This is a genomic window from Ruegeria sp. BHSB172 (assembly GCF_059613165.1).
The window spans coordinates 1-56299 of the sequence record NZ_JBXWRZ010000018.1 but is presented as its reverse complement, the minus strand read 5'-3'; the positions used below and the strand labels follow the sequence as shown (position 1 = coordinate 56299).

Annotated in this window: 58 protein-coding genes (1 of these 58 cut by a window edge); 25 read left to right on the top strand and 33 right to left on the bottom strand. The window is 62.6% G+C overall.

What is annotated here, in order from left to right; all coding sequences use genetic code 11:
* The 7 genes from thrC to coxB form a co-directional block, all read right to left on the bottom strand.
* Positions 1–700: the 5' portion of a threonine synthase gene (gene thrC / locus AC2FM3_RS10530; RefSeq protein ID WP_496681441.1), read on the bottom strand. Its footprint begins 689 nt before the window's first position; only the first 700 of its 1389 coding nucleotides appear in the window; the start codon lies at positions 698–700; its stop codon lies off the left edge, out of view.
* Complete coding sequence (locus AC2FM3_RS10525) at positions 697–1374, bottom strand: SURF1 family protein (protein ID WP_496681438.1); 678 nt, start codon at positions 1372–1374, stop codon at positions 697–699. Before AC2FM3_RS10525 ends, thrC begins: the two co-directional genes overlap by 4 nt.
* Positions 1375–1546: 172 nt before the next feature.
* Positions 1547–2362 carry a cytochrome c oxidase subunit 3 gene (locus tag AC2FM3_RS10520; protein WP_496681436.1) on the bottom strand — a complete coding sequence of 272 codons (816 nt, stop codon included), beginning with the start codon at positions 2360–2362 and terminating at the stop codon, positions 1547–1549.
* A gap of 22 nt (positions 2363–2384) precedes the next feature.
* On the bottom strand, positions 2385–2960 hold the full coding sequence (locus tag AC2FM3_RS10515) for a cytochrome c oxidase assembly protein (RefSeq protein ID WP_496681434.1): 576 nt from the start codon (positions 2958–2960) through the stop codon (positions 2385–2387).
* Positions 2960–3121, bottom strand: a complete 162-nt coding sequence (locus AC2FM3_RS10510) for a cytochrome c oxidase system small membrane protein (RefSeq protein WP_170587672.1) — start codon at positions 3119–3121, stop codon at positions 2960–2962. Before AC2FM3_RS10510 ends, AC2FM3_RS10515 begins: the two co-directional genes overlap by 1 nt.
* Entirely contained in the window at positions 3118–4074 is a 957-nt protein-coding gene (gene cyoE, locus AC2FM3_RS10505) for a heme o synthase (protein WP_496681431.1), read from the bottom strand. Before cyoE ends, AC2FM3_RS10510 begins: the two co-directional genes overlap by 4 nt.
* Before the next feature lie 82 nt (positions 4075–4156).
* Complete coding sequence (gene coxB, locus AC2FM3_RS10500) at positions 4157–5068, bottom strand: cytochrome c oxidase subunit II (protein ID WP_496681428.1); 912 nt, start codon at positions 5066–5068, stop codon at positions 4157–4159.
* Positions 5069–5244: 176 nt separating this feature from the next.
* Here coxB and tldD point away from each other — a divergent pair, with 176 nt between their 5' ends.
* From tldD to AC2FM3_RS10475, 5 genes are all read left to right on the top strand, one after another.
* Positions 5245–6666, top strand: a complete 1422-nt coding sequence (gene tldD / locus AC2FM3_RS10495; RefSeq protein WP_496681426.1) for a metalloprotease TldD — start codon at positions 5245–5247, stop codon at positions 6664–6666.
* 226 nt (positions 6667–6892) lie between these two features.
* The gene (gene dprA / locus AC2FM3_RS10490) at positions 6893–8029 is read left to right on the top strand and encodes a DNA-processing protein DprA (protein WP_496681423.1); all 1137 of its coding nucleotides are present in this window, start codon (positions 6893–6895) and stop codon (positions 8027–8029) included.
* A gap of 144 nt (positions 8030–8173) precedes the next feature.
* Positions 8174–10789, top strand: a complete 2616-nt coding sequence (gene topA / locus AC2FM3_RS10485) for a type I DNA topoisomerase (protein WP_496681421.1) — start codon at positions 8174–8176, stop codon at positions 10787–10789.
* Positions 10790–10903: 114 nt separating this feature from the next.
* The gene (locus AC2FM3_RS10480; protein ID WP_040634234.1) at positions 10904–11608 is read left to right on the top strand and encodes a CoA transferase subunit A; all 705 of its coding nucleotides are present in this window, start codon (positions 10904–10906) and stop codon (positions 11606–11608) included.
* Positions 11608–12234 carry a CoA transferase subunit B gene (locus tag AC2FM3_RS10475; protein WP_496681419.1) on the top strand — a complete coding sequence of 209 codons (627 nt, stop codon included), beginning with the start codon at positions 11608–11610 and terminating at the stop codon, positions 12232–12234. Before AC2FM3_RS10480 ends, AC2FM3_RS10475 begins: the two co-directional genes overlap by 1 nt.
* Before the next feature lie 49 nt (positions 12235–12283).
* Here AC2FM3_RS10475 and AC2FM3_RS10470 read toward each other — a convergent pair whose 3' ends face one another.
* Positions 12284–13150, bottom strand: a complete 867-nt coding sequence (locus tag AC2FM3_RS10470; protein ID WP_496681417.1) for a lytic transglycosylase domain-containing protein — start codon at positions 13148–13150, stop codon at positions 12284–12286.
* A gap of 352 nt (positions 13151–13502) precedes the next feature.
* Between AC2FM3_RS10470 and AC2FM3_RS10465 the strand changes: the two genes are divergently transcribed.
* The 15 genes from AC2FM3_RS10465 to pdeM all read left to right on the top strand — a co-directional run bounded on the left by AC2FM3_RS10465 (position 13503) and on the right by pdeM (position 29079).
* A complete protein-coding gene (locus AC2FM3_RS10465) occupies positions 13503–13745 on the top strand; it encodes a Flp family type IVb pilin (RefSeq protein WP_496681414.1) in 243 nt (80 codons plus the stop codon).
* A gap of 227 nt (positions 13746–13972) precedes the next feature.
* Positions 13973–14209 (top strand): Flp family type IVb pilin, encoded by a 237-nt coding sequence (locus AC2FM3_RS10460; RefSeq protein WP_496681412.1) that lies wholly within the window; start codon positions 13973–13975, stop codon positions 14207–14209.
* A 232-nt stretch (positions 14210–14441) separates the two neighbouring features.
* Positions 14442–15323: a Flp pilus assembly protein CpaB gene (gene cpaB / locus AC2FM3_RS10455; RefSeq protein ID WP_496681410.1), complete on the top strand. Its 882-nt coding sequence runs from the start codon at positions 14442–14444 to the stop codon at positions 15321–15323.
* 207 nt (positions 15324–15530) lie between these two features.
* Positions 15531–16940 carry a type II and III secretion system protein family protein gene (locus AC2FM3_RS10450; protein ID WP_496681408.1) on the top strand — a complete coding sequence of 470 codons (1410 nt, stop codon included), beginning with the start codon at positions 15531–15533 and terminating at the stop codon, positions 16938–16940.
* Positions 16941–16956: 16 nt separating this feature from the next.
* The gene (locus AC2FM3_RS10445) at positions 16957–17586 is read left to right on the top strand and encodes an OmpA family protein (protein ID WP_496681407.1); all 630 of its coding nucleotides are present in this window, start codon (positions 16957–16959) and stop codon (positions 17584–17586) included.
* Positions 17587–17784: 198 nt separating this feature from the next.
* Positions 17785–19020 (top strand): CpaE/TadZ family protein, encoded by a 1236-nt coding sequence (locus tag AC2FM3_RS10440; RefSeq protein WP_496681406.1) that lies wholly within the window; start codon positions 17785–17787, stop codon positions 19018–19020.
* A 27-nt stretch (positions 19021–19047) separates the two neighbouring features.
* On the top strand, positions 19048–20496 hold the full coding sequence (locus AC2FM3_RS10435) for a TadA family conjugal transfer-associated ATPase (RefSeq protein WP_496681403.1): 1449 nt from the start codon (positions 19048–19050) through the stop codon (positions 20494–20496).
* 11 nt (positions 20497–20507) lie between these two features.
* Positions 20508–21476, top strand: coding sequence for a type II secretion system F family protein (locus tag AC2FM3_RS10430; RefSeq protein ID WP_496681400.1), 969 nt, complete (start codon positions 20508–20510; stop codon positions 21474–21476).
* Between the two features lie 10 nt (positions 21477–21486).
* Positions 21487–22470, top strand: coding sequence for a type II secretion system F family protein (locus AC2FM3_RS10425; RefSeq protein WP_496681398.1), 984 nt, complete (start codon positions 21487–21489; stop codon positions 22468–22470).
* 4 nt (positions 22471–22474) lie between these two features.
* Positions 22475–23056 carry a tetratricopeptide repeat protein gene (locus AC2FM3_RS10420; protein ID WP_496681395.1) on the top strand — a complete coding sequence of 194 codons (582 nt, stop codon included), beginning with the start codon at positions 22475–22477 and terminating at the stop codon, positions 23054–23056.
* Between the two features lie 29 nt (positions 23057–23085).
* Positions 23086–23937 (top strand): tetratricopeptide repeat protein, encoded by an 852-nt coding sequence (locus tag AC2FM3_RS10415; RefSeq protein ID WP_496681392.1) that lies wholly within the window; start codon positions 23086–23088, stop codon positions 23935–23937.
* Positions 23938–23940: 3 nt separating this feature from the next.
* Positions 23941–24486, top strand: a complete 546-nt coding sequence (locus AC2FM3_RS10410; RefSeq protein WP_496681390.1) for a prepilin peptidase — start codon at positions 23941–23943, stop codon at positions 24484–24486.
* A 118-nt stretch (positions 24487–24604) separates the two neighbouring features.
* Positions 24605–25912: a DUF8689 domain-containing protein gene (locus AC2FM3_RS10405; RefSeq protein WP_496681387.1), complete on the top strand. Its 1308-nt coding sequence runs from the start codon at positions 24605–24607 to the stop codon at positions 25910–25912.
* Positions 25913–25964: 52 nt separating this feature from the next.
* Positions 25965–28373, top strand: coding sequence for a ligase-associated DNA damage response DEXH box helicase (locus AC2FM3_RS10400; protein WP_496681384.1), 2409 nt, complete (start codon positions 25965–25967; stop codon positions 28371–28373).
* 43 nt (positions 28374–28416) lie between these two features.
* Positions 28417–29079, top strand: a complete 663-nt coding sequence (pdeM, locus tag AC2FM3_RS10395) for a ligase-associated DNA damage response endonuclease PdeM (RefSeq protein WP_496681381.1) — start codon at positions 28417–28419, stop codon at positions 29077–29079.
* A 4-nt stretch (positions 29080–29083) separates the two neighbouring features.
* On the opposite strand, the gene AC2FM3_RS10390 is transcribed toward pdeM, so the two are convergent.
* The 18 genes from AC2FM3_RS10390 to ruvC form a co-directional block, all read right to left on the bottom strand.
* A complete protein-coding gene (locus tag AC2FM3_RS10390; RefSeq protein WP_496681379.1) occupies positions 29084–29827 on the bottom strand; it encodes a LytTR family DNA-binding domain-containing protein in 744 nt (247 codons plus the stop codon).
* A gap of 224 nt (positions 29828–30051) precedes the next feature.
* On the bottom strand, positions 30052–30942 hold the full coding sequence (folD, locus tag AC2FM3_RS10385) for a bifunctional methylenetetrahydrofolate dehydrogenase/methenyltetrahydrofolate cyclohydrolase FolD (protein WP_496681376.1): 891 nt from the start codon (positions 30940–30942) through the stop codon (positions 30052–30054).
* A gap of 55 nt (positions 30943–30997) precedes the next feature.
* Entirely contained in the window at positions 30998–31303 is a 306-nt protein-coding gene (locus tag AC2FM3_RS10380; RefSeq protein WP_496681374.1) for a chorismate mutase, read from the bottom strand.
* Between the two features lie 57 nt (positions 31304–31360).
* A complete protein-coding gene (locus AC2FM3_RS10375; protein ID WP_496681371.1) occupies positions 31361–33037 on the bottom strand; it encodes a formate--tetrahydrofolate ligase in 1677 nt (558 codons plus the stop codon).
* Positions 33038–33202: 165 nt separating this feature from the next.
* Positions 33203–33778: an MOSC domain-containing protein gene (locus tag AC2FM3_RS10370; RefSeq protein ID WP_496681369.1), complete on the bottom strand. Its 576-nt coding sequence runs from the start codon at positions 33776–33778 to the stop codon at positions 33203–33205.
* 95 nt (positions 33779–33873) lie between these two features.
* Positions 33874–35790, bottom strand: coding sequence for an ATP-dependent zinc metalloprotease FtsH (gene ftsH, locus AC2FM3_RS10365; RefSeq protein ID WP_496681367.1), 1917 nt, complete (start codon positions 35788–35790; stop codon positions 33874–33876).
* A 76-nt stretch (positions 35791–35866) separates the two neighbouring features.
* Positions 35867–37120 (bottom strand): tRNA lysidine(34) synthetase TilS, encoded by a 1254-nt coding sequence (gene tilS / locus AC2FM3_RS10360; RefSeq protein WP_496681366.1) that lies wholly within the window; start codon positions 37118–37120, stop codon positions 35867–35869.
* The gene (ybgF, locus tag AC2FM3_RS10355; protein WP_496681363.1) at positions 37117–37941 is read right to left on the bottom strand and encodes a tol-pal system protein YbgF; all 825 of its coding nucleotides are present in this window, start codon (positions 37939–37941) and stop codon (positions 37117–37119) included. Before ybgF ends, tilS begins: the two co-directional genes overlap by 4 nt.
* A 4-nt stretch (positions 37942–37945) precedes the next feature.
* Entirely contained in the window at positions 37946–38446 is a 501-nt protein-coding gene (pal, locus tag AC2FM3_RS10350) for a peptidoglycan-associated lipoprotein Pal (protein WP_490361187.1), read from the bottom strand.
* Positions 38447–38535: 89 nt separating this feature from the next.
* Complete coding sequence (tolB, locus tag AC2FM3_RS10345) at positions 38536–39855, bottom strand: Tol-Pal system beta propeller repeat protein TolB (protein ID WP_496681360.1); 1320 nt, start codon at positions 39853–39855, stop codon at positions 38536–38538.
* Positions 39852–40943 carry a cell envelope integrity protein TolA gene (gene tolA / locus AC2FM3_RS10340; protein ID WP_496681357.1) on the bottom strand — a complete coding sequence of 364 codons (1092 nt, stop codon included), beginning with the start codon at positions 40941–40943 and terminating at the stop codon, positions 39852–39854. Before tolA ends, tolB begins: the two co-directional genes overlap by 4 nt.
* A gap of 9 nt (positions 40944–40952) precedes the next feature.
* Complete coding sequence (gene tolR, locus AC2FM3_RS10335; RefSeq protein ID WP_496681355.1) at positions 40953–41429, bottom strand: protein TolR; 477 nt, start codon at positions 41427–41429, stop codon at positions 40953–40955.
* A 1-nt stretch (position 41430) separates the two neighbouring features.
* Positions 41431–42126, bottom strand: coding sequence for a protein TolQ (gene tolQ / locus AC2FM3_RS10330; RefSeq protein ID WP_496681354.1), 696 nt, complete (start codon positions 42124–42126; stop codon positions 41431–41433).
* A gap of 108 nt (positions 42127–42234) precedes the next feature.
* A complete protein-coding gene (gene ybgC / locus AC2FM3_RS10325) occupies positions 42235–42618 on the bottom strand; it encodes a tol-pal system-associated acyl-CoA thioesterase (protein WP_496681352.1) in 384 nt (127 codons plus the stop codon).
* Positions 42615–43238, bottom strand: coding sequence for a hypothetical protein (locus tag AC2FM3_RS10320; protein ID WP_496681350.1), 624 nt, complete (start codon positions 43236–43238; stop codon positions 42615–42617). Before AC2FM3_RS10320 ends, ybgC begins: the two co-directional genes overlap by 4 nt.
* Positions 43239–43300: 62 nt before the next feature.
* Entirely contained in the window at positions 43301–44320 is a 1020-nt protein-coding gene (ruvB, locus tag AC2FM3_RS10315) for a Holliday junction branch migration DNA helicase RuvB (RefSeq protein WP_149775762.1), read from the bottom strand.
* A gap of 4 nt (positions 44321–44324) precedes the next feature.
* The gene (ruvA, locus tag AC2FM3_RS10310) at positions 44325–44996 is read right to left on the bottom strand and encodes a Holliday junction branch migration protein RuvA (protein WP_496681347.1); all 672 of its coding nucleotides are present in this window, start codon (positions 44994–44996) and stop codon (positions 44325–44327) included.
* Entirely contained in the window at positions 44993–45490 is a 498-nt protein-coding gene (ruvC, locus tag AC2FM3_RS10305; protein ID WP_496681345.1) for a crossover junction endodeoxyribonuclease RuvC, read from the bottom strand. Before ruvC ends, ruvA begins: the two co-directional genes overlap by 4 nt.
* A gap of 327 nt (positions 45491–45817) precedes the next feature.
* Here ruvC and AC2FM3_RS10300 point away from each other — a divergent pair, with 327 nt between their 5' ends.
* Complete coding sequence (locus AC2FM3_RS10300; RefSeq protein ID WP_496681344.1) at positions 45818–46030, top strand: DUF1127 domain-containing protein; 213 nt, start codon at positions 45818–45820, stop codon at positions 46028–46030.
* 99 nt (positions 46031–46129) lie between these two features.
* Here the strand turns inward: AC2FM3_RS10300 and AC2FM3_RS10295 are convergent, their stop codons facing one another.
* The 4 genes from AC2FM3_RS10295 to AC2FM3_RS10280 all read right to left on the bottom strand — a co-directional run bounded on the left by AC2FM3_RS10295 (position 46130) and on the right by AC2FM3_RS10280 (position 51034).
* Positions 46130–46483, bottom strand: coding sequence for a hypothetical protein (locus AC2FM3_RS10295; RefSeq protein ID WP_490362348.1), 354 nt, complete (start codon positions 46481–46483; stop codon positions 46130–46132).
* A 98-nt stretch (positions 46484–46581) separates the two neighbouring features.
* Complete coding sequence (locus AC2FM3_RS10290) at positions 46582–47460, bottom strand: 50S ribosomal protein L11 methyltransferase (RefSeq protein WP_496681343.1); 879 nt, start codon at positions 47458–47460, stop codon at positions 46582–46584.
* Between the two features lie 68 nt (positions 47461–47528).
* Positions 47529–48761 carry an MFS transporter gene (locus AC2FM3_RS10285; RefSeq protein WP_496681342.1) on the bottom strand — a complete coding sequence of 411 codons (1233 nt, stop codon included), beginning with the start codon at positions 48759–48761 and terminating at the stop codon, positions 47529–47531.
* A 77-nt stretch (positions 48762–48838) separates the two neighbouring features.
* Positions 48839–51034, bottom strand: a complete 2196-nt coding sequence (locus AC2FM3_RS10280; RefSeq protein WP_496681340.1) for a primosomal protein N' — start codon at positions 51032–51034, stop codon at positions 48839–48841.
* A 91-nt stretch (positions 51035–51125) separates the two neighbouring features.
* Here AC2FM3_RS10280 and fsa point away from each other — a divergent pair, with 91 nt between their 5' ends.
* The 4 genes from fsa to AC2FM3_RS10260 all read left to right on the top strand — a co-directional run bounded on the left by fsa (position 51126) and on the right by AC2FM3_RS10260 (position 54396).
* A complete protein-coding gene (gene fsa / locus AC2FM3_RS10275; RefSeq protein ID WP_496681339.1) occupies positions 51126–51779 on the top strand; it encodes a fructose-6-phosphate aldolase in 654 nt (217 codons plus the stop codon).
* Between the two features lie 205 nt (positions 51780–51984).
* A complete protein-coding gene (locus AC2FM3_RS10270) occupies positions 51985–52692 on the top strand; it encodes a DUF484 family protein (RefSeq protein ID WP_496681337.1) in 708 nt (235 codons plus the stop codon).
* Positions 52689–53609: a tyrosine recombinase XerC gene (locus AC2FM3_RS10265; RefSeq protein ID WP_496681335.1), complete on the top strand. Its 921-nt coding sequence runs from the start codon at positions 52689–52691 to the stop codon at positions 53607–53609. Before AC2FM3_RS10270 ends, AC2FM3_RS10265 begins: the two co-directional genes overlap by 4 nt.
* Positions 53610–53700: 91 nt before the next feature.
* The gene (locus tag AC2FM3_RS10260; protein WP_149775773.1) at positions 53701–54396 is read left to right on the top strand and encodes a CDP-alcohol phosphatidyltransferase family protein; all 696 of its coding nucleotides are present in this window, start codon (positions 53701–53703) and stop codon (positions 54394–54396) included.
* 27 nt (positions 54397–54423) lie between these two features.
* On the opposite strand, the gene AC2FM3_RS10255 is transcribed toward AC2FM3_RS10260, so the two are convergent.
* From AC2FM3_RS10255 to AC2FM3_RS10245, 3 genes are all read right to left on the bottom strand, one after another.
* Positions 54424–54891 carry a hypothetical protein gene (locus tag AC2FM3_RS10255; protein ID WP_496681332.1) on the bottom strand — a complete coding sequence of 156 codons (468 nt, stop codon included), beginning with the start codon at positions 54889–54891 and terminating at the stop codon, positions 54424–54426.
* Positions 54892–54967: 76 nt separating this feature from the next.
* On the bottom strand, positions 54968–55423 hold the full coding sequence (locus AC2FM3_RS10250; RefSeq protein ID WP_496681329.1) for a methylated-DNA--[protein]-cysteine S-methyltransferase: 456 nt from the start codon (positions 55421–55423) through the stop codon (positions 54968–54970).
* An 85-nt stretch (positions 55424–55508) separates the two neighbouring features.
* Positions 55509–56299, bottom strand: a 791-nt coding sequence (locus tag AC2FM3_RS10245) for a class I tRNA ligase family protein (protein WP_496681327.1), incomplete at its 5' end; no start/stop codon positions are given.

The following is a 56299-nucleotide window of genomic DNA, read 5'->3' as shown; positions in this document are numbered from 1 at the left end:
AATAAACCACCTGCGCCAGCACCCGGGCAAAGTTGATTGAGTTCACCCCCGCCAGCTTGACCCCGTCGCGGAAGTCGAAATCGTTGAACATGTCCTTCACGGCGGCCTGACAGTCGTCGAAATCGCCATCGACGGCCAGCGCGTGCACGTTGCTGTCGGCGGGGGTGGTCATCTGGCGGCGTTGCACCTCGGACACGCGGCCATACGGGAACAGGATGAACACATCGACCGCATCCAGCCCCCGAAACGCCTCGATCGCGGCCGATCCGGTATCACCGCTGGTGGCGCCCACGATGGTAACACGCTCGCCCCGCCGTTTCAGCGCCACCTGGAACAGCTGACCGATCAGCTGCATGGCGAAATCCTTGAAGGCCAGCGTGGGCCCGTGAAACAGTTCCAGCAGAAAGTGGTTCTCGTTCAGCTGCTTCAACGGCGCGCGGGCATCGTGACCGAACCCGGCATAGGCGCGTGCAATGATCTCTTTGAACTCGTCCCCGGCGAAAGAGCCGCTGACATACGGCCACATAACGCGGAACGCGATCTCCTCATAGGGCAGCCCGGCCAGCGCGGCGATCTCGTCCTGGCTCAGAACCGGAATTTCGGCAGGCAGGTAAAGGCCACCGTCGCGGGCCAGACCGGTCAGCATCGCCTCTTCAAAGCTCAGTTCGGGCGCCTGCCCGCGGGTCGAGATGTATTTCATTGCGCGTCACTTTCTGATGGGGCGCGGCCGCGCCACAGGAAATATCCGGTCATTGCGGCCCAGACCAGCGCCAAGCCGAACCATGTCACCGCGTATTGCAGATGGTCATTGGGAATACCCGCCGTATCCACCGGCAGCGGCGTGATGGTGGGATCGGTCTGGCTGCGGGCAACCAGTAGGATCGGTTCGGCCCCAAGCGCATCGGCCAGCGCGGGCACGTCGCGGGCAAACCAGATGTTGCCCGCCGGGTCCGGATCGGGGGTGTAGCTGTCGATCTCATCCGGCCAATGCAGATTTCCGACAACCTGCATGGGTCCGGTCCGGCGCTCGGCCTGCTTGGCCGTTGTGGGGACAAAGCCCCGGTCCACCAGGATCGTGCGATCACCGGTTCGGAAGGGCGCGATGATCCGATAGCCCGGCCCGACCTGCTTGACCGAAACCAGTACATGGATTTCGCCGGGCAGCATCTCGCCTGAAACCTCGACGGGCAGATAACGGTCGGCATCGGGATCGAACGCCTCGGGCAGAGGCATCGGATCGGCGGCGATCCGGGCTTCGATGTCGGCCAGAATGCCCTCTTTCCACGCCAGACGCTGAACCTGCCAAGTGCCCAGAGACACAAGAACCGCCAGCCCGGCGAGCCCGAAAATCAGCAGAAACAGGATACGGCGCATATCTGGCCCTTGTTGCGTGTCATACCGGCTCGGGGTCAAGCCGGCGTCTTGTTACGGTCTGTGCGCACGGAAATGCAACCGTGCAATTGTACGGGGCGCAATCCCCTGCGCCCCAGATCGAGAAAAAGCCGCCCCGAGGGGCGGCTTTTGCAATTCGACAGCCTCGCGGGCGTTACATCAGCGGTGCTTGGCCCCAAATGTAAACCGCGAAGAACAGGAACAGCCAGACGACGTCGACGAAATGCCAATACCAGGCAGCCGCCTCGAAGCCGATGTGTTTTTCCGGAGTGAAATCGCCCCGCATCGCACGGATCAGACAGACCGTCAGGAAGATGGTGCCGATGATCACATGTGCACCGTGGAAGCCGGTGGCCATGAAGAAGTTCGAATAGAACTGGTCGCCGCCGAATTCCCATCCTTCGTGGGCCAGCAGTTCAAAATATTCATAGGCCTGCAAAGCCGTAAAAACGACCCCAAGAAAGATGCCGATTGCCAGGCCCTGGACCAGTGCCTTGCGGTCATTTTCGTGCACCAGGGCGTGGTGTGCCCAGGTCACGGCACAACCCGACAGCAGCAGGATCAGCGTGTTGATCAGCGGCAGGTGGAACGGATCCACCGCGTGGATATCCGGCTGGACGTATTCAGTACCGGCATACTCGTACATCGGGTACATCCGATGCTTGAAGAACGACCAGAACCAGGCAAAGAAGAACATCACCTCGGACATGATGAACAGGATGAAGCCGTAGCGCAGACCGATGCGCACGACCGGTGTATGGTCACCGGCGCGGCTTTCGGCCACCACGTCCGACCACCAGCCGAACATCGTGTACAGAACCGCCACAAGACCGGCCCAGAACACGAAGGACGTCACTCCGTGCATCCACAAGACGGCTCCGAACAGCATGACGAAGCCACCGATCGAGCCGATCAGCGGCCAGATCGACGGGGCCAGAATGTGGTAATCGTGGTTTTTTGCGTGTGCCATCAGCGTCCCTCACCTACAGGCGTTAGTTCGTGTTTGTTTCTGCCTGCGCATCAAGGGCGGCATAGCCCTCGGGCAGGTCGATTTCGTAGAATGTATACGACAGCGTGATCGTATGAACATACTGAGCTTCGGGGTCTTCCACCATTTCGGGGTCGACGAAGAAAGTTACGGGCATTTCGACCCGCTCACCGGGCTCCAGAACCTGCTCTTCAAAGCAGAAACAGGCGATTTTCTGGAAGTATCCTCCGGCGGAATAAGGCGTCACGTTGTACGATGCCTGTCCCGCAACTGGCTTGTTCGTCGGGTTGTACGCCTCGTAGAACGCCAGACCGGTCTCGCCGATACGCACCTTCATCTCGCGCTCGACGGGCTTGAACTCCCACGGCATGTCTTTGGCCTTGGACGCGTCGAAGCGAACGGTCACCACCCGGTCGAGGATCTCATCAGGCGTGGCCTCAGCCACTCCGGTGGTGCCCCCGAACCCGGTGACCCGGCAGAACCAGTCGTAAAACGGCACAGCCGCCCAGGCCAGGCTGCCCATCAGAACAACCAGACCAACGGTCTGCGCAACGGTCTTCTGCGGTCCGGTCAAAGCCATCAGTTCTGAACCTCCTCGGTGGACACACCGAAATCGCTGCCCGAGACCTTGACGATGGTCAGGCCGAAGATGATCACGATGAACGCCGCCAACGTCAGCCCAACACCCAGGTTGCGGCCGAACCGGCGCTGGTGCAGCTCATGGCTTTTGCGCAGGCTCATGACCAGCCTCCCAACCCGTAGGGTTTCAGCAACGCCTCGGCGAGAATCGCGCCGAAATGCAGGAACAGGTACAGCAGCGACAGCTTGAAAAAGCTGCGCTCGACCTTGAAATTGTCCGCCTCGGCATCGTCTTCGGTGCGACGCGAGATGGCCCAGGCCCCCTGCAGGAACAGCGCGTTCAAAACTACAGCCACAGCCAAGTAAATCGGGCCACCGATGCCCGAGAAAGCAGTGCCCACGGCCAGCAGGGCCAGCAATGCGGTATAGACTAGGATATGGGTCCGTGTGGCGCGGCGTCCATGCGTCACTGTCAGCATCGGCACGCCCGCGTCGTCATAATCCGAGCGCATGAACAACGCCAGCGCCCAGAAATGCGGCGGTGTCCACATGAAGGTCAGGGCAAACATCAGCCACGGTTCGAGCGTCATCGAACCCGTGGCGGCAACCCAGCCGATCACCGGGGGAAACGCTCCCGCAGCGCCGCCGATCACGATATTCTGCGGTGTCAGGCGCTTGAGCCACATCGTGTAGATCACGACATAGAAAAAGATGGTAAAGGCAAGAAACGCGCCCGCGAACCAGTTGGTCGCCAAGCCCAGCATGATCACCGACAGGCCCGACAGGGCAAGGCCCAGCGCCATCGCCTCGCCGGGTTCGACCTTGCCCGACGGGATCGGACGACCCTTGGTGCGCTTCATTACCTTGTCGATATCCGCATCCCACCACATGTTCAGCGCACCCGAGGCGCCGCCGCCGATGGCGATGAACAGGATCGCGCAGAACCCGACGAAGGGGTGCACGGACACAGGTGCGGCCAGCAGCCCCACCAAGGCGGTGAACACGACAAGCGACATCACCCGCGGCTTGAGCAGCGCGAAATAGTCGCCAAAGCCGGCCTCGTCCGCACGGGGTTGTGCGGCAAGTGTGCTGGCATTGATGCTCGCGTCGGTCATGACAGGTCCTTGTGGTGCGAAAGCTGCGCGAAACCCGCGCAGCCTGTCCTTGGTTTCGATCGGGCCTCAGGCCCTAAGGCGGTCAGTTCGCAGCGATCTGGAACGACGCGGGCAGGCCGGCATATTCTTCCTGCGCCGATTTCAGCCATTCCTCATAGGCTTCTTCGCTGACGACCTTGACGGTGATCGGCATGTAAGCGTGGTCCTTGCCGCACAGCTCGGAACACTGACCGAAATAAATGCCTTCCTTGTCGGCTTTGAACCACAGCTCGGCCAGGCGGCCCGGAATACCGTCCTGCTTGACGCCAAAGGCTGGAATCGTCCACGAATGGATCACGTCGGCCGCGGTGACCTGCATCACGACCACCTTGTTGACGGGCACCACGACGGCGGTGTCGGTGGCCAGCAGCCACTCATCCTCGCTGTAGCCGGCATCAGCCAGCTTGGCGCGCATCGCGTCATCCAGAACGAACGGCGTGACTTCGGCATCGGCCGGACGGGCGCTTTCGTCCAAGGTGGCAGGGTGCCCCAGCAGATAGCTGTCGAAGGCAAATTCGTGATCGACATACTCGTAGGTCCAGTACCACTGGTTGCCGGTCACCTTGATGACGACGTCGCCCTCGGGGATTTCCTGCTGCTTGAACAGAACCGGCAGCGAGAATGCCCCGATGAACACCAGAATCAGGATCGGGCCCAGAGTCCAAGCGATCTCGACCGGGGTGTAGTGCGAGAATCGCGCCGGCGTCGGGTTTGCCCGCTGGTTGTAGCGCACGATGCAATAGACCAGCAGGCCTGCGACCAGCAGACAGATCGCGGTGATGATCACCAGAATCATGCCGTCAAGGCGTTGAATCCCTTCGGCCAGGCTGGTGGCCGCGGGCTGGAAACCCATGCCGCCGTCGACCGGCTTGCCGATGATCTCAAGGTCCTGAGCCATGGCGGGAAGGCTGGAGAGGGCTGCGAACACCCCCGAAAGCATCAAAGCATTCTTCATTTTCTGTCCTGATCGTTTGATCTTTGCGTCTCTGGCGAACAGGTGTGAATCGGTCACACCTCTCCCGTTGTCTTTGGCCGCGTTAAAAACCATATTCCGGGGGCTAGATAAAGCAAAATGCTTGCGTCAAACAGACGCTATTTTTGATCTGGATCAAATCCGAAAGGCCGCAACCAATGACTCACGCCCCGTTTCGCCCGTTCGAAACCGTTTTGCCGCAAGACGAGGCGCTGACCGTGCTGCGGTCGGCCACCGATGGCGCCGAGGACGGCGAACTGTTCGTCGAGCGCCGCAAGTCCGAATCTCTTGTCTTTGATGACGGTCGTCTGCGGTCGGCCTCGTACGATGCGTCCGAGGGGTTCGGCCTGCGGGCGGTTCAGGGTGAAGTGGCAGGATATGCCCATTCTACCGACGTATCCATCCCGGCATTGAAACGCGCGGCCGAAACCGCGCGGCTGGCCGTCGGGGATGGTGGAGGGACACTTGCCGCCTCACCGCGAGCGACGAACAAGAAGCTGTACACCGACGAGGACCCGATCGAATCCGCCAGCTTTCCGGTCAAGATCGAGACCCTGCACCAGATCGACAGCTTCGCCCGCGACCTTGATCCGCGCGTTGTTCAGGTAAGCGCGGTGATTGCCGCATCGGTTCAGGAGGTCGAAATCCTGCGCCCCGACGGAACCCTGGTGCGCGACGTACGCCCGATGACGCGGGTCAATGTCTCGGTCATCGTCGAGCAGAACGGCCGCCGCGAGAGCGGATCGGCCGGCGGCGGCGGACGGGTCGGGCTCGACGGGCTGATTGATCCGGCCGATTGGCAAGACAAGGCCCGCGAAGCCTTGCGCATTGCTTTGGTCAACCTTGACGCCGTTCCTGCTCCGGCCGGCGTGATGGAAGTCGCACTGGGCCCCGGCTGGCCTGGCATCCTGTTGCACGAGGCGATCGGCCACGGCTTGGAAGGAGATTTCAACCGCAAGGGCAGTTCGGCCTTCGCCGGGCTGATGGGGCAACGGATCGCCTCCAAGGGCGTGACCGTGGTGGATGACGGGACCATCCCCGATCGCCGGGGCTCGATCACCGTGGATGATGAGGGCACGCCCAGTTCGCGCACCGTGCTGATCGAGGACGGGATCCTGACCGGCTACATGCAGGACCGCCAGAATGCGCGCCTGATGGGGGTGACCCCCACCGGCAACGGACGGCGGCAAAGCTATGCGCACAAGCCAATGCCGCGCATGACCAACACGATCATGCTGGGCGGCGATGCCAACCCGGCGGATCTGGTTGCCGAGATCAAGGACGGCATCTGGGCCGTGGGTTTCGGCGGCGGCCAGGTCGACATCACCAACGGCAAGTTCGTGTTCAGCTGCACCGAGGCCTACCGGGTCGAGAACGGCAAGATCGGCGCCCCGGTCAAGGGCGCGACGCTGATCGGCGACGGCCCGTCGGCGCTGAAGCGTATCCGGGGTCTGGGCAACGACATGGCATTGGATCCGGGCATGGGAACCTGCGGCAAGGACGGCCAGTGGGTTCCGGTCGGCGTAGGCCAGCCCACCGTTTTGATGGATGGCCTGACCGTGGGCGGGTCTGCCGCCTGAGGCGAATCAATGTCGGAGCGGCCTCGGCTCGGTTAACCGGGGCCGCCCTTCCAAACATTTCGCACCCGCGCGGACGCCAGGCAGGAAAAAAATTTTTGTTATCTTTTCAATATTATATCGACAATCACGCCTGAAACACTCGCCTTAACTCCTAAATTTTTTCGAGATTCACGCGCTGTTAACCCGGCCAGCCGTAAACCAGTTCTGCAATCAGGCGGAGCCACGGATGACCGAAGAGCAGCAATCTTCCATTCACCCCCCACTCCCACCCACCACGGAAGAGGACCGGTTTTCTTGGCTTCGTCTGATGCGTTCCCGCAAGGTCGGCCCGGCCACGTTCCGGCGCCTGCTGCACGAACATGGCTCGGCGCAGAATGCGCTGGCCGCGCTGCCGGAAGTGGCACGCGCTGCCGGAGTCAAAGGGTATGAAACATGCCCGCCCGGCGTGATCGAGGCAGAGCTCAAGGCCGCAAAAGCCGCCAAAGCGCGGCTTTTGTGCCTTGGCTCGGCCGACTACCCCTCAATGCTGGCGGACTTGTCCGATGCGCCCCCCCTGCTTTGGGCAATTGGGGATACGTCAATCCTGCATCGGAAGATGATTGCCCTTGTCGGGGCTCGGAACTGTTCGTCGTTGGGCGCACGGATGGCCCGCGCACTGGCAGACGGGCTGGGCGCACAAGGCTATGTCGTAGTTTCGGGGTTGGCGCGGGGAATCGATACCGCTGCCCACAAGGCCGCGTTGGAATCTGGAACGGTCGCAGTGATGGCCGGTGGTGTCGACGTCATCTATCCGGCCGAGAACACGGATTTGGCCCGCGATATAGCGCTGCGGGGTCTGCGCCTGTCCGAACAGCCCATGGGCGTCACCCCGCAAGCCCGGCATTTTCCCCGTCGCAACCGGATCATCTCGGGCCTGGCGCAGGCGGTGGTGGTGGTCGAAGCCGCTGCCAAATCCGGCAGTCTGATCACTGCGCGCGACGCTCTGGACCAGGGGCGCGACGTGTTGGCCGTGCCGGGCCATCCGTTCGACGCGCGCGCGGCGGGGTGCAACCTGTTGATCCGCGAAGGCGCCACGCTGGTGCGATCGGTCGACGACGTGATCGAAGCCCTGCCTCCACAGACAACCGATCTGTTCGATGCGTCCGCTTCCCCGCAGCCCGCTCCGGATCACGTGCATCCGATTTCGACCGACGACTTGCAGGGCATAATCCTGTCGCGCCTTGGTCCTTCGCCGGTGGCCGAAGACCAACTGATCCGGGACGTGCAGGTTCCGGCCAGCGCCGTCGGCCCGATTCTGGTCGAACTGGAGCTGGCGGGGCGCATCCAAAGACAGGCGGGCGGGCTGTTGTCTCTGGCCGTCTGACCCGGGTTCGATTTGTCGTTTCACCGGCTCGCAGCGCACCGGAATTCGGACGCGCAATACAGTGCATTGACAAATCCGCCTTGCCCTCCACATCTTGCACGGCCATACATGCCGCCCAATCCGTCGAGCGAGGTTTTAGACTAAATGCCTGTAGTTGTTGTAGAATCCCCGGCCAAGGCAAAAACGATCAACAAATATCTCGGCCCCGACTACACGGTTCTGGCTTCGTACGGCCATGTTCGCGACCTGCCTCCGAAAGACGGATCGGTCGATCCGGACCACGATTTTTCCATGAAATGGGAGGTCGCCGCCGACAGCCGCAAACACGTCAAGGCCATCGCGGATGCGCTCAAGGATGACAACGCGCTGATCCTGGCCACCGACCCCGACCGCGAGGGCGAGGCGATCAGCTGGCACCTGCAGGAGGCGCTGACCAAACGCCGCTCGATCAAGAAGGACACCGAGGTTCGGCGCGTGACCTTCAACGCCATCACCAAGGATGCGGTGACCAAGGCGATGCAGAACCCGCGCGAGGTGGACATGCCTCTGGTCGAGGCGTATCTGGCCCGGCGCGCGCTGGACTATCTGGTCGGCTTCAACCTGTCGCCGGTTCTGTGGCGCAAGCTGCCCGGCGCGAAATCGGCCGGACGCGTGCAATCGGTCTGCCTGCGCCTGATCGTCGAGCGCGAGATGGAGATCGAGGCGTTCAAGCCCGTTGAATACTGGTCGGTCAAGGCGCTGTTCGAAACGCCGCGCGGCCAGACCTATGAGGCGCGGCTAGTCACGCTGGCCGGCAAGAAGCTGGACAAGCATGACATCGCCAATGCAACCCAGGCCGAACTGGCGGTTCAGGCGATCACCAGCCGCGCGCTGAGCGTGACCTCGGTCGAGGCCAAGCCGGCCGCGCGCAACCCCAGCGCTCCGTTCATGACCTCGACCCTGCAGCAGGAAGCCAGCCGCAAGTTCGGTATGGGCGCGCGCCACACGATGCAGGTGGCCCAGCGTTTGTACGAGGCCGGGCACATTACCTATATGCGAACCGACGGCATCGACATGGCGCCCGAGGCCGTCGCGGCCACGCGGGACGCGATCAAGGACCGGTTCGGTGCCGAATACGTGCCGGACAGCCCGCGCATGTACAAGAACAAGGCCAAGAACGCGCAGGAAGCGCACGAATGCATCCGGCCCACGGACATGAACAAGGATGCGGCCGCCCTGAAACTGTCGGATGACGATCAGCGCAAGCTGTACGATCTGATCTGGAAACGTACGATCGCCTGCCAGATGGCGGCCGCGCGGCTGGAACGCACCACCGTCGAAATCGGCAGCGATGACGGTCAGGTCGGCCTGCGCGCCACCGGTCAGGTCGTGCTATTCGACGGCTTCATGCGCGTCTACGAGGAAGGCCGCGACGATGTCGAGGACGAGGATGACAAGCGCCTGCCCCAGATCATGCAGGGTGATCCGGCGCGCTTTGCCAAGACCACGCTGAAGGATCAGTTTGACAAGGCTACCGCCGACGGCGCGGACAAGAAGGCCATCCTGTCGGACAACCAGACGGTTCTGGCGCTGCAACACCACACCCAACCGCCGCCGCGCTATACCGAGGCGACACTGGTCAAACGGATGGAAGAACTGGGTATCGGGCGACCCTCGACCTATGCCTCGATCGTCACCACGATTCAGGACCGCGGTTACGTCCGCAAGGACAAGAACCGCCTGATCCCCGAGGAAAAGGGCCGGATCGTCACGATCTTCTTGCTGAATTTCTTCCGCCAGTATGTCGGGTACGAATTCACTGCCAACCTCGAAGAGCAGCTGGACGAGGTGAGCGCCGGCGCCCGCGACTACAAGGACCTGCTATCCAAGTTCTGGCGCGATTTCTCGGCCGCGATCGCCGAGACGTCCGAGCTGCGGATTTCAGAAGTGCTCGACAAGCTGGACGAGGCGCTGGCCCCACAGCTGTACCCCCCGCGCGAGGATGGCTCGGATCCGCGCATCTGCCCCAAATGCGGGGTCGGACGGCTGCACCTGAAAACCTCGCGGACCGGCGGATTCGTGGGCTGCGGGAACTATCCCGAATGCACCTATACCCGCCCCATCGCCGGTGAAGGCGCCGAGGGCGAGGAACGTCTGCTGGGCATGGATGGCGAAGATGAGATCTGGCTGAAATCCGGACGCTTCGGCCCCTATGTCCAGCGCGGCGAAGCCACGCCCGAGAACAAGAAACCGCCACGCGCCTCTTTGCCCAAGGGTTGGAGCAAGGATGACATGGACCTTGAAAAGGCGCTGACCCTTCTGAGCCTGCCGCGCGAGATTGGCGAACACCCCGAGGGCGGTATGATCAGCGCCAATTTCGGGCGCTTCGGTCCCTATATCATGCACCAGCTACCGGACGAGGCGAAGCCGGTCTACGCCAATCTCAAGGATCCCAACGACGTGTTCGAAATCGGCATGAACCGGGCCGTCGAACTGTTGGCGGAAAAGCGCGCCAACCCCGGGCGGCGGGGACGGGCTGCGGCCAAACCGCTGAAGGAACTGGGCGAGCATCCCGATGGCGGCGCGATCCAGGTTCTGGACGGGCGCTATGGGCCTTATGTGAAGTGGGAAAAGGTCAACGCGACCCTGCCCAAGGACATCAAGCCCGAGGACGTTACGCCCGAAATGGCGGTGGAACTGGTCAATGAGAAGGCGGCCAAGAAAGGCACCCGCAAAAAGGCCGCGCCCAAGAAGAAAGCCACCAAGAAGAAAGCCAGCTGATCCAGGCCCCCGCGGGCGGTTAGGTAGAAATACCACCCGCCCGCAGGTTTCATTGACTTCCCAATGACGTGGCGGCACAACCTGCCCATCACCATGTCATTGGGGGAGTTTTCCATGAAGAAAGTCTATGCCAATGCCACCGAGGCCCTCGATGGGATACTTCGGGATGGCATGCTGATCGCGGCCGGCGGGTTCGGCCTGTGCGGCATTCCCGAATTGCTGCTGCAGGCGATCAAGGAGTCGGGCGTGAAGGATCTGACCTTTGCCTCGAACAACGCAGGCGTCGACGATTTCGGCATCGGCATTCTGCTGCAGACGCGGCAGGTCAAGAAGATGATCAGCTCGTATGTCGGTGAGAACGCCGAATTCATGCGCCAGTACCTGTCGGGCGAGCTTGAGCTGGAATTCACCCCACAAGGTACCTTGGCCGAGCGCATGCGCGCCGGCGGCGCGGGTATCCCGGGCTTCTATACGAAGACCGGCGTCGGCACCGTGATCGCCGAGGGCAAGGAGCACAAGGAGTTCAACGGCGAGACCTACATCCTCGAGGAGGGGATCTTTGCCGATCTGGCCATCGTCAAGGCATGGAAAGCCGACGACACCGGCAACTTGGTGTTCCGCAAGACCGCCCGCAACTTCAACGTGCCGGCGGCGACCTGCGGCAAGATCTGCGTGGCCGAGGTCGAAGAGATCGTGCCGCGCGGTTCGCTAGATCCCGACTGCATCCACCTGCCCGGCATCTATGTGCACCGGGTCATTCAAGGTCAGCACGAAAAGCGCATAGAACAGCGCACCACCCGCAAGAAGGAGGAAGCGTAATGCCCTGGGATCGCAATCAGATGGCCGCGCGTGCGGCCGAGGAACTGGAAGACGGCATGTATGTGAACCTCGGCATTGGAATTCCGACGCTGGTGGCGAACTATGTGGGCGACAAGGACATCACCCTGCAATCGGAAAACGGCATGCTGGGCATGGGCCCCTTCCCCTATGAGGGCGAAGAGGACCCCGACCTGATCAACGCCGGCAAACAGACCATCACCGAACTGCCCCGCACCGCCTATTTCGACAGCGCCACGTCTTTTGCCATGATCCGCGGCGGCAAGATCGCGGCGGCGATTTTGGGCGCGATGGAGGTCGACGAGAAAGGCGATCTGGCCAACTGGATGATTCCGGGCAAGCTGGTCAAGGGCATGGGCGGCGCGATGGACCTGGTGGCCGGGGTCGGACGGGTCATCGTGGTGATGGACCACACCAACAAGCACGGCGACAGCAAGGTGCTGAAGGAATGCACCCTGCCGCTGACCGGCAAGGGCGTGGTTGACCGCATCATCACCAACCTGGGCGTGCTGGACGTCGTCGAAGGCGGCCTGAAGATCGTAGAACTGGCCGAAGGCGTCACCGAAGAAGACATGCGCGCGGCGACCGAGGCGACCATCGTCGCTTGACCCGGTTGGCGTTGGGAACTGCAAAGGCCCGCGATTGCGCGGGCCTTTTTCACTTCATGGTCTGAAACACGCAGCCGTCGGAAACAAGATCGGGAGGTGTGGCGCACAAGGCGCGGGCGACCTGGAACGCCGCCAGCACCTTGGGCACATAGTCGCGGGTTTCAGCATAGGGCGGCACGCCATTGTGCTTGCGCACCGCGCCCTCGCCTGCGTTGTAACCGGCCAGCACGAGGATCGGATCGCTCCCGAACTCTCCCATCAACCAGTCGAGATATTTCACGCCACCGGCAATGTTCTGCTCCGGCAGCATGCTGTCAGTCACCCCGAACCGCTTGGCGGTGGCGGGCATCAGCTGCATCAACCCCTGCGCCCCGGCCGAGCTGACGGCCGTCTCGCGTCCGCCGGACTCCACCGACATCACCGCCAGCACCAGAGCGGGCGATACCTTGGTGCCCACGGTCGAGCGCAGGATATCCACGCCGCGCTGCTCGACGATGCGCTGCAGTGTTTGAAGCCGCGGCGAAGCGACCCCGACCGTTGCCAGCGCCTGAAGCGCTGGATCCAGCCTTCCCGGACCAGCCTGGGCCATGTCAGGCGAAATCCTCGCCCAGAAGGCCTTGTATGCACCTTCGGGCGTTTTCTCGGGCTGGATCTGCGGAAGGTTGGCCGCCGGTACTTTGGTGCGGGCAATGATGTCGGGCACGACAAGCGTGGCGCCTGTGCTGGGGGCCGACGGCGCCTTGGCATGTTCCTCGGCCGATATCTGGACGGTGACATGCGGGCGCGCACCCGGTTTGGGCGCCTTGATCCGTTTGTAGACGCCGCGCGGTTCGATATCGGTGGCCTGGGCCGGTGCAACGAAAGCTGCTGCAAACGCCAAAACGCCGGCGCATGTCAGTACGCTCGGGATTCTCATCTTGCCTGCCTCATCTTCTTTTGGCGTTGATTTGTTACGCGAATCCGCGCTGCGGGCCAGAAAAACCACATGAATTAGGGCGTTTTTGCCTCATTTGCCGCAATTTTGCATCGGAATACTCCCCGCCCCGAAGATATGAGAAAATTTTTTTTGTTATAATTCAGCGCGTTGAAAGAAAAATGACTAAAAAGTTAAGCACGCGGAAGAAAATCATCTGTTTGGCCCAAATCCTGCCATGCGGGCAGGGCAAACATAATGCCATACCGAGACGGTCATGAGCAGACTGAGAGAGGACGCTCTGGAAAGACCCCGAGGTTTTATTAGCTTAGTGATCCTTTAGGAGGGACGTAACATGATCAAGCTCTTCAAGAAATTCCGCAACGACGAAAGCGGCGCCGTGACTGTTGACTGGGTCGTTCTGACCGCGGCCGTCGTGGGCCTGGGCACCGTTGCCTACACGCAGATCTCGGGCGGCGCGACCGGCCTGGCCACCAACGTGAACAGCGCTCTGAGCGGTGCAACCGTTTCGACCGGCACCAACGCCGGCGCAGCCGGTGGTATCACCACCGCAGGCACCGGCACCGGCGGCAGCTAAGCCCCGAAACATGCATTCTGGGCCGCGCCAAACTGGCGCGGCCTTTTTTTTAACCAAAACGTAGGACTTCGTGTGTTGAACCGAGCATAGTTCCCCGCCCGGCCAACCTGCTGTCCGCCATGGACGGGCAGCCGGGTTGCACGAGGAGACGAAAGCAACGGTATGGTCGGCACCTGCTGCGCGGTTCGCGCAAGACACGGGACGCCGACGGTTAAGAGGTATACGCCATGATTCGAGTTGCAAGTGATTTCATTCGCGATGAAGAAGGTGCCGTCACAGTTGATTGGGTTGTCATAACCGCGCTGGTCGTGGGACTGTCGATGGTGACATATCTGGTCATTCAAACGGCCACCACCAACATGGGTGGCAACGTTGACACCGCTTTGAGCGGTTCAACCGTCAGCACTGGCACCAGCGCTGGAGGGAACGGCGGAATCGTGACCGCGGGCACCAGCGGAAGTTGAGGTCTCGAAACACTTCCCGGGTGAGTCTCGGGCATTGCCAAGGTTGACCAGACAGAATTTCGCGCGGCGCTTTGCTGCGCGGGGACGTCACTTGGAGCGTTTCCCCAACAACCCTGGCGAAAATCCGGAATTTGTCCCACATTTCGACACAATTCCGATTTATCAAATATGCTGTTTCAATGTCTTGTTTGGGCCGATACACGTGCGACCAACAAAATAAAGAGGTGAACGCATGCGAGCTGTTTTTGGACTTGTCCTGATCATCGGGGTCGCCCTAGCTGGTGGCGCGGTGTACATGGCCCGAAATTACATTGCCGAGTATCAAAACGCACTGGCCCGGGAAAAACAGGCGGCTCAAGAGGCGCTCGCGAATGCCAAAGTCAACGTGGTGCCAACCGTGGGCGTCATCGTTTCGACTCGCAAACTGAAATATGGTGAACCGCTGACCACCGAGGATGTGCGCGTGGTCGAATGGCCTGAAAACGCGATTCCCGAAGGCACGTTCACCGACATGACCGCGCTGTTCCCCGAAACGGGCCAGAACGAGCGGTTCGTTTTGCGTGCGATGGAAAAGGACGAGGCCATCATGGCGGTGAAGATCACCAAACCGGGTGAACCAGCCGGCCTGACCTCGTTGCTGGAAAAGGGCAAACGCGCCTTTGCCATCAGTGTGGACGTGGCCTCGGGCGTTTCGGGCTTCCTGCGCCCCGGGGATGTGGTCGATGTGTACTGGACCGGGTCGTTGCGGGGCGCGGTCGAAGGCGCGAACGGCGAGATCACGCGCCTGATCCAGCCGAATATCGAATTGATAGCCGTGGACCAGACGGCCGGTTCCGACGTGACGGGCACGACCATTGCCCGAACGGTGACGGTGGCCGCCACCCCCGAACAGATCGCGGCGCTGGCGCAGGCGCAAAACACCGGGCGGCTGTCGCTGGCTTTGGTGGGCGTACAGGATGAAACCGTCGCAAGCGCCATCGAAATGGACCAGCGTAAGCTGTTGGGCATCAAGGAGAGCGCACCTGCTCCGGTCAAGCAAGAGGAGAAGGTCTGCACCATTCGGACCCGCCGGGGCGATCAGATCGTAGAGACTCCGATCCCCTGCACAAACTGATGCTTGCTCAATAGCTTGCCAGCCAAATTCGGAATGAAGCCGCGCTTTGTGCGCGGCTTCTCTCGTTTTGGTTGTTGCCCATTCTCCACATAAGGAAAATTCCGGAAACCCTTGATTATTGCAATAAAACCCGAATTCGCGCACAGTTCGCCATCATAGGGCAACAGACCCACAAAAAACTGAGTGGTGATCGGAGAGGCAGGTCACATGACATTTCGTTCCTGGATTGGCGCAACCCTTTTGGGGGTAGCGCTTGTTACGAGCCCGGCCGGCTTCGATGCCGCTTGGGCCGAAAATCTTCGCGTGGTCAAGAAAGGTACGGCGGAAACGCTGGATGTGCCGATCAACCGCGCCATCGTGGTTGAAAGCGAAACACCTTTCGCGGAGCTCAGCATCGCGAATGCGGGCATCGCGGATATTTCGTCGCTTTCGGACCGCACCATCTATGTGTTGGGCAAGGCGCCCGGCATGACGACGCTGACCTTGTTCGACGGCGCCGGCAATCTGATCACCAATGTGAGTGTTCGGGTCGCACCGGACGTGACCGAATTCAAAGAGCGCCTGAGGCAGATTCTGCCAAACGAACCGATCGAGGTGCGCACCGCCAATGACGGGATCGTGCTGTCTGGCACGGTTTCCAGCTCGGCCAAGCTGGCGCGGGCACTGGAACTGGCCGAGCGCTACGCCCCCGAACGCGTATCGAACCTGATGAATGTCGGTGGTGTGCAGCAGGTCATGCTGAAGGTCCGCTTTGCCGAAATGAACCGCTCGGTGGCCAAGAACCTGTCAGCCTCACTGGGCTTTGGCGGCGGTGACGTGACCGGCGGCATCAACACGCTGAACAACCAGGGCGCCCTGACCAATGCCTTGGCCAACAACATTCCGGTGGCCCAGTCCAATACGGGCGCCATCCTGTTCGGCTTCGGCGCGGGGTCGACCCAGGTTCGCCTGCTGCTCGAAGCGCTGGAAGCCAAAGGCTTGGCCCGCAGCTTGGCCGAACCGAACCTGTCTGCCCTGTCCGGCCAGGAGGCGACGTTCCTCGCCGGTGGCGAGGTTCCGATTCCCGTACCGCAGGATGACGGCGTGGTTGCCATCGAATACAAGGCCTTCGGCGTCGAGATCGACTTTGTGCCGCGGGTCGTTGACGGTGACCTGATCAACCTCGAGATGGCCGCGTCGGTGTCCAGCATCGACACCGGCTCGAACTTCACCATCAACGGCGACAACGTTCCCAGTTTCATCACGCGCCAGACCAGCACGACGGTTGAACTGCGCGACGGAGAAAGTTTTGCGATCGCGGGCCTGATCCAGGACGACTTTACCGACCTGAGCAATCAGATCCCCTGGCTGGGCGACGTTCCGGTGCTGGGCGCGTTGTTCCGAAGCGCCGAATACCAGCGCGAGCAGAGCGAACTGGTGATCATCATCACCGCGCATCTTGTGTCGCCGACGCGCGGCGAAGCGCTGGCCTTGCCCACGGATCGGGTCAAACCGCCAAGCGAATTCGACCTTTTCGTCAATGGTCGTGTAGCCCGCACCGAGCGCACGGGCAACGGCGCGGCGTCGGAAGTTGCCAAACAGGATTTCGGCAGCTCCTACGGCTATGTCCTGGACTGATAGGGAGGACAGACCAATGCAAAAGTGGATGATCACACTGGGTCTTGCAGTCGCGGTTGCCAACTGCACCCGAGAAGCCGGCTACGAGATCGACCAAGGCGCCTTTGGCAATGCGACCCTGAACAACGTTCAGGTCATGAACGGCGAGTTGTCCTATGGCCAGATCCTGGCTCAGCGCTTCGCGGCCGAGGTCCCGACCCAAATCAACTTTGCCTTCGACAGCGCCCAGTTGGACGAGTCGGCGCGCCGGATCCTCTTGCAGCAGGCCAACTGGATCAAACAGTTCCCCGAAGCCCGGTTCCGCGTCTATGGACACACGGATGCGGTCGGCTCGCAGAGCTACAACTACAACCTGGGTCTGCGCCGCGCGAATGCGGCGGTGAATTTCCTTGTTCAGCAGGGGATCTCACGCGCGCGCCTCGAGGCGTTGGTGTCGTTCGGCAAGACCAAGCCTTTGGTGGCGACACCGAATCGCGACCGCCGCAACCGGCGCACCGTGACCGAGGTATCCGGCCTTGTGGACCGCCATCCCAACATCCTGGATGGGAAATACGCCGAGGTCATCTATCGCGAGTATGTCGAAAGCGCGACCTACCCGAGCAAGTTGAGCCGCGAGACGGCGCTGGGCGAGACCAGCGAACAATAATTGGAAATCGGGCGACATCGTCGCCCGTTTCCCTACAATTGGTTTTTTTGCGCCCCATTCTTGCCCCAGTTCCAAGCGACATTGTGAACAATTGGGTGACCTGCGGCCGAAATTGGCCGCAACAGGGCGACAGCAAACCGACACACGATTCTCGACCGTATCGACGTTTGCTGCGCTCCTACGACGAGGATTGTGTTAATGACGAGCGCCACGCCGCAAAATGATGATACCGCCATTCTGGCATGTACGATCAGCCGGGACGTGCAGAACTTCGACCTGCTGATCGAGGACATGGAAACCGCCCTGGGTGAACGCTGGGGTGATCTTGGTTTTGCCGAAGCGCTTGCCTTTTTCAACCAACCCGAAGCCGAATCCCTTCAATTCGTGGCTCTGGCCATCGATGGCGAGGATGAAGACGATCTGACGCTGATGGGCGAGATCATCACGAAGGCCAAGGACAAAAACATCAAGGTTGTTCTGATCGCCGAAGACGTCACGCCGGCGGCGCTGCATCAACTGCTGCGCAAGGGGGCGGACGAGTTCGTTCCCTACCCTCTGCCGGAAAACGAGTTGCAAGAAGCCATCGACCGAATAAACCAGCCCGATCCCGAACCGGTGCCGCAACCAACCGCCGTGCCGCTGGCGGCCGGGTCGCCGAAGGAAGGCGCGCTTCTGGTGGTTCAAGGATTGGCCGGCGGCGTCGGCGCCACGACCATGGCGGTGAACCTTGCCTGGGAACTTGCGACCGTTTCGGGCAAGGATGCCCCTCGGGTCTGCCTGATCGACCTTGATCTTCAGTACGGGACCGTATCGACCTATCTGGATCTTCCCCGCCGCGAAGCCGTGTTCGAGATGCTGTCGGACACGGCCGCCATGGATGATGACGTGTTCGCACAGGCGCTGCAGAAATTCGATGACAAGCTCGACGTGCTGACGGCCCCGTCGGACATGGTGCCGCTGGACCTGCTCACGCCCGAAGACATTCAGCGCGTGATCGACATGGCCCGCAAACACTATGACTACGTTCTGATCGACATGCCCAAGACGCTGGTGCATTGGTCCGAAACGGTGTTGCAGGCTGCACATGTGTATTTCGCCCTGATCGAACTCGACATGCGCTCGGCCCAGAACGCGCTGCGTCTCAAGCGGGCGCTTCAGGCCGAGGAACTGCCCTTCAACAAGTTGCGTTTCGCGCTGAACCGCGCGCCGAAATTCACCGATCTCAATGGCAAGAGCCGGGTCAAGCGCATGGGCGAAAGCCTGGGCATTTCAATCGACCTGCAGCTGCCGGATGGTGGCAAACCGGTTCTTCAGGCCGGCGATCACGGATTGCCGCTGGCCAATTCCGCCGCCAAGAACCCGCTGCGTCGGGAAATCGCCAAACTTGCTCAGTCATTGCACAGCCTCGGCAGCAACAGCGCCGAGGCCGCATAATCACAGCCCCCAAGGGGAGGAGCCGCCGTGTTTTCACGATACAAGAAGCAACCAGCCGCTCAGCCGGTGGCCACGCCGACCGAGACCGCCAAGTCTCCGGAAGCACCTGCGAGCTCGGCCCAGCCGTCATCTTCGACGGCCGTCGCGCGCAAGCCCGCGGTCAAAAAACAGGGCGAAGTCAAGGGAATGGACCGCGAGCGCAAGCGCAAAGAGCGCCTGAGCGAAATCAAGATCGAGCTGCATCGCGAGCTTCTGGAAAACCTGAACCTAGCTGCGCTGGAAAACGCGTCCGAGGCGGAACTTCGGGCCGAGATCAGCGCCATCGCAAGCGAAGTCCTGGAAGCCAAGAACATCGTTCTTAACCGCGAAGACCGCTCGCAGCTGAACAAAGAGCTGTATGACGAGGTGACCGGACTCGGTCCTCTGGAAACGCTGCTGCAGGACGACACGGTCAGCGATATTCTGGTCAACGGCCCGCATCAGATCTTTGTCGAACGGTTCGGCAAACTAGAGTTGAGCGACGTCACCTTCAAGGATGAAAAGCACCTGATGCGGATCATCGACAAGATCGTGTCGGCCGTGGGCCGGCGTGTCGATGAGTCGAACCCCTATGTCGACGCCCGCTTGGCAGATGGGTCGCGTTTCAACGCAATGGTCCCCCCTATCGCGGTGGATGGATCGCTGGTGTCGATCCGGAAATTCAAGAAAGACAAGCTCAGCATCGACGACCTTGTGAAATTCGGCGCCTTTACCGAGGAAATGGCCGCTTATCTTCAGGCCGCGGTGTCCACCCGCCTAAACATCATCGTGTCGGGTGGTACCGGCTCGGGTAAGACCACCACGCTGAACGCTTTGTCCAGCTTCATCGACGACGCCGAACGCATCCTGACCATCGAGGACACGGCGGAACTGCAGCTGCAGCAAACCCATGTTGGCCGGATGGAAAGCCGCCCGCCCAACGTGGAAGGCAAGGGCGAAGTCAGCCCGCGCGACTGTCTGAAGAACGCCCTGCGGATGCGCCCCGACCGCATCATCGTCGGCGAGACACGCGGCGCCGAGGTGATCGACATGTTGCAGGCCATGAACACCGGCCACGACGGCTCGATGACCACGATCCACGCCAACTCGGCCCGCGACGGTATCTCGCGTCTGGAAAATATGATCGCGATGGCCGGGATCGAAATGCCGATCAAGGCCGTGCGCAGCCAGATCGCAAGCGCCGTGAACCTGATCGTGCAGGCCAGCCGCCTGCAGGACGGCTCGCGCCGCATGACCTCGATCACCGAGATTACAGGCATGGAAGGTGACGTGATCTCGATGCAGGAAATCTTTCGTTTTCAACGCGTTGGCCTGACACCCGATAACAAGATCATCGGTCACTTCACGGCCACGGGCGTACGCAGCCACTATTCGGAACGGTTCCGTCTTTGGGGGTATGACCTGCCCGCATCGATCTATGAACCGACGACCATGTAGGAGAGCCGGACATGCAACTGCCTACCGAGGCGCTCATCTATGTCGCGATCTTCGTCGGGGTTCTGGCGCTGGTCGAAGGCATCTATCTGGTGGCTTTCGGCAAGTCCATCAGCCTGAACAGCAAGGTCAATCGCCGTCTGGACATGCTTGACAAGGGTGTCGGTCGCGAACAGGTGCTGGAACAGCTGCGCAAGGAAATGCAGCAGCACATGAAATCGCAGAGCATCCCGCTCTATTCCCTGTTGGCCGACAAGGCGCAAAAGGCAGCGATCGCCTTCAGCCCGCGCCAGTTGATCATGATGATGGCCCTGCTGTCGATCGTTGCCTTCATGGGGCTGAGCATCGGCACCCGCACCGAGACACTGTTGCGGGTTGCGCTGTCGGTGGCGATCGGGGTCGGTGCGGTCTATGCTTGGGTGAACAGCAAGGCCAAAAAGCGGATGGCAATGCTGGAGGAACAACTGCCGGATGCGGTCGAACTGATGGTGCGCTCGCTGCGGGTGGGCAACCCGTTCGTATCGTCCGTTCAGATCGTCGCCAACGAGGTCGAAGACCCGTTGGGTACCGAATTTGGTGTGATCGCCGACGAATGCGCCTATGGCCGCGACGTGGGCGAAGCGCTCAAGGACATGGCCGAGCGTCTGGACATGCAGGACCTTCGCTTCTTGGCCGTTGCGGTGGGTATTCAACAGCAGTCCGGCGGCAACCTGGCCGAAATCCTTGCCGGTCTTGCCAAGGTGATCCGGGCCCGCTTCCGTCTGTTTCGGCGCGTCAAGGCCATCACCGCCGAGGCACAGTGGTCGGGCAAGTTCCTGTCAGGGTTCCCTGTCGGCTGCCTGCTGTTTATCCTGGTGAAGGACCCAAATTATTATGACTCGGTCCTTGATCACCCGTGGTTCATCCCGGCCTGCTTCGTTGTCGGCATCATGCTGACCTTGAACCTGATCGTGATGCGCATCCTCACCAACATCAAGGTCTGAAGGGGCAAGCATGGAAATCCTGAACCAAATCAATGATTTTCTGACCCAGCAGTTGGGAGAGTTCGGGCCGCTGATCGTCGTGGGCGTGCTGGGCCTGTTCATGATCCTAATCACCATCCCCATTCTGCTGAACCAGCCCGAAGACCCCCTGAAGAAGCTGCAGCGCGCCAACGCGGCGCCCAAGCGCGAAAAAAAGAGCAAAAAGGACCAGCTGCGCAATTCAAGCCGCAACGAACAGCTGGAGAAATTCGCCAACTTTCTTGAGCCGAAGGACCAGGAAGAATATTCCGCCATGGAGCTCAAGCTGCGTCAGGCCGGTTACCGGTCGAAGGACGCGGTTCGGATCTTCCATTTTGCGCAGTTCGCTTTGGGAATTTCCGGCATCATCATCGGGGTGTTGCTGGTCACCGTGTTCAACAACGGGCAGGAATTTACCGGCCAGCAGATGATGATCCGCGTGCTGGTGCCCGGTGCCATCGGCTATTACATCCCCAAATACTGGATCACGCGCCGCATCGAAGAACGCAAAGAAGCCATCACCGCCGGCTTCCCCGATACGCTTGACCTGATGCTTGTCTGCGTGGAAGCGGGTCAGTCGCTGGATCAGGCCATCGTTCGCGTGGCGTCCGAAATGCAATCATCCTATCCGGAAATCGCCCAGGAATTTGAAACCGTTGCCTATGAAATGAAGGCGGGCAAGGACAAGGACACGGTTCTACGCGACTTCGGCACCCGCTGCGGCGTGCAGGACGTCAGCTCGTTCGTGACCGTGATGATCCAATCGGCGACTTTCGGCACCTCGATCGCCGATGCATTGCGGGTCTATGCGGGCGAGATGCGTGACAAGCGGGTTATGCGCGCGGAAGAGGCCGCAAACAAGTTGCCAACCAAAATGACGCTTGCCACAATGATGCTGACGGTCCCGCCGCTGCTGATCATTCTGATCGGGCCTTCGGCCAAGGGGATCATGGACTTTACGAACATGAGCAAATAGCCGGATGCAGACGTCGCTGCTTCGCGTCACAAGAACAGGGATTTTCATCCTGACAACCACCGCGGCCGCATCCGCGGTGGTTTCGTGTACCGAGACAGGCCTGACCCAAGGCCCCTACCCCCCGGGGATCGACCCCAAGGGCGGCCCGGTCGACGAAGTTGCCGTCGGCAACCGCCTGATGGCCGCCGGAGAATACGAACTGGCGCTGGAGTCTTTCACCCGCGCGGCGCTGGCCGAAGGGATGACCGCCGAGATCCTGACCTCGATCGGCACCGCCAATCTTGGGCTCAGGCGTCTTGGCCAGGCGGAACCGCTGTTGCGCGAAGCCGTGGAGAAAGACCCGGAATGGCCGATCGCCTGGAACAATCTGGGCGTGTTGCTGATGGAAACCGGTGAATATGCCGAAGCCTCGCAGGTGTTCCAACGGGCCTATGCGCTGGACAATGGCGAAAGTGACGCAATCCGGGACAATCTGCGCTTGGCACTCGCAAAAATGGAAAATCCTGTTAATAATACTACGCAAGAACAAGAATTCCGGCTTGAGCAACAAGGGGATGGGGCATTCCTGTTGCGCAGGAACCGATAACAGAGGCACGAGCAGCAAGGGACGCAAAAATGCGCCACAGCTTTCTGATTCCCACAGTCGCGGCATGCGGGCTCATCTTGACGGCCTGCGCCAAGGAAACCGAGCAGGAAAAGGTCGAACGCACGTTCCAGGAAGTGAACGTCATCGACGAGACCAACCTGAACGACGTGATGTTGAATGCGTCGAATCCGGACGAGGCCGTCACCTATTTCCAGGGCGCCGCCAGCAAGAACCCCGACCGGATCGACCTGCAGCGTGGCCTGGCCATTTCTCTGGTTCGCGCCAAACGCAGCACCGAAGCCGCGGTCGCGTGGAAACGCGTGACCACGATGCCCGGTGCCACCAGCGCCGACAGGGTGGAATATGCGGATGCGCTGGTCCGCAGCGGAAACTGGAAAGATGCCAAGGCAGTCCTTGATTCCGTGCCGCCGACGCACGAGACTTTTAAGCGATACCGCCTCGAAGCCTTGGTCGCCGACGCCAACAAGGATTGGAAACGCGCCGATCATTTCTATGAGACCGCCGTGGGTCTGACGACCCGACCGGCCGGTGTCATGAACAATTGGGGGTATTCCAAACTGAGCCGCGGCCAGTATGCCGAAGCCGAGCGGCTGTTCACCGAGGCCATCCGCCAGGACAAAAACCTGTTCACCGCCAAGAACAATTTGGTCTTGGCCCGAGTCGCACAGGGCAACTATTCCATGCCCGTGATTCCCATGACCCAGGCTGAACGGGCCGAGTTGTTGAACACGATGGCGATCTCGGCCGTCAAGCGCGGCGACGTGAACCTGGCAAAGAACCTGTTCCGCGAGGCCATCGCGACGCACCCGCAGTATTTCGACGAGGCGGTGCGATCGTTGCGCGCACTCGAGGAAGCCTGATAGATGACCATCCCTTCTGCCGCGGCACTGTGGTTCTTGCCCTTTGTCCTGCCCATTTGCCTGTATGTCGCCTTTACCGACATGCGTGAGATGCGCATCAAGAACCACGCGGTCGTCGCCTTGGCGGCCGTGTTCGCGGTGGTGGGCCTGATCGCGGTTCCACCCTGGTCGGGCGATTGGCTGCCCGGAACGCTTGGCCCGCTGTCCTTTTCGCTGCCGGTCTACGCCTGGCAGTTGTATCACCTGATCGTAGTCCTGTTTCTTGGCATCCTGCTGAACGCCGCAGGCGTCATGGGGGCCGGTGACGCCAAATTCTGCGCCGCCGCCGCCCCCTATGTTTGGTTGGGCGACCTTCTGTCGGTTGCCGCCATCCTGATGGCCACGGTCTTGGCAGCGTTCACGACCCACCGACTGGCGAAACATACCGGCCTGCGCCGGTTCGCGCCAGAATGGAAAAGCTGGGACCAGGGCAACAAATTTCCTATGGGTCTGGCGCTTGCCGGGGCTCTGGCCATCTACCTAATTCTCGGCGCCATTTACGGTTCTTAAACCATCTTTCCTGCGCCGCGCCCGCGCCATGGTGCTGCCACAAAGCTGCGCCAGATTTTCCACATCCGCCCCTTAACGGGGGACTACCGTGTGACATTTTGATGGACGAGCAGCGCTCATGAATATGCAGACCACTTCCGTGATGGCCCCCCCTTCCCCGAAAGGGCTGGAGGAAATGCAGCTTCCGCTGGTGATGATGCGGGACATCCTTCTCAAGACCATCTTCCGCAAGAACGTCGACACGGTCACACAGATTTCCCAGGCGGTCTGCTTGCCGGCATCGGTCACGCAGGAACTGGTCGATATCGCCCGCGAACAAAAACTGCTCGAGGCGACCGGCACGCTGAACGCCAACAGCGGAAACGAGATGGGCTATCAACTGACCGATGCCGGCAAGGCGAGGGCGCTGGATGCGCTGAGCCAGTCCGAGTATTTCGGCGCTATGCCCGTGCCGCTGGACGTCTATCGCGAACAGGTCAAGCGCCAGTCGATCCGCAACATCCAAGTCACCCGCGAGCAACTGACCGGCGCCATGGGTCATCTTGTCCTGCCCGACAGCCTGCTGGACCATCTGGGGCCCGCGGTCAGCGCCGGTCGCTCGATCCTGATGTATGGTCCGCCGGGCAACGGTAAGTCCTCAATCTCGAACGGGATTCGCGATGCGTTGGGCGACAATGTTTATGTGCCGCGCGCGATCGAATATGCCGGCCAGGTGATTACCGTCTATGATCCGATCGTGCACAACGCGATCGAAGACGAACCAGACGACCCCAACAGCCTGCGCCGCCGCAAGCGGTTCGACTCGCGCTATGTTAAATGTGAACGCCCCACGGTGATCACCGGCGGTGAACTGTCGCTGAGCATGCTGGACCTGGTCTACAACCCTACGGCACGCACCTATCAGGCGCCGCTGCAGCTGAAATCGACCGGCGGCATCTTCATCGTGGACGACCTTGGCCGCCAGGCCGAGCCGCCGCAGGCCCTGATCAACCGGTGGATCGTTCCGCTGGAAGAAGGCAAGGACATTCTGGGTCTTCAGTCTGGTGAAAAGTTCGAGGTGCCCTTCGACACGCTGGTCATCTTCTCGACCAACTTTCACCCCAACGAGATCTTCGACCAGGCCGCGCTGCGCCGGATCTTCTTCAAGATCAAAATTGACGGCCCGAACCAGGAAAACTTCCTGAAGATCTTTGCCATGGTCGCCCGCAAGCGCGGAATGCCGCTGGACGAGGCCGCCCTGGTGCATCTGTTGAAAGTCAAATACCCGACCATCAACAATGTCTATGCGAACTATCAGCCGATCTTCCTGATCGACCAGATGATCTCGATCTGCGAGTTCGAGGGCATCCCCTATCAGATGAGCCCCGAATTGATCGACCGCGCCTGGGCGAACATGTTCGTCAAGGACGAGAAAATCGTCAAATAAGACGATCCCAAACCGCATTCCGCTTTGACACCGGGCGGGCTAGTCTGCGTCCATGACGCAGACTCCCGCCCGAATAGACGCCTGGTTCTCTGCCAGGGGATGGTCCCTCCACCCGCACCAACAGGCCATGATCGACAGGGCGCAGGCCCCGGCGACGCTGTTGATCGCGCCCACGGGCGGCGGCAAGACGATGGCCGGGTTCCTACCCTCGCTGATCGAACTGGCCGATGGGTATGAGGGGCTGCACACGATCTATGTCTCGCCTCTCAAGGCGCTGGCCGCCGACATCAAACGCAACCTGCGCGGCCCGGCCGACGAGATGGGGTTGCCGATCCGGATCGAAGACCGCACCGGCGACACCACCCCCTCCCAGAAGAAACGCCAGCGCGTGGACCCGCCGCATATTCTGCTGACGACCCCGGAAAGCCTGGCGCTGCTGACGTCCTACGAGGACGCGCCGCGCATGTTCCGGGGCGTCCAGCGCGTGATCGTGGACGAGATACACGCGTTGGCCGACAGCAAGCGGGGCGACCAGTTGATGCTGGCCCTGGCCCGCCTTCAGACGCTGTGTCCCGATCTGCGGCGCGTGGGCCTGTCGGCCACAGTCGAGGACCCGGACGCCATCGCGCGCTTTCTGGCCCGCCACCCCGACCCTTGCAACATCGTTATGGCAGACCCCGGCCCCGACCCCGATATCGCCATGTTGCAAACGGCCGAAATGCCGCCGTGGGCCGGGGGCGGCGCGGCCTATGCCATCCCGGCGGTGCTGGAGCAGGTCCGGCAGCACAAGACGACGCTGATCTTCCACAATACCCGCGCCCAGGCCGAGATCTTCTTTCACAACCTGTGGCTGGCCAATGACGAAGGCCTGCCCATCGGCATCCACCACGGCAGCCTCGACCGGCAACAGCGCGAACGGGTCGAAGCGGCGATGGTCCGTGGAGACCTGCGCGCCATCGTCTGCACCGGCAGCCTCGATCTGGGGATCGACTGGGGCGACGTGGATCTTGTGATCCAGATCGGCGCCCCCAAAAACGTCAAGCGCCTGGTCCAGCGGATCGGGCGGGCCAACCACCGCTACAACGCGCCGTCCAAGGCTCTGCTGGTGCCTGCAAACCGGTTCGAGGTGGTCGAATGTGTTGCCGCGCTGGAGGCCGCGCGCGAACACGACCTGGACGGCGAGCCGCGCGGCTCCGGCCCGCGTGACGTATTGTGCCAACACATCCTGATCGCGGCCTGCGCCGGGCCGTTCGATGCCGATGCCCTGTATGCCGAGGTCACCTCGGCCGGGCCTTATGCCGATCTGTCCCGCGCGGCCTTCGATGCCTGTCTGGAGTTCTGCGCCACCGGTGGCTATGCGCTGCGGGCCTATGACCGCTGGCAGCGCCTGCAAAAGCGCCCCGACGGGATGTGGCAGCTGCGCGACCCTCGCGCGGCGCAACGCATCCGCATGAACCTGGGCACGATCCAGGACAGCGATACCCTGAAGGTCAGGCTGAAGCGCAACCGGGGCGGCAAACCCTTGGGCGAGGTCGAAGAGGCCTTTGCCGCATCGCTGACCCCCGGCGACACCTTCCTGATCGGCGGTCAGATCGTGCGCTATGAAGGACTGCGCGAAACGGTTGTCGAAGTCACGCGCCGTGCGGACAAAAAGCCCAAGGTCGCCACCTTCTCAGGCACCAAGTTCGCCACCTCGACTCAGCTGAGCGATCGCATCCTGCGGATGTTCACACAGCCCGACTGGCCGCAACTGCCCGAACATACGGGTGAATGGCTGGATCTGCAGCGTCGGATGTCGCGGCTGCCCGAGCGTGACCGGCTGTTGATCGAGAGCTTTCCAAATGACGGCCGCGAAAACCTGTGCGTTTACGGCTTTGCCGGACGCAACGCACAACAGACGCTGGGCCTGCTGCTGACCAAACGGATGGAGGAAACCGGGCTGGCCCCGCTGGGCTTTGTCGCGACCGACTATGCCACGCTGATCTGGGGCCTGGACGCGGTGAACGACCCCAGCCCCCTGTTCCAGATCGAGGCCCTACGCGACGGGTTGGACAACTGGCTGGCGGGCAATGCGGTGATGAAGCGGACCTTCCGCGCCTCGGCCACCATCGCCGGGTTGATCGAGCGCAATACAGGTGGCCAACGCAAAAGCGGGCGGCAGGCGACCTTTTCGTCGGACATCCTGTACGACACGCTGCTGAAATACGACCCCGACCACCTGCTGATGCAGATCACCCGCGAAGAAGCCATGCGCGGGCTGGTCGATTTCGGACGGATCGAGGCGATGATCGCGCGCATCGGCGACCGGATCGACCTGGTCCGGCTGGATCGGGTGTCACCGCTGGCGGCGCCGTTGCTGCTCGAGGTGGGAAAGGTTCCGGTCAAGGGCGCGGCCGAAGAACGGCTTCTGGCCGAAGAAAGCGCCCGCCTGCTGGCGGCCGCGGGTCTGTCGCCGGACTGAGAATCAGGTTGAAAATACGCGCGGATCAGGCAAGGACCGGACCATGAACAGCCTCGCGTTCTCGTTTTCCGGCGTGCGCCTGCACGCCCTCGGCTCGGGTGCCTTGTGGTGGCCCGATCATGACCTGCTGTGCGTGTCGGACCTGCATCTGGGGAAATCGGCCCGCATGGCACGACGGGGCGGCCCTGCTCTGCCCCCCTATGACACCCGCGACACGCTGGCGCGCCTGACCGCGGACCTGGAGCGGACCGGGGCCAAGACCGTGATCTGCCTTGGAGACAGCTTCGACGACATTGAGGCCGCTGATACGCTGGATGAGGCGGACCGTCTGCGGATCTCGACCCTGCAGGCCGGCCGCCTGTGGATCTGGATCGAGGGCAATCACGATCCGGGGCCCGTGTCCCTGAGCGGCGCCCACCTGGCCGAGTGGCGCCGCGCGCCGCTGGTATTTCGCCACATCGCCCAAAACGATGCGCAGGGCGAAGTCTCGGGTCACTATCACCCCAAGGTGCGGCTGCGGGCCCGGGGCCGTTTGATCACACGTCCGGCGTTTCTCTTCGACGATCAGCGGCTGATTCTTCCGGCCTATGGCACCTATACCGGAGGGCTGCGCAGCAGTGATACCGCTTTGTCCGGCTTGATGGGGCCCGAGGCGCGCGCGATCCTGACCGGGGTGCAGCCGCGCCTCACCGCCATGACGCGGTGACCGGTCAGACCAGACCGGCTTCTTCCAGATTCGGTTTGTATTTCCGGCTGACCGGGACAAGATCGCCATTGCAAAGGCGCAGGAACAGCTTGCCACCGGCTTTCTCGACACCCTCGACCGCCGCCTCGGTCACCCAATGAGACCTGTGCGCACAATGGCCGATGACCGGGTCCATTTCGTCCATGGCATCGCTCAGGCGAAGACGCACGGTGTAGACCCCCTGCGTCGTCACGACGTCGACGTGGTGACCCCGAGCGCTGAGCCGAACAATGTCGCCCGAGAAATCCTCGGGCAGGCGCCGAACCAGACGCGGGCATTCCATGGGCCGCTGCTCGGCAGAGTCATTCCTGATGCTTTTGGACGCCAGAACAAGGCCTGTTCCCAACAACACCCCATAGGCACCGACCGCGCCGAATCCCGGAGACTGGTAGCCGCAAGCCGTAAAAAGGAGCACGGTGAAGGCCCAGAACACCGGCGTAAAAAACAAAATGATCATCAGCGCGACGGCATAGTCGCGCGTCGTCATTCCCAAATGCCCAAAACGTCGCAAGGCGAATTTTCGCCCACTTCTGACCGCCAGAATCGCCAGAGCCATGAGTCCGGTCCAAAACGCCAACCGCAGAGGGTAGGACAATTCCAGTTCGTTGAACGGATTGACCGAGTAGGCCAACAACGGAACAAAGACAAAACCAGCCACAAGCCGTTGCGGCGTGCACTCGGCCCCGATACCGCGCAACATCGACGTCATTCCAACTCACCACCCCACCCCGATCCCACACCGTTCAGGCCAGGGCTGCCGGGCGCCTTCACCTTTCAACACTCTGATAAGATGGAATTATCATGAAAACGACCGGCATCCAATACGATCGGTCGCCAGTAAACTATTCGTGTGCAATCCGAGCAGTCAGGCTGGCCGGCCATTGCGTCCAGCCGGTTGCCAGGTTGCGGCCATGCTCTGGCCGCAACCTGTGGTCATGCGGTCAGACCTTCGGGCTCGGGCAGACCATTTTCCCGGCAGCAGGCCGTCAGGGTATTCGCCAGCAGGCAGGCGATCGTCATCGGTCCGACACCGCCCGGAACGGGGGTAATCGCACCTGCCCGTTCGGCCGCACTTGCATAGTCTACATCCCCGACCAGCTTGGTCTTGCCATCGCGCTCGATCCTGTTGATGCCCACGTCGATCACAGTTGCGCCCTCCTTGATCCAGTCTCCGGGCACCATCTCGGGGCGGCCCACGGCGGCCACGACGATATCGGCACTGCGCACCACGTCGGGCAGGTTCTTGGTGCGGCTGTGCGCGATGGTCACGGTGCAGCTATCGCCCAGCAGCAGTTGCGCCATCGGCTTGCCCACGATGTTCGACCGGCCGATCACCACCGCATCCAAGCCGGACAGCGAGCCATGATGATCCCGCAGCATCATGAGGCAGCCCAGCGGGGTGCAGGGCACCATGGCCTTCTGCCCGGTGGCCAGCAGGCCCACGTTCGAGATGTGGAACCCATCCACATCCTTGGCGGGGTTGATCGCATTGATAACCAGGTCTTCATTCAGATGCTTGGGCAACGGCAACTGCACCAGGATACCATGCACCGCCGGATCGTTGTTCAGCTTGTCGATCAACGCCAGCAGGTCCTGTTCGGAGGTATCGGCGTCCAGCTTGTGCTCGTACGAGTTCATGCCGACCTCGACGGTCTGCTTGCCCTTCGAGCGGACATAGACTTGGCTGGCGGGGTCCTCGCCCACCAGCACCACGGCCAGACCGGGCGTGATGCCGTGTTCCTCTTTCAGCTTCGCGACCTTGTCGGCCACCTGCGCGCGCACCTTTGTTGCAAACGCCTTGCCGTCGATAACTTGGGCTACCATCCCTCGATCCCTTCTGTTCAAACACCGGGCCGGGCGCATGCGGCGCCCGGTTCGTTCAACTCGGGCCGAGCACACGCTCTTCGCGCGCGATCGACCAATCTATCAGGATGCGCCACAGCCTTTCGGCAAGATCGGGGTCCAGGCCCAAATCGACCGAGTTCGAACGCACCTTTTGCACCACGTCTTCGACACGCTCAGGGATTCGGGCCGGAAGGCCCTCGCCCGGCTTCAGCTCGGACGCGCGGTCGATATAGGTTGCGCGCGTCACCAGCAACTCGATCAGCTGACGGTCCAGCTTGTCGATCTGATTCCGCAGTTCCTGCATGGTTCTACAGTCCTGCGGCGGTGTCAGAGTGGACATCGCAATCTCCTCATGGCCCGGGGATTCCCCGGACCACGAGATGTCTTATTCGGCGGCTTAGAACAAGCCCTCGATCTGGCCTGCGTCATTGAGTCGGATCGTCTCGGCCGCCGGTTTGCGGGGCAGGCCGGGCATGGTCATGATCTCTCCGCACACCACCACGATAAAGCCAGCACCGGCGCTCAGGCGTACTTCGCGCACCGGAACCGAATGACCGGTGGGTGCCCCGCGCAACGCCGGATCGGTCGAGAAGGAATACTGGGTCTTGGCCATGCAGACCGGAAGGTTGCCGTATCCGGCGGCTTCCCATTCCTTCAGCTGGTTGCGGATCTTGGCATCGGCCAGCACCTCGTCGGCGCGGTAGATACGCTTGGCTATGGTCTCGATCTTTTCGAACAGCGGCATCTCGTCGGGGTAGATCGGCGCAAAATTCGCGGTGCCGGCATCAGCCAGTTCCACGACCTTGCGGGCCAGATCCTCGGACCCTTCCGAGCCCAGCTCCCAATGGCGCGACAGAACCGCCTCAACCCCATGCTCGGCGCAATAATCCTTGACCGCCTGAACCTCGGCATCGGTATCGGTGACGAAGTGGTTGATCGCGACGACGACCGGCACACCGAAGGATTTCACGTTCTCGATGTGGCGGCCCAGGTTGGCACAGCCCGACTGTACAGCCGCGACGTTTTCGGCGCCCAGATCGGCCTTGGCCACGCCGCCATTCATCTTCATCGCACGCACCGTGGCCACGATCACCACCGCCGACGGCGCGATGCCCGCCTTGCGGCACTTGATGTTCATGAACTTCTCGGCGCCCAGATCGGCCCCGAAACCGGCCTCGGTCACGACATAGTCGGCCACCTTCAGCGCGGTCTTGGTTGCAATGACCGAGTTGCAGCCATGCGCGATGTTGGCGAACGGGCCGCCATGCACGAAGGCCGGATTGTTTTCCAGCGTCTGCACCAGGTTGGGCTGCATCGCGTCCTTCAGCAGAACGGTCATCGCGCCCTCGGCCTTGATGTCGCGGCAATAGACCGGCGACTTGTCGCGGCGATAGGCCACAATGATGTCGCCCAGACGCTTTTCCAGATCCTTCAGGTCGTTGGCCAGGCACAGAATCGCCATCACCTCTGAGGCCACGGTGATGTCGAACCCACCTTCGCGCGGGAAGCCATTGGCCACACCACCCAACGAGCAGGTGATCTGGCGCAGGGCGCGGTCGTTCATGTCGACCACGCGGCGCCAGGCAACGCGGCGCACGTCGATTTCCTGCTCGTTGCCCCAATAGATGTGGTTGTCGATCATCGCCGACAGCAGCGAGTGCGCCGAGGTGATCGCGTGGAAGTCGCCCGTGAAATGCAGGTTCATCTCTTCCATCGGAACGACCTGCGCATAGCCGCCGCCCGCAGCGCCGCCCTTCATGCCGAAGTTCGGGCCCAGCGAGGCCTCGCGGATGCAGATCATCGCATTCTTGCCGATGCGGTTCAGGCCGTCGCCCAGACCGACGGTGGTGGTGGTCTTGCCCTCGCCCGCCGGGGTCGGGTTGATCGCGGTCACCAGGATCAGCTTGCCGTCCTCGCGGTCCTGAACCGAGTTGATGAAGCTCTGGCTGACCTTTGCCTTGTCGTGGCCATAGGGCAGCAGATCGTCGCTGGAGATGCCCAGCTTGGCCCCGATCTCCTGGATCGGCAGCTTTTTCGCCTCTCTCGCGATTTCAATGTCGGATTTGTAGCTCATTGGGCAAGGTCCCTGATTGAATTCCGTGCAAAACCGACGCCAAGCGCCGGTGCTGTTCAACCCATACCGTCGTGCTCTGCGGGAATGGATGTGGATTCCGACATTTTCGAGCCGCGAAACGGCGTTGTCACCGTTCAGCGGTTTCGAATGGGAAACGCTTGCGCGTCAGGGCGACCAGGGGCGCTGATCGGGAACAAACAGGGTCAGGGTGTCGCCCAGCGTCACGGCCCCCGGTCGTTCGACCCAGGCCGTCGCCCCGCGCCGCCCTTGTGCGGCTGGCTTAAACCCAGCGCCATGGCCGGGCGCGTCAGCCTCGATCTCGCGGCCAGGCAGCACGCAGGGGCGGTTTTCCATGTCGATGGTCAGTGTCATCCCGCCGCTGGCCTGCAGGCGAGAGGATGGCGGGACATGGGTAAAATCCGGAATCCCCTGCACAACGACGCTGGCCCCCAGCAGGCCCGGATCCAGGCTGTCAATACCCATTTCGTCGGCGATATCGGCCAGTTCCTCGGCCGACAGGATCGTCAGCTGGCGCACGTTGCGGATCTCCGTGCCCCGTGGATACAGATTGCTGACCCGCACGCAGGAAGGGCGGTTCAGCCCTTGGTGGCGCGCACCGCTGTCGCCCGCAAAATCAAGGTCCAGCCGGTCTACCGAGCGGGCACGCAGAGAGTCCCCGGCCGGGACATGCCCCAGCCAGACGACCGTAGCCTTGAAATCGGTTTCGCGCAAAACGGGCATGGGAGTTTCCTTGTCTGTCGGTTTATCCGTCGCAGCCTGCGTCCCATTGCAGGAAAGGCAAGAAAAAACCCGGCGCGTGGGCCGGGTTTTTTGCGTCAGGCAGTGGGTTCGGGCTCCATCCCGCCCTCGGGCGGAGATTTCTTGGGCTTGGTCTTCGGAATTGCCGTCACGCTGGCCGCGCCACCCTGATCGGGTGTACCGCTTTCGTCATCGCCTGCGTGCGGTGGCTCGCCCTTCATCACCCGCTTGATCTCGTCTCCGGTCAGGGTTTCGTATTCCAGAAGGCCCTGCGCCAGACGCTCCCATTCCTCGTGATGGTCGGTCAGGATCTGGTGCGCGCGCTCATATCCCTGCTGGATCAGGCGCTTGACCTCTTCCTCGATCAACTCCTTGGTGTGGGCCGAAACCGAGAACCCCGCGGTATTGCCCTGATAGCCCTCATGCGCCTCGGCATAGTCGATATTGCCGACCTTGTCGGACATGCCCCAGCGCATCACCATGGCCCGCGCCAGCTGGCTGGCCTGCATGATGTCGCCGGCCGGGCCGTTCGAGACGTGATCCTCGCCGTATTTGATGACTTCGGCGGCCTTGCCCGCCATGGTCATGGCCAGCTTCTGCTCGCACTCGTCTTTGTGATAGTTCAGCTGGTCCATCTCGGGCAGGCTGACCACCATGCCCAGCGCACCGCCGCGCGGAATGATCGTGGCCTTGTAGACCGGATCGCACAGCGGCAGGGTCATGCCGACAACGGCATGGCCGGCCTCGTGATAGGCGGTCTTTTCCTTCTGGTCCTGAGTCAACACCATCGAGCGGCGCTCGGCCCCCATCATCACCTTGTCCTTGGCGTTCTCGAAATCCTCCATGGTCACGAAACGCCGACCGACCCGCGCGGCCATCAAAGCCGCCTCGTTCACCAGGTTGGCAAGATCGGCGCCCGAGAACCCGGGTGTGCCGCGCGCGATGATGCGCAGATCGACATCCGGGCCAAGCGGCGTCTTGCGGGCATGCACCGCAAGGATCTTCTCGCGTCCTTTAATATCGGGATTGCCGACGGTCACCTGACGGTCGAACCGACCGGGGCGCAGTAGCGCCGGGTCCAGCACGTCCTTGCGGTTGGTTGCTGCCAGGATGATGACGCCTTCGTTGGCCTCGAACCCGTCCATCTCGACCAGCAGCTGGTTCAGCGTCTGTTCGCGTTCGTCGTTGCCACCGCCGTAACCGGCGCCACGGTGGCGACCCACGGCGTCGATCTCGTCGATGAAGACGATGCAAGGCGCATTCTTCTTGGCCTGTTCGAACATGTCGCGCACACGGGATGCACCGACACCCACGAACATCTCGACGAAGTCCGAACCCGAGATGGTGAAGAACGGCACGCCGGCCTCACCCGCAATCGCCCGGGCCAGCAGCGTCTTACCGGTACCCGGAGGGCCGACCAGCAGCGCGCCTTTGGGGATCTTGCCGCCAAGGCGCGAGAATTTCTGCGGGTTGCGCAGGAACTCGACGATCTCTTCCAGTTCTTCCTTGGCCTCGTCGATGCCCGCCACATCGTCAAAGGTCACGCGGCCATGCTTTTCGGTCAGCATCTTGGCCTTGGACTTGCCAAAGCCCATGGCACCGCCTTTGCCGCCACCCTGCATCCGGTTCATGAAATAGACCCAGACACCGATCAACAGCAGGAAGGGAAGCAGCGTGATCAGGAACGACTGGAAACCCGATTGCTGTTGCTTCTCTGCCCGAACCGGGATGTCTTTCTCGATCAGCAGCTTGGTGACCTCGGCATCACCGGGTTTGATCGTGACATAGTTGCCGCCGGACCCCGTGGTATAGCGGATCTGTTCCCCGTCCAGCGTCACGTTCTTGACGTCGCCCGCTTCGACGGCGCTGACGAAATCGGAATAGGTGCGTTCGTTGCTCTGAAGCGTTCCACCTGGACCGCTGAACAGGTTGAACAATGCAAGGATCAGCAGGAACAGAACGACCCAGAAGGCGATGTTGCGCGCGTTGCCCAAGAAATATCTCCCAAAAGACTTCGGCAGATCACAACCTGCCGTGTTGACCCTTAAAATAGAGATGATTGGCGCAGGTTCAATGCGATAAAAACGCGGCCTGAACCTGGGCCCGCGCGGGGACGATTTCAGCCATCCAGCCATTGGCCAGACCAGCCAGCGGCGCCGACAGCAGGTGATCGCCCCGCCAGACCGCGGGCGTCGAACTCAGCACGACCCGCGGCAATCCCTCGGCGCGCCAGTCCGGTAACTGTCTCAGTCCAACCTCTCCCAGCGCGCGCGTCTCGGCGCCGTCGGTGTCCGGCCCGCGCAGAATCCAGCGCCCATCCCAGAGGTCGCCCGGCCTGGCAACCTTCCCGAACACGGCGTTCAGCTCTCGGCAAATCCACGCAAATTTCCCGGACGGAACGATCTGGCATCCTCCGATCACAGCGGCTTGCCCTGCCGCAATCGCGGCCATCGCGCGCGCGACCGTGGCCTGACGCGGAGGGTAGTCTTCCCCCGCGATCCAACGCACGAACCCCACGACCAGCCGTCGCTGAACTTCTGGCGGAGCGGCGGCGAAGCCCGCCCGGTCCAACTGGATACTACCCGCGTGCTGGGTCGCGATGCTCTGGGCCATTTCCCGCGCATATCGTTGCAAGGCTTGATCTGCCCGTCCCATGTTTTCAGCGACGCGCGCCAGAGTTTCGGCAGTGATCCCCAGTTCGGACAAGCCCGCCAGCGCCTGCCGGGCCTTGATCCGGTCGAACCGACGGTCCTGATTCGAAGGGTCCTCTGCCCAGCCGACCCCTTCCGTGTCCAGATAGGCGCGCAGATCGGCACGGGTGGCAAACAGCAAGGGCCGATACAGGGTGACGCCTCCCATGTCCCGCATCACGGGCATGGCCGACAGGCCGGTAACGCCAGCCGCGCGGGCAAGGCGCATCAGAACGGTTTCAGCCTGATCATCCGCCGTGTGCCCCAGGGCGATGGCCGCTATGCCCCGTTCCGCCGCCCAACCGCGCAGCAATTGATACCGCGCCCGCCGGGCCTGATCCTGCAGGTTGCCTGACCCGTCCCAATCCCTCCATTCCAGGATCGTGTGCGGGATATTCATCTGTTCGCACAGCGCAGCCACCCGGGCCGCTTCATCCCCGGCCTCGGGACGCAAGCCGTGGTCCACCGTGGCCGCGAACAGGCGGATGCCCTCACCCCCTGCGACGCGCGCCAGCAAATGTAACAGGGCGGTTGAATCGCAGCCGCCCGAAACCGCGACTCCCAGCCGAGGCGGCAAGGGGCTGGGCAGCCGCGTCCGAAGCCCGGAAAGAAGGCTCTCGGTGTCGCGGGTCAAGAGCAGTCCAGCGACGCCATTTCCTGCGACGCCGCGGAAACGAAACCCGAATCGGGAAAGCGCACCGAAACCTCGCCCAAGGTTATGCAGGCCTGTTCGACCTGTCCCAGACGGCCCAGCGCAGCGCCCAGTTCGTACAGGGCCTCGGGGGCTACGGGACCCTCGGATTCGACGGTAAAACTTGCCAGAAACGCCCGCGCGGCTTCACGCGTGTCCCCCAGCCCTTCCAACGCCTGACCGCGGCGCAGATTGGCCTCGGCGGCCAGCGGGCTGCCAGGATACTTGGCGTCGAATTGCGCCAGCAGGTCGGCGGCCGTCTGGAAATCACCATCGGCCAGGGCCTGCGCCGCCTCGTCGAAATCGGCCTGCTCGCCCACGGCAAGCTCGACCTGGCCGGCACCCTCTGCGATGTCCGGCGCCGGTGGGGTGACGATCGTCGCGGCGTCCTCGCCGCCAAGGGGCGCGGTCGGCTCGCCGCTGAACTCACAGCCCGGCTCCAGCTCGCAAAGCCGAAACTCGAGATCACCGATCCGGTTGGTGCCGTCGCTCACGATGTTCTGGATACGCTGGTTCAACTGCTCGGTCTGGCGGGTCAGCCGCTGCAATTCGGCCTCAATCGCATCAACCCGTTCCAGGATCGAGCTGCCGGACAGGTTCGGCGCGGGCGCGCCGGTGGTCGAAAACTCGCGCTTGAGCCGCTGGATTTCGACATGCAGCACGGTCAACTCCTGCCGGATATCCGCCAGGGTCTGCTGATCCTGCGCCTGCGCCCCGGTGGCGACGGTCAGGGCCGCCGCCAGCACCAAACCTGCAACCTTCATACCGTCACCCCGCGGTCGAACCGGTCAGCACCGTCACCGCGCGGCGGTTCTTGGAGTAGCATTCCTCGGTGCTGCAAATCTCGATCGGGCGCTCTTTGCCATAACTGATGGTCTGCAGGCGGTTCCCGGCCACCCCGCGCGAAATCAGAAACTCGCGCGCGGCATTGGCCCGGCGGGCGCCCAGCGCCAGGTTGTATTCCCGCGTGCCCTGTTCGTCGGCATGGCCTTCGATGGTGGCGGTATAGTCGGTATTGGCCAGCAGCCAATCGGCCTGGCCCTGCAGAATGGTCTGTGCCTCAGGCGACAGCGTGGACTGATCGACCGCGAACAGAACCCGGTCACCGACCGCCTGCTGGAAATAGGCCGGCGAGCGCGGATCACTGGCCGAACCCGGCACCAGCGCCCCGGCCCCGCCTGCCCCGCCCAGGGCCGACGGATCATTGTTGGTACAGGCGGTCACCAGCGCCAGCGCGCCCAGTGCCGCGATCTTGCTCAATACGTTCATTTCAATCGCCTCTGGTTCCATTTTGTTGTTTGACGCCTGTCTATCACAGCCAAGGTACCTTGTGAACGTCGGCATCATTGACGATCAGTTCATTTCAACAACGGCCCCCATGACGGATCGCTGCCCCCGTCCGGTGTGCGGACCGGGCGTAGGTTGCGCCCCGAGATGTCGACCGAATACAGCGTAGACCGCCCGCTGGCCCCCTGTGTTTCGCGGGTGAACATGATGACCCTGCCATTGGGCGACCAGGTCGGACCTTCATCCAGGAACGAGGCGGTCAGCAGACGCTCTTCGCTGCCGTCCACGCGCATCACGCCGATGTGGAAGCGGCCCTTGTTCTGCTTGGTGAAGGCAATCAGATCGCCCCGCGGCGACCAGACCGGTGTGCCATAGCGGCCCTGGCCAAAGCTGATGCGGGTCGCCTCGCCGCCATTGGCGGGCATCACATACAACTGAGGCTGGCCCGACCGATCACTTTCAAAGACGATCCGCGAACCGTCCGGCGAATAGCTTGGTGCGGTTTCGATGGCAGGCGTATTGGTCAGGCGTACGCTCTGCCCCGAGGCCAGATCCATCTTCCACAGGTCGGTATTGCCGCCCTGGGTAAGCGAATAGACGATCGAGCGACCGTCGGGCGAGAACCGCGGCGAAAAGCTCATGGTGCCGTCCTGCGTTTTCAGCTCCTGCTTTTTCACCCGGCCCACATCCAGCAGATAGATGCGCGGGCGGCCGCTTTCATAGCTGGTGTACAGCAGCCGGTCGCCCGCCGGTGAAAAGCGCGGCGCCAGAACGATGGCGGCACTGTCGGTCAGGTACTGCACATTGGCGCCGTCGTAGTCCATGATGGCCAACCGTTTGCGCCGCTGATCCTTGGGGCCGCTTTCCGACACATAGGCGACGCGGCTGTCGAAATAGCCACCCTCGCCCGTGATGCGGCTATAGACCTGATCGGCCACCTTGTGCGCCATCCGCCGCCATCCATCGATCGGGCCCGAAAACTGCAACCCGTTGCCCAGTTCCTGCCCCGAAAACACGTCCCACACCCGGAACCGCACCGTCAGGGTATTGCCCGAGAGGTTCACCGCGCCGGTCACCAGCGCGTCGGCGTTGATCGCCTTCCAGTCAGCGAACTGGATCGGGGCCTCGAAACTGCTGACCTGGCTGATGAAGGCCTCGGGCGCGATTTCGCGGAACAGGCCGGTGCCGGTCAGATCGGTGGCGACCACGCGGCTGATGTCGGTGGCATATTGCGTGGCGGCCGGGGTATCGGGCACGAAGTTCGGCACAGCGAAGGGCATCGGTTCGATGATGCCTTGATCCAGCTCCAGCCTCAGCGGCCCTGTCTGGGCAGACGCCGGGGCCGACAGCAAGGTCAGGCCGACAAGGAGGCTGGTCAGTAGTTTCATCATTTGATCCGCATCCTCTCGGGATTGAAGGTGATCTCAATATCCTTCCAATGCGCGTATTTGTCAGCAGGAAGGTCGTATCCTTTGGCACCACAGCGCAAAATCGCGCGTCGGGCGGCCTCGTATGCCTGTTTCGCGGCGCCCGCCGACCCGCCCGAGCTGTCCAGCATCCGCAGGCTGCCCGCAACGATCGTGCCGTCGCGGTTCAGCGAAAAGCCGACCACGACGACGGTTTGCAGGGCGTCGGTCGAGAGGGACCCCACGTTCCAGCACCGCGAAACGGCCAGACGCATCGCGTCTTTCTCGCCGCTTGTCAGGGGCGGGCCGGCCGGTTCCTCGGCGGCACCCAGCGCCTCGGCCAGGGCATCGTTGATGGCGGCCTGATCCTGTGGGGCCGGCTCGGATGGTGTATTGGTCTCGGCCACCTCGGGCTGAGCGGTTGGTTGCGGCCGGCTGGGCCGGACCCGCGGGCGCGGCGAACGTTGGGGCGACAGGTCCTTGCCTTGTTCCGCTTCGGTCACGATCTGGTCGGTCGCCTCTTCAGGGGCGGTCTGATCCTGTTGTTCTTGCTGGGTCTCGGCGCCCTCATCCAATGAAACGGCCGGTGTTTCGATGTCATCGGGCTTGGCATCCGGCGGTGGCGGCGCGATGGGTTCCGGCGCGATCTTGTCGGCGGGGCGCGGCTGAGACTCGGGCAAGGCGGGCAAAACGGCCACCTCGGGTTCGGGCTCCGCCAGAACCGGGGGCTGTTCGATGATTTCCGGCTCGGGCGGTGCCTCGACGGGGACGGGCTGAGGCTCGGGGTCTGGTTCCGGCGGAGTCACGGTTTCGGGTCGCGGTGGTTCCTCATCAACCGGCTCAGGGAGCTGAGGCGCCGGGGGTTCTGCGTCCGGAGTTTCAAGCCCACCAGGCGCCACCGCCACCGCCGGAGCCTCCCGCTGTGCAGTCAGCGCCGCGAATTGCTCGGCCGAGATCACCGACACCTCCTGCACGGCCATCGGCAGGGGCTCGGAGCGGAAGGTGCCGCCGAACAAGGCCCAGCCGATCAGGGTGACGTGGGCAATCGCCGAAATCTTGGTGCCGGTATCCACCGCGCGGCCTCACTCTTGGCCTTCGTCCAGCGACGGTCCGCCGGTGTCGGTGACCAGGCCCACATTGGAAAAGCCCCCCGCGTTCAACGCGCCCATGACCTGCATGACCTGCGCATAAGGGATCGAGCCGTCGGCCCGTAGAAACACGCGGTCGCTGCTTCGCTCGGCCGCGATGGCGCGCAATTTGCCGACCAGTTCGTCACGCGCGACGTCCGTGGTCTGAATCTGCACCCGTCCATCCGCTGTCATGGTCACGGTCAGCGGTTCCTCGTTGTCGCCGGGCAAGGCGCTGGCCGCCGTCTTGGGCAGGTCGACCGGAACACCCACCGTCATCAGTGGGGCGGCAACCATGAAGATGATCAGCAGCACCAGCATCACGTCCACGAAGGGGGTGACGTTGATCTCGGCCATCGGCTGGGCACGGCCGCGGCGGCGTCCGCGGCGACGCCCGTTGCCGCCCGACGATTGCTGCATCGCCGCGCCCATGTCAGCTGTCCAACTGGCGTGACAGGATGGTCGCGAATTCGTCGGCGAATGCCTCGTATCCGCCGACGATGTGGTCGCTGTCCGCGCTCAGCTTGTTGTAGAAGATCACTGCCGGAATCGCCGCCAGCAGGCCCAAACCGGTGGCCAACAGCGCCTCGGCGATGCCCGGCGCCACGACGGCCAGATTGGTGTTCTGCTGCTCGGCGATTTCGATGAAGGCGTTCATGATGCCCCAGACCGTGCCGAACAGCCCGATGAAGGGCGCGGTGGACCCCACCGTGGCCAGGATCGGCAGGCCCTTGTTCAGCTTTTCGGCCTCTTTCGCTATGGCCACGTCCATCGACCGGTCGATACGGGCCGTGGCCCCCGCGATCAGCCCGCCGTCGTTGCGATGCGACCTGCGCCATTCGATCATCCCGGCCGCGAAGATCTTTTCCGATGCGCCATCGGGCTGCGGTCCGATCTGCTCGAACAGTTCGTCCAGCGGATTGCCCGACCAGAAGGCCTGATCGAATGCCTCCGCCTCGCGCCGGGCCGCGCGATAGTTGATCAGCCGTTGAATGATGATCGACCACGACCAGAAGGATGCGACGACCAGCATCAGCATCACGACTTTGACGATGAATGTCGCGCGGGCAAACAGCCCCCACATGGAGAAATCGATCTCCTGCGCAAGCGCCAGCGTTTCAGCTTCCATGAACCTGCTCTTTGTTTTGCCTGACGGCCGTTGTTTGGCCTTGTTTTACCGAACGCTAGCGCAGTTGCGTGCAAAATGCCATCAGAACCGCCGGGCCTGAGCAAATTGTTACATCAATGCGCGAATCTCTGCCGGCAACCGGATCGGCTTGCCGTCCTTGTTGATGCAAACGGCGGTGACGGTGGCGCGGAAGATCTCGGTGTCACCCCGACGGATCAGCTGTGCCATGGTCAGACGCACGCCCGAGATCGCGACGACCTCGGTCTCGACGATCAACTCGTCGTCGAACCTGGCCGAGGCAAGATAGTCGGCCTCGACGCGCCGCACGACCCAGACGACACCCGCCTCACGCATTGCGTTCTGGTCATTGCCCAGATTCCGGACCCAATCCGACCGGGCGCGCTCGATATAGCGCAGGTAGTTGGCGTGATAGACGACGCCTCCCATGTCGGTGTCCTCGTAATAGACGCGAATGGGAAAGACGTGTTTCATTGCGGACGCTCCATCCGGGCGAACAGGCGCAGCGCGTGCGAAGGGTCCTGCGCCACCGCCGGCAGAACCGGATCATAGGCGGCGCGGATCAGCCCGGCAATGTCGGGCCGAAGGATCGTCGTCTCGCCCGCTACGGCCAGGGGCGAGCGGTCGCGGAACGCCGTGTCGGACCACAGCAAAATGGTCTGAACGACCTGCGACAGGGCCAGGGTTTCAGCCGGCACCTTCGACAACTCGCGATCCATCCGTAGAAAGACGAAAGCCGCTCGGATCGCACCGTCTTCGTCGAAGCGGAAAATCCGGTACTGGTTCGCCCCGGCGCCCTCCAGCCGCGCAACCAGCGGGACAAGATCGGGTATCAGACGATCCAGGTCTGGAACCTCGGGCAACTCGCTCCACTCGCGAAAGAAGAACACCATGCAGTTCGCGCCCAGTTCGGGGTCGGTCTCCGCCATCTTGTGATCGGCCAGCGCAACCACCGCCTCGAACGCGCCTTTGACCGTGGCCAGGGTTTCATCCTCGACCCCGAACACGACAGGCACGATCGGACGGCCCCAGCGCGCAAACAGGAACGCGCCATCGGATCGGGTAAACAGCGCCTGGATCTCTTCGGGTGTCACGCCCTGCCCTTCGTCTTTTGAAAATTCTCTCGCCCCAGCCTTAAAGTCTGAGGCCGGCGGCTTCAACCAAACAGGTCGCTCTGCCCCTTAGGCGCGGCCATGCCCAGATGCGTCCAGGCCTTCTGTGCCAGCATCCGGCCGCGCGGCGTGCGCTGGATCAAGCCCTGTTGCAAAAGATAGGGCTCGATCACTTCTTCCAGCGAGTCGCGGCTTTCCGAAAGGGCGGCCGACAAGGTCTCGATCCCCACCGGGCCACCGCCATAATTCTCGGCGATCAGTTTCAGATAGCGGCGGTCGGCCCCGTCCAGACCCAGATTGTCGACGCCCAGCCGCGTCAGCGCGCCATCGGCCAGCTCGCGTGTGATGCGACCGTCGCCTTCGACAATGGCGAAATCCACGACCCGCCGCAGCAGCCGTCCGGCGATACGGGGGGTGCCCCGCGACCGGCGCGCGATCTCGCGGGCTCCGTCGTCATCGGCCGGCGCGCCCAGCTTGCGGGCGTTGCGGGTGACGATCTCGTGCAGCTCGTCCACGGTGTAGAATTGCAGCCGGGTGGGAATACCGAACCGGTCGCGCAGCGGGGTGGTCAGCAGGCCCATCCGCGTGGTCGCCCCGACCAGGGTAAAGGGCTGCAGCTCGATCCGCACGGTGCGGGCCGCGGGGCCCTCGCCGATCACCAGATCCAGCTCGAAATCCTCCATCGCCGGGTACAACACCTCTTCCACCGCCGGATTCAGGCGGTGAATCTCGTCGATGAACAGCACGTCGCGCTCTTCGAGATTGGTCAGGATCGCCGCAAGATCCCCGGCCTTGGCCAGAACCGGCCCCGAGGTCATGCGGAAGTTCACCCCAAGTTCGCGCGCCATGATCTGCGCCAGCGTCGTCTTGCCCAAGCCCGGAGGGCCGTGGAACAGCGTGTGGTCCATCGCCTCGTTCCGCTGGCGGGCCGACTGGATGAAGATGCGCAGATTGGCCCGCGCCTCGGCCTGGCCGATGAATTCGTCCAGCCCCTGCGGGCGCAAGGCGCGGTCGTTGTCCTCGGGCAGAGGCTGCGGGCGCAGGGTCGGGTCGGCATCAACCATTCATTCAGCCTTTCGGAGCCAGCAGTTTCAACGCCGCGCGGATCAATTCGGCCTCACCGGCATCGGGCAGGTTGGCGGCGGCCTCAGCCACGGCAGAGGCGGCCTCGGACGGGCCATACCCCAGGTTCGACAGCGCCGACAAAGCACCCGCCGACGCCGCACCCGCGCCGGGTTTCGGGGACCGCACGGGGGCCGGCGCCGGGTCTGCGGGTTCAACCACCTCGGCCACGGGGCCGTCCATTGCCTCGGTCACCGTGCCGCCCATCGCCATGACGCCGGGCGCCTTGTCTTTCAGGTCCAGCACGATGCGCTGCGCGGTCTTAGGCCCGACACCCTTGGCCGCCTTTACCGCGCCCCAATCGCCTAGCGCGATGGCCCGGCTGACCCCGTCCGGCCCCAGCGCCCCCAGAATGGCCAGCGACACCTTGGCCCCCACTCCCTGAACCGAGCAGAGCAGCCGGTGCCATTCTTTCTCGACCAGTGACAGAAAGCCGTAAAGCTGCATCAGGTCCTCGCGCACCACCAGATCGGTGTACAGCGAGACCGCCTCGCCCACCCCGGGCAGGGCCGCCATGGTGCGGTCCGAGCAATAGACGATGTAGCCGACCCCGCGCACGTCGATCAGAAGGTGATCCGCCGCGCGGTAGTCGATGCGTCCTGTCAGCTTGCCGATCATGAGACCACCTGTTTGATGCGGGCCTGCGGCGTCGCCCCGTAGAACGCATGGCAGATCGCGATCGCCAGCGCGTCCGCCGCATCGGCCCCCTTGGGCTGGCATCCCGGCAACTGAAGTTTGACCATGTGCAGAATCTGCTCCTTCTCGGCGTGCCCTACGCCCACCACGGTTTTCTTGACCCGGTTGGGCGCATATTCGCCCACCGGCAACCCGGCCTGCGCCAAGGTCAGCAACGCCACTCCGCGCGCCTGACCCAGCTTCAGCGTCCCGGCGCCGTCCTTGTTGACGAAGGTCTGTTCGATCGCTGCCTGGTCGGGTTGATGCTCGGCGATCACCTCGACGATCTGGTTGTGCAGCGACAAAAGCCGCTCGCCCAGATCATCCCCGTCGGATTTGCACAGGCCGTTGGCAACGTGGCTCAGCCGGCTGCCATGTGATTCGATGACGCCCCATCCCAGGGTGCGCAGCCCCGGATCGATGCCCAGAATTCGCATGTTGTGCCTCGGCCTGCTCGGGTTTTCGTGATCTTTTTCATCGATTAGCACGAAGCGTGAACATTTTCCAAGCGAATTGACACCACACCCAAAAACGACACCTATGCTCCACCTGCGACACTGCGGCCTGAATCCGACGCCGAAAGGTCTGAAATCGACATGGCTCGGGGGTCATTTTTCACCTTTTTTTCATGGCTTTTTCAGGTATCGGGACCCTTGCAAAATCTGCATGGGACACATGCAATTTTGTGCCTTGCTCGGGCGCACCTTCGTCATTAGCTGCCGCGCAGCATTTGGAATGAAGCACCAACCAGAAGGAAGCAGGATATGGCTGCACTGGAACCCACCCGCGCCGCAATTGGCTCGATCGGCTTTGCAGGCCGTATCGGCGCTTTTCTGGCCTCGATCGTGAACGCCGTTATCGAATGGAATGATGCCCGCATCACCCGCAAGGCGCTGAACGGCCTGAGCGATCGTGAATTGGAAGACATCGGCCTGTGCCGGGGCGACATCGACGCAGTCGCCGAAGGCCGCCGCTGAACGACAGCCACCACCACTCACTTGCTCACTCCAGCCATCGGTTCGGAGGCGGGGGCAAAAAACGAACACCGCGGACCGGAAGGTGCGCGGTGTTTGCGTTCAAGACAGCTTGTAGATGATCGCCTTGAATTGATCGGACATGAATTGTGTCACCGGATCGATCTGCATGACCCATGCACCGGCCTGTTCGATCGCTGTCCCGCCGTTCAGCACGTCGAGCCGGGTTTGGTACCCGGACGGTCCCAGGCTGGACAACAGGAAAGCCTTGAATGCAAACACCCCGACCAGACACATGACAAGAACCTTCAGCGGAACGGCCGAGCGCACCCGTTGGGGTTTCATGACGACCAAACCATCTTTGCGCATGGTCGCGCGATAGCCGCGGCTCATCTTGTTGTGTTTCTTTGTCAGCCGATGAACGCGCTGATCGAATTCAAGTTGTTTTCCTGTCATGGCAGCCTCCAAAAACCGCCCCCCAAATTCATTGGATGACGGTAGAAGGAGAATGCGTCAAAACCGTGGCAAAAATCCACAAAACTCCTGCAAATGGTCTAATTTGCGCCCTGTTTGGTTAAGACTAGCGTCGTCCATTCACCAATCATTGATCGATCCATCGTATTGAACCCGTTTCGTGTATAAACCGATTCCACTTCGTCGGCCTGCTCGTTGAGGATTCCCGACAGGATCGCATGTCCGCCTCCGCGCAGATTCTGCGCGATTTCCGGCGCAAGGGCCACCAGCGGACCCTTCAGAATGTTGGCAAAAATCAGATCGTAAGGCGCCGCCGCTTGGAGGTCGGGATGGTCAAATCCTGCGGCCTCGACACAACGGACGGCCCCGGCCATGCCGTTGGCCTTCAAGTTGGCCTCGGCCACTTCTACGGCAACCTCGTCGATGTCGCTGGCCAGAATCTCGCCCGACCAGACCCGCGCCGCCGCCATCGCCAAAACCGCCGTACCGCAGCCGATATCAGCGACCTTGCTGGCCTTGAACCCTTGTTCAATCAGCTTATCAAGCGCCCTAAGACACCCCAGCGTGGTTCCGTGGTGCCCCGTACCAAAGGCCATCGCCGCCTCGATCAGCAGCGGGATGCGTCCCTCGGGCAGCTTGTCGGCATCGTGGCTGCCATAGACGAAAAACCGCCCGGCCTCGACCGGGGCCAGCTCGCGCCGGACATGGGCGACCCAGTCGGTTTCCGGCAGTTCCGACACCACGAACGGCTTGGCTTCGAAGGCCGCCGCCAGCAGGACCAGTGCAGCCTCGTCCGGGGTTTCGGTGAAATAGCCGCCGACCTCCCAGAGGCCCGAGCCGTCCTCGACCTCAAAAACGCCCACGCCGGTGGGTTCGGGATCCAGACGCTCCATCGCTTCGCCGAGGCTTTCGGCCGCGGCTTTGCCTTTCAGGGTAGTCAAGGCGGTGAATGTAGGCATGGGAACCTCCTGCAGAAACCGCCTTTGCGCCTAGGGCCGTCAGCCGTCGAGGTCAAGCGTCCCGGGTGTCATTCGGCCGGTGCGGGGGCGTATTTCGAAAAGACGGTCTCGTTCCCCGGCTCGGGATGGCGCGGGATCAGCAGCGACAGCGCCAGAGAGATCAGCGCCATGCCCGCCGCCAGGCCGAACACCGCCCCCGGCGACACGACCCACAACAGCCCCAGCAGCGCCGGCAGAAACACCGCCGCGATGTGGTTGATGGTAAAGGCCACCGCCGCGGTGGGTGCAATATCGGCCGGATCGGCGATTTTTTGGAAATAGGTCTTGAGCGCCAAAGCCAGCGCGAACAGCACGTGGTCGATGACGTAGAGAATGGCCGCCAGCAGCACGCCCCATCCAAACCAGTAGATGCCGCCATAGGCCGCAAATACGATAGCAAGGCCCAGATATTCGAAGATCAGCGTGCGCCGCTCGCCAAACACCGAGACGGCCTTGCCCAGCAAGGGGGCTGCGGCCATGTTGATGATCAGGTTGATGAGGTACAGGCTGGTCAGGTGATGCACTTCGAAGCCGAAGCGTTCGACCATCATGAACCCCGCGAACACGACGAAGATCTGCCGCCGCGCGCCCGCCATGAACTGCAGCGCATAATACAGCCAGTAGCGGCGGCGCAGCACGATTTTCTTGGTCTGCGGTGTCGGCGCATCGAATTGCGGATAGGCGATCAGGCAGAACAGCGCCAGCACCGCGGTCAAACCACCAGCCGCCATAAAGACCGTGTTGTAGGACAGATCGAACCGATCCCAGGTCAGCACGATCAGCCCATAGACCACAAGCGTCGCGGCCGATCCCATCGCCACCAGCCACCCCAGCACCTGCGGGGCGCGGTCCTTGGGCAGCCATTGCAGCTGAAGCGATTGATTGACCGTTTCGTAGTAGTGAAACCCGATCGAGCTGAACAGGGTCACAAACAGCAGCCCGGCGAGGCTGGGAAACCAGGCCGTCACCGCCGTGGCCACGCCCAGCAGCATCAGCGAAATCATGGCCAGCACCTGTTCGCGCACGAAAAGGATCACCGCGATCACGCCAACGGCCAGAAAGCCCGGGATTTCGCGTACTGTGTGCAGCAGGCCGATGTCTGCCCCGTCGAAATCCGCGACTTCGATCACGAAGTTGTTCAGCAGTGCGCTCCATGCATTGAACGCAATTGGCATGGTCAGCGCCATCACGAACAGCAAAGTGACGGGGCGGCGCCAGAACGGCAGGCTCTGGGCCTGGGACAGGGGCATCGGTTTCAGCATGAGAGTTCTCTACGCCCAATCCGCCCGGCTGGCGAGAGGAAATCCCCCGTGCACATCGGGTCTGCGCTGATGCAGGGTCAGTAGAAGCTCTGCGGGTCGATATCGACGGTCAGGCGGATGTCGCCCTTCAGGCGCACCGGTGCGATCCAGCGGGCGATGGCGTCCTGGATCGGCGCCCCCTTGGGCGCCTTGATCAGCAGCCGCACCCGGTGCCGCCCGCGGATACGGGCAATCGGCGCCGGGGCTGGCCCAAAGACTTGTGCCCCGATCTGCCGCAGCGGCGCGTCATTGCGCGCCAATATGTTGCCGATATCAAAGACGGGCCCGACCTCGGGGCCGGACAGCACGATTCCCGCCATCCGGCCATAGGGCGGCACCCCGGCCGCCTGACGCCCGGCGGCCTCGGCCCGCCAGAATCCTTCCTCGTCCCCTGACAGGATCGCGCGGATCACCGGGTGTTCGGGCTGAAAGGTCTGCAGCAGCGCCGTCCCCGGCTTGTCGGCCCGCCCGGCCCGGCCGGCCACCTGCCGCATCAGTTGAAAGGTCCGCTCGGCTGCGCGCAGGTCGGACCCGTGCAGGCCCAGATCCGAGTCGATCACCCCGACCAGCGTCAGGTTCGGGAAATTGTGCCCCTTGGCCACCAGCTGCGTACCGATGACGATATCGGCGTCGCCCTCGGCGATCTCTTCGATCTTGGCCTTCAGCGCCCGGGCCGAGCCGAACAGGTCGGAACTGAGCATGGCGATGCGGGCGTCGGGAAAGGTCGCCTCGGCCTCTTCGGCCAGACGTTCGATGCCGGGGCCGACCGGGGCCAGCTTGCCCTCGACCCCGCAGGCGGGGCAGGCCTCGGGCATGGGCTTGGTCTCGCCGCACTGGTGGCACATCAGACGTTTGAGGAACCGGTGCTCGACCATGCGCGCATCGCAGTGGTCGCAGGCGATCTGTTCGCCGCAGGCCCGGCACAACGTCACCGGCGCATATCCCCGGCGGTTTATGAACAGCAGCGACTGTTCGCGCTTCTCGATGCGCGCCTGCACCGCCTGGCGCAGGCTGGGGGAAATCCAGGTGCCCGGCTGCATCTTCTCGGCGCGCATGTCGATGGTCTTCATGTCCGGCAGCACCGCCGCCCCAAAGCGCGAGGTCAGGTCCAGTCGGTCATACTTGCCGGCCTCGGCATTGGCCCAGCTTTCCAGCGACGGTGTCGCGCTGGCCAAGATCACGCGCGACCCGCAGATCGCCGCCCGCAGAACCGCCATGTCGCGCGCATTGTAATGCACCCCGTCTTCCTGCTTGTAAGAGGTGTCGTGTTCCTCATCCACCACGATCAGGCCCAGATCGCGGAACGGCAGAAACAGCGCCGACCGCGCGCCCACCACCATCTGCGCATCGCCCTGCCCGACCATGCGCCAGACACGGCGGCGTTCAGTCATCGTGGCACCGGAATGCCATTCGGCCGGGCGCGCGCCGAACCGCTCCTCGACCCGCGTCAGAAACTCGGCGGTCAGCGCGATTTCTGGCAGCAGCACCAGCGCCTGCCGGCCCATGCGCAGCGCTTCGGCCACCGCTTCAAGGTAGACCTCGGTCTTGCCCGACCCGGTCACGCCCTTCAGCAGCGTGGTGCCATAAGTTCCGCTGCGCAGTGCCGCCCGCAACGTGTCGGCGGCAGCGGTCTGGTCGGGGGTCAGAGCTTTGCCGGGCCGGTCCGGATCCAGCGTCGGATAAGGCAGGTCGCGGGGGCTGTCCTCCTCACGCACTGCGCCCTGCTTGACCAACCCTTTGACGACCGACGAAGTGACCCCGGCCATCTCGGCCAGTTCTTTCAGAGTAAAGGCCAGCCCGCCATAATCACGCAGCACCTCCAGCACCCGGGCGCGGGCGTCGGTCATGCGGTCGGGTGTGCCGCTGCCCAGCCGATAGACCTTGCGCATCGACAGCGGGTCGCCCAGTCCGGGCGCGCGGGTGGCCAGCCGCAGCATGGCCGGCATCGGCGTCAGCGTGTAGTCTGCCGCACGCTGCAGGAACAGGCGCATCTCTTGGCGCATGGGCGCCACGTCCAGCACCCGGATGACCGAGCGGATCTTGCTGCGATCGAAATCACCGCGCCCGGCCCCCCAGACCACGCCCAACACCTTGCGCGGACCCAGCGGCACCTCGACGAAGGCGCCTAGGAAACACCCCCCCTCGGGCGCCTTGTAATCCAACGTCCGGTCCAGCGGCTGGGTCGTCAGAACCGCCACCAGCTCACCTTGGTCGAATTGCACCGGGTCGCTCAATGCGCGCCTTTCTTCAGCAGGGGTTTCAGCACGGGTCTCTTTGAGGTAAAGGCATCCGCGAGCAAGGCCAACCCATCAAAGGACTGCCCCGATGAAATTCTTCGTAGACACAGCCGAAATCGACGCCATCGCCGAGTTGAACGACCTGGGCATGGTGGACGGTGTCACCACCAACCCCTCGCTGATCCTGAAATCGGGTCGCGACATTCTGGAAGTGACCAAGGAAATCTGCGACCTGGTCGATGGCCCGGTTTCCGCCGAAGTCGTCGCCACCGAGGTCGATGACATGATCGCCGAAGGCCGCAAGCTGGCGCAGATCGCACCGAACATCGCCGTCAAGGTGCCGCTGACCTGGGCCGGTTTGAAAACCTGCAAGACGCTCAGCGACGAGGGCCAGATGGTTAACGTCACCCTGTGCTTCTCGGTCAACCAAGCGATTCTGGCGGCCAAGGCGGGCGCGACCTTCATTTCGCCCTTCATCGGACGTCTGGACGACATCAACCTCGACGGCATGGACCTGATCGCCGACATCCGTCAGGTCTATGACAATTACGGGTTCGAAACCGAAATCCTAGCCGCCTCGATCCGCAGCGTGAACCATGTGGCCGACAGCGCCCGCATCGGCGCCGACGTGATCACCGCCCCGCCCGCCGTGATCAAGAAGCTGGCTGACCACCCGCTGACCGACAAGGGGCTCGAGGCCTTCCTGTCGGATTGGGCCAAGACCGGCCAGAAAATCCTGTAACCCGCTAATCCCAAGCACCACCGCGCGGCCCCCGCCAGGGGCCGCGCCTGGCCCAACTGCACGGGCCTGATCAGCGATCAGGCCCGTGCAGGCGGGAGCCAAGCCCCCACACTCGGCACCTAATCCACCTAAACGTGCATTTTTCCCAAGGTATTTCCGGGCACCCGTGCTATAATGCACCCAACAAAAAAAGACCGGACAGGATATGAGCAGCAACCCCAAACTCGAGGACAACCTCCGCGCAGCGATTCTGGCAAAACCGGATGCGGTGCTGGACGACAAGGACCTGATGCAGGCGCTGGTCGCCGCGAACGAACGCGCCCGCGGAGACAACATCATCGACCTGCGCGGAATCGCCATGCAGCGGCTCGAGGCGCGGCTGGATCGTCTGGAGGACACGCACCGCTCGGTCATCGCCGCCGCCTACGAGAACCTGGCCGGCACCAACCAGGTGCACCGCGCCATCCTGCGTCTTCTCGAACCGGCGGAGTTCGAGGATTTCCTGCGCACACTGGGCACCGACGTCGCCGACATCCTGCGGGTCGACCGGATCACTCTTGTTCTGGAAACTACGGCCGCGCAACACGATCCGGGAATCGCCAGGCTGGACGGTATTCTAACGGTGGCCGAACCCGGCTTCATCGACCGCTACCTGAGCCACGACCGCGGCGGCCCGGCCCGCGACGTCGTGCTGCGCGAGATTCACCAACCCAACCGATTGGTGCACGGTGATCAGGCCGGCGAACTTCAATCCGAAGCCTGCATGCTGCTGGACCTGGGCACGGGCCGCCTGCCGGGCATGATCGTAATGGGCGCGCGCGACCCGCGGCATTTCTCTCCGCAGTTGGGCACCGATCTGCTGGCGTTTTTCGCCGGCGTGTTCGAACGGTCGATGCGCCACTGGCTGTCATGAGCCTGATCTCTCCGGCCTGCCGCGATGCGCTACAAGTGTGGCTGGAGAGTCTCTCGGCGCTTGCGGGCCGGTCGGAAAACACCACCAACGCCTATCGTCGGGATGTCACCGATTTCCTGGCCTTCATGACCCTGCATCACAGCGAACGTCAGGGGTTGGCCGCGCTGGAACGGATCAGCGTGTCGGACATGCGGGCCTGGATGGCGCAACAGCGCGACTCCGGCGTCGGCGCCCGATCTCTGGCGCGCAAGCTGTCGGCCGTCAAAAGCTTCTACCGCTGGCTGGCCGAGCGCGAGGGGTTCGAGCCCACCGCCGTCCTGTCCACCCGCGCGCCGAAATTCACCAAAAAGCTGCCGCGCCCCCTAGCCGAAGACGCCGCCCGCGCCGTGATCGAGGCGGTCGAGTTGCAATCCAGTTCGGATTGGGTTGCGGCCCGCGACGTGGCCGTGGTGACCCTGCTCTATGGCTGCGGACTGCGCATTTCCGAGGCCCTCTCGCTGACCGGCGCTGACGCGCCCCTGCCCGAGACGCTCAGAATCGTCGGCAAGGGCGACAAGGAGCGAATCGTTCCGGTCATTCCCGCCGCACGGCAGGCGGTGGACCGGTACCTGGAGTTGTGCCCGCACCCGCAAAGTGCAACCGCCCCACTGTTCCGCGGTGTGCGTGGCAAGGCGCTGAACCCACGGGCGATCCAAGGCGTCATGGCAAAGGCGCGCATGCAGTTGGGCCTGCCGGCAACGGCCACGCCCCATGCCATGCGCCACAGCTTTGCCACGCACCTTCTGTCGGCCGGTGGCGACCTCCGAGCCATTCAGGAACTGCTGGGACACGCGTCTCTGTCCACAACGCAGGCTTATACCGCCGTCGATACCGCGCGGCTGATGGAGGTCTACAACCGCACCCACCCCAAGGCCTGAACGCAACGGAATCGCCACGACCGCCTGCATAGACCCTTAGGGGTGGGATTTTGCTTTGCATCTCGGGCGCGCATCGTACATGACACGGGCCATGACACTCAGATTCAAAGCCTTAGCCGTCCATTTGTTCACCGCGACTGGTGCCGTTTTTGCCATGCTGGCCATGCTGGCAGCGGTCGAGGAAAAATGGAGCCTGATGTTCCTTTGGCTGGTGGTGTCTTTCATTGTCGACGGAATCGACGGGCCCCTGGCGCGGCACTACCACGTCAAGAAAAACGCGCCCGAGTTCGACGGAGTGCTGCTGGACCTGATCATCGATTATCTGACCTACGTGTTCATTCCGGCCTATGCGCTGTTCAAATCCGGCCTGATGGACGGTTGGACCGGCTGGTTCGCAATTATCGTCATCACCTTCGCTAGCGCGATGTATTTCGCCGACACGCGGATGAAAACCAAGGACAATTCCTTTTCCGGCTTCCCGGGTTGCTGGAACATGGTCGTGGTGGTGATCTTCGCGCTGAAACCCGATTTCTGGTTCAGCCTGATCCTTGTGGCGCTGCTGGCCGTGGCAATGTTCCTGCCGCTGAAATTCATCCACCCCGTGCGTACGGAACGCTGGCGCAACCTTTCCCTGCCCATGGCCTTCGCCTGGACGTTTTTCGCCGGATGGGCCGCCTGGGTCGATTTCCACCCGCAAAGCTGGGCGCATTGGGGCCTTGTCGTCACCAGCCTGTATCTGGTGTTTGCTGGTATTGCCCAGCAACTGATCCCGCAAAGGACCGGATGACCCCGCCGCGCAGGGCGAGGCCGAAGCTCACAGGATTTCCTGGATCTCGAATTCGGTTCCGTTGTGGGTGAACACGTCGCCCTTCTGCAAACCGGCCATCGCCAGGTAAATCGGGCTTTGGGGTGAAATCCCCATATATGTGTCCCCGTCAACGTCGAATCGCGTGGTCGAGACGCAGACGACGAAATGCCGGTCATTCAGCTTGACCACCGCGCCCGGCTCGACCGTCTGTTTCGGACCGAAATCGGTGTTTTCGATCACGTCGATCTTGGCATGATGTGCATGCACCGGCCCGTCGAAAGCCGCCGCCAGATCGGCGCTCTCGCGCGAGGCGGCGATGTCGTCCTTGTCATGCACCTCGCGATCGTCCAGCTGCGACTCTTTCAAAAAGGCCTCGTGATGGGCCTGCGCGACTTCAAGCTCCTGGGCTTCCAGGGCCATCAGGCGGTCGATGATGGCTTTCTTGCGGGCAGCCGGGTCTGTCTGAGCGGTCATGCAATGCGGTCCTTCGCTGTCGAATTCCATCTCAGGTTGGGACGCTTTGCGGTGGATTGCAACTGGATTCCGGTGATCAGATCAGCAGGCTCGCGGCGCCTTCGTGGCGCAACAAGGCCACCTTGCTCTCGATTCCGCCCTGGCCGGAAAACCCGCCCAGCCCGTTCGCAGCCAACACCCGGTGGCAGGGAATGATCACCGGAATCGGATTGGCTCCGCAGGCTTGTCCCACGGCCTGTGCGGGGTGCCCCAGTTCGCGCGCAATGTCGCCATAGGTGCGGGTGTCACCGAAGGGAATTGCAGACATCACCGCGCAGACCGCACGCTGAAACTTTGATCCGTTGACGTGCAGCGGCAGGTCGAAGCGGCGCAGGCTGCCTTCGGCGTAGGCCATCACCTGCGAGGCGGCTTCGGCAAGCAGCGGAGTCGTATCGCCCTCCGTTTGGCCGCCCCAGACCAGCCGAGTGATGGCGCCGCCTTCTTCCTCGATCCCGAGGCATCCGAACTGGGTTTGAACCGCAATCATCGGCATGGCTGCAGGGTTTCAGATCAGCACGCCGCCCGCAAGTCGCAAAAAAAGCCCCCGCGCTATGGCGGGGGGCTTTCGGGGTTTACGTTCAGCTCAGGGCGGTGTCGCAGCGACCGCAGACACCGGGATGCGCGTGGCGCCCCACATCCGGCAGGATCTTCCAGCAACGCTGGCACTTGGCCCCTTCGGCCTTTTCGAACACGACGCCGACGCCTTCGACCTCGGGCAGGCGGAAGGCCTCGGCCGGGGCCGGGTCGGCGGTGACAGTCAGGCCCGAGGTGATGCACAGGTCATCCACGTCGAAAGTGGCCAGCAGGTCACGGGTTTCGGCATCCTCGACATGCACGACCGGCGCGGCTTCGAGGCTGGAGCCGATGACCTTGTCGCGGCGCTGCACTTCCAGCGCGGCGGTCACCGCACGACGTACACGGCGGATCTTGGCCATGTTCTCCTCAAGCGCGGGGTCGCGCCAATCGGCAGGCGTGTCGGGGAAGTCGACCAGATGCACCGAGCTGTCCTCGCCCGGGAACCGCTCCAGCCAGACCTCTTCCATCGTAAACGGCAGGATCGGTGCCAGCCAGGTGGTCAGACGGTGGAACAGGATATCCAGCACCGTGCGCGCGGCCCTGCGGCGCGGGGTGTCCCCATCGCAATACAGCGCATCCTTGCGCACGTCGAAATAGAAGGCCGACAGGTCGACCGTGGCAAAGTTGAACACCGCGCTGAACACGCCCTGGAAGTCGAACGCGGCATAGCCCTTGCGGACCTGCTCGTCCAATTCGGCGAGGCGGCTGAGCACCCAACGTTCCAGACGCGGCATCTCGGCCGGGTCGATCCGGTCGGCCTCGGTGAAATCGGCCAGCGAACCCAGCATAAAAC

Bases quoted from the DNA above. Each gene is read 5' to 3' on its own strand.
- topA (WP_496681421.1), top strand. From the start codon at position 8,174: ATGCCTGTAGTTGTTGTAGAATCCCCGGCCAAGGCAAAAACGATCAAC.
- AC2FM3_RS10450 (WP_496681408.1), top strand. From the start codon at position 15,531: ATGACATTTCGTTCCTGGATTGGCGCAACCCTTTTGGGGGTAGCGCTT.
- ruvA (WP_496681347.1), bottom strand. From the start codon at position 44,996: ATGATCGGCAAGCTGACAGGACGCATCGACTACCGCGCGGCGGATCAC.
- cpaB (WP_496681410.1), top strand. From the start codon at position 14,442: ATGCGAGCTGTTTTTGGACTTGTCCTGATCATCGGGGTCGCCCTAGCT.
- AC2FM3_RS10400 (WP_496681384.1), top strand. From the start codon at position 25,965: ATGACGCAGACTCCCGCCCGAATAGACGCCTGGTTCTCTGCCAGGGGA.
- AC2FM3_RS10290 (WP_496681343.1), bottom strand. From the start codon at position 47,460: ATGCCTACATTCACCGCCTTGACTACCCTGAAAGGCAAAGCCGCGGCC.
- AC2FM3_RS10415 (WP_496681392.1), top strand. From the start codon at position 23,086: ATGCGCCACAGCTTTCTGATTCCCACAGTCGCGGCATGCGGGCTCATC.
- AC2FM3_RS10260 (WP_149775773.1), top strand. From the start codon at position 53,701: ATGACACTCAGATTCAAAGCCTTAGCCGTCCATTTGTTCACCGCGACT.
- AC2FM3_RS10465 (WP_496681414.1), top strand. From the start codon at position 13,503: ATGATCAAGCTCTTCAAGAAATTCCGCAACGACGAAAGCGGCGCCGTG.
- AC2FM3_RS10410 (WP_496681390.1), top strand. From the start codon at position 23,941: ATGACCATCCCTTCTGCCGCGGCACTGTGGTTCTTGCCCTTTGTCCTG.
- AC2FM3_RS10300 (WP_496681344.1), top strand. From the start codon at position 45,818: ATGGCTGCACTGGAACCCACCCGCGCCGCAATTGGCTCGATCGGCTTT.
- AC2FM3_RS10390 (WP_496681379.1), bottom strand. From the start codon at position 29,827: ATGACGTCGATGTTGCGCGGTATCGGGGCCGAGTGCACGCCGCAACGG.
- AC2FM3_RS10520 (WP_496681436.1), bottom strand. From the start codon at position 2,362: ATGGCACACGCAAAAAACCACGATTACCACATTCTGGCCCCGTCGATC.
- ruvC (WP_496681345.1), bottom strand. From the start codon at position 45,490: ATGCGAATTCTGGGCATCGATCCGGGGCTGCGCACCCTGGGATGGGGC.
- AC2FM3_RS10380 (WP_496681374.1), bottom strand. From the start codon at position 31,303: ATGTCCACTCTGACACCGCCGCAGGACTGTAGAACCATGCAGGAACTG.
- AC2FM3_RS10470 (WP_496681417.1), bottom strand. From the start codon at position 13,150: ATGAGAATCCCGAGCGTACTGACATGCGCCGGCGTTTTGGCGTTTGCA.
- AC2FM3_RS10250 (WP_496681329.1), bottom strand. From the start codon at position 55,423: ATGCCGATGATTGCGGTTCAAACCCAGTTCGGATGCCTCGGGATCGAG.
- AC2FM3_RS10370 (WP_496681369.1), bottom strand. From the start codon at position 33,778: ATGCCCGTTTTGCGCGAAACCGATTTCAAGGCTACGGTCGTCTGGCTG.
- AC2FM3_RS10405 (WP_496681387.1), top strand. From the start codon at position 24,605: ATGAATATGCAGACCACTTCCGTGATGGCCCCCCCTTCCCCGAAAGGG.
- AC2FM3_RS10420 (WP_496681395.1), top strand. From the start codon at position 22,475: ATGCAGACGTCGCTGCTTCGCGTCACAAGAACAGGGATTTTCATCCTG.
- AC2FM3_RS10425 (WP_496681398.1), top strand. From the start codon at position 21,487: ATGGAAATCCTGAACCAAATCAATGATTTTCTGACCCAGCAGTTGGGA.
- folD (WP_496681376.1), bottom strand. From the start codon at position 30,942: ATGGTAGCCCAAGTTATCGACGGCAAGGCGTTTGCAACAAAGGTGCGC.
- dprA (WP_496681423.1), top strand. From the start codon at position 6,893: ATGACCGAAGAGCAGCAATCTTCCATTCACCCCCCACTCCCACCCACC.
- AC2FM3_RS10375 (WP_496681371.1), bottom strand. From the start codon at position 33,037: ATGAGCTACAAATCCGACATTGAAATCGCGAGAGAGGCGAAAAAGCTG.
- coxB (WP_496681428.1), bottom strand. From the start codon at position 5,068: ATGAAGAATGCTTTGATGCTTTCGGGGGTGTTCGCAGCCCTCTCCAGC.
- AC2FM3_RS10295 (WP_490362348.1), bottom strand. From the start codon at position 46,483: ATGACAGGAAAACAACTTGAATTCGATCAGCGCGTTCATCGGCTGACA.
- tldD (WP_496681426.1), top strand. From the start codon at position 5,245: ATGACTCACGCCCCGTTTCGCCCGTTCGAAACCGTTTTGCCGCAAGAC.
- AC2FM3_RS10460 (WP_496681412.1), top strand. From the start codon at position 13,973: ATGATTCGAGTTGCAAGTGATTTCATTCGCGATGAAGAAGGTGCCGTC.
- tolR (WP_496681355.1), bottom strand. From the start codon at position 41,429: ATGGGCGCGGCGATGCAGCAATCGTCGGGCGGCAACGGGCGTCGCCGC.
- AC2FM3_RS10255 (WP_496681332.1), bottom strand. From the start codon at position 54,891: ATGACCGCTCAGACAGACCCGGCTGCCCGCAAGAAAGCCATCATCGAC.
- AC2FM3_RS10430 (WP_496681400.1), top strand. From the start codon at position 20,508: ATGCAACTGCCTACCGAGGCGCTCATCTATGTCGCGATCTTCGTCGGG.
- ybgC (WP_496681352.1), bottom strand. From the start codon at position 42,618: ATGAAACACGTCTTTCCCATTCGCGTCTATTACGAGGACACCGACATG.
- AC2FM3_RS10445 (WP_496681407.1), top strand. From the start codon at position 16,957: ATGCAAAAGTGGATGATCACACTGGGTCTTGCAGTCGCGGTTGCCAAC.
- AC2FM3_RS10270 (WP_496681337.1), top strand. From the start codon at position 51,985: ATGAGCAGCAACCCCAAACTCGAGGACAACCTCCGCGCAGCGATTCTG.
- AC2FM3_RS10475 (WP_496681419.1), top strand. From the start codon at position 11,608: ATGCCCTGGGATCGCAATCAGATGGCCGCGCGTGCGGCCGAGGAACTG.
- pdeM (WP_496681381.1), top strand. From the start codon at position 28,417: ATGAACAGCCTCGCGTTCTCGTTTTCCGGCGTGCGCCTGCACGCCCTC.
- AC2FM3_RS10515 (WP_496681434.1), bottom strand. From the start codon at position 2,960: ATGGCTTTGACCGGACCGCAGAAGACCGTTGCGCAGACCGTTGGTCTG.
- AC2FM3_RS10440 (WP_496681406.1), top strand. From the start codon at position 17,785: ATGACGAGCGCCACGCCGCAAAATGATGATACCGCCATTCTGGCATGT.
- tolQ (WP_496681354.1), bottom strand. From the start codon at position 42,126: ATGGAAGCTGAAACGCTGGCGCTTGCGCAGGAGATCGATTTCTCCATG.
- AC2FM3_RS10510 (WP_170587672.1), bottom strand. From the start codon at position 3,121: ATGAGCCTGCGCAAAAGCCATGAGCTGCACCAGCGCCGGTTCGGCCGC.
- ybgF (WP_496681363.1), bottom strand. From the start codon at position 37,941: ATGAAGGTTGCAGGTTTGGTGCTGGCGGCGGCCCTGACCGTCGCCACC.
- tolB (WP_496681360.1), bottom strand. From the start codon at position 39,855: ATGATGAAACTACTGACCAGCCTCCTTGTCGGCCTGACCTTGCTGTCG.
- AC2FM3_RS10265 (WP_496681335.1), top strand. From the start codon at position 52,689: ATGAGCCTGATCTCTCCGGCCTGCCGCGATGCGCTACAAGTGTGGCTG.
- ruvB (WP_149775762.1), bottom strand. From the start codon at position 44,320: ATGGTTGATGCCGACCCGACCCTGCGCCCGCAGCCTCTGCCCGAGGAC.
- pal (WP_490361187.1), bottom strand. From the start codon at position 38,446: ATGAACGTATTGAGCAAGATCGCGGCACTGGGCGCGCTGGCGCTGGTG.
- AC2FM3_RS10285 (WP_496681342.1), bottom strand. From the start codon at position 48,761: ATGCTGAAACCGATGCCCCTGTCCCAGGCCCAGAGCCTGCCGTTCTGG.
- cyoE (WP_496681431.1), bottom strand. From the start codon at position 4,074: ATGACCGACGCGAGCATCAATGCCAGCACACTTGCCGCACAACCCCGT.
- AC2FM3_RS10480 (WP_040634234.1), top strand. From the start codon at position 10,904: ATGAAGAAAGTCTATGCCAATGCCACCGAGGCCCTCGATGGGATACTT.
- AC2FM3_RS10525 (WP_496681438.1), bottom strand. From the start codon at position 1,374: ATGCGCCGTATCCTGTTTCTGCTGATTTTCGGGCTCGCCGGGCTGGCG.
- fsa (WP_496681339.1), top strand. From the start codon at position 51,126: ATGAAATTCTTCGTAGACACAGCCGAAATCGACGCCATCGCCGAGTTG.